Genomic DNA, 56459 nt, shown 5'->3' on the forward strand with positions numbered 1-56459 from the left:
GCGCCCGGCAGGTCGCAGAAGTCGTTCTGCGGATCGATCAGCAACAACTGCAGCGTGGACTCGGACATGCGGGGGCTCCTTGGGCGACAGGCCGATGATGGTGCGGCCAGGTGCGGATGCGAGGCAAGCCCGAGCAGCGTGGAAACCAGGTAAGGTGCAGGTCTATGATGAAGAAGCCGACCCTGCCCTGCGGAGCGCGACATGCTGAATCTGTACCCGGAAATCAAGCCCTATGCCCGCCACGAGCTGGCCGTCGAAGCGCCCCATGTACTCTACGCCGATGAGAGCGGCTCGCCCGACGGCCTGCCGGTGCTGTTCCTCCATGGCGGGCCTGGTTCCGGCTGCGATCGCCTGAGTCGGCGCTTCTTCGATCCCAACCTCTATCGCATCGTCACCTTCGACCAGCGCGGCTGTGGTCGCTCCACGCCCTATGCCAGCCTGGAAAACAACACCATCTGGCACCTGGTCGAGGATATCGAGCGACTGCGTGAGCATCTGGGCATCGAGCAATGGGTGCTGTTCGGCGGCTCCTGGGGGTCGACCCTGGCCCTGGCCTATGCCCAGCGACATCCCGAGCGCGTGCGGGCGCTGATCTTGCGCGGCATCTTTCTCGCGCGGCCGGTGGATTTGCAGTGGTTCTACCAGGAAGGCGCGAGCCGGCTGTTCCCCGACTTCTGGCAGGACTATCTGCACCCCATCGCCGAGGAAGAGCGTGGCAACCTCATCCAGGCCTACTATCGACGCCTGACCGGGCCGGACGAACTGGCGCAGATGTCCGCGGCGCGCGCCTGGTCCTGCTGGGAAGGGCGCACCGTGACCCTGAGGCCCAATCCCGACGTGCTGGAAAAATTCAGCGAGCATGCCCTGGCCATCGCCCGCATCGAATGCCACTACTTCGTCAACGACGCCTTCCTCGAGCCCGACCAGTTGCTGCGCGACATGCCGCGTATCGCCCATATCCCAGCGGTGATCGTTCATGGCCGCTACGACATGGTCTGTCCCCTGGACAATGCCTGGGCCCTGCACCATGCCTGGCCCGGCAGCGAGTTGCAGATCATCCGTGATGCCGGCCATGCGGCGAGCGAGCCTGGCATCTGTGACGCCCTGGTACGGGCGACCGATCAGATCGCCCGCCAGTTGCTCGATCTGCCCCAGGAGGCCGAGTGAAGGCGCTGCTGCAACGGGTCACTCGCGCCAGCGTGGAAGTGGAGGGGGATACGATAGGCGCCATAGGCCCGGGCCTGCTGGTGTTCGTCGGTATCGAGCCCGAGGATGACGAGGCGGCCTGTGGCCGGATGCTCAAGCGGTTGTTGGAGTATCGGGTGTTCGCCGACAGTGAGCAGCGCATGAATCTGTCCCTGCAGGATGTGGCGGGCGGTCTGTTGCTGGTCTCCCAGTTCACCCTGGCCGCCGACACCCGCAGCGGGCGACGGCCGAGCTTTTCCACTGCCGCCCCACCCGCCCAGGGCGAGCAGCTGTTCAACCACTTAGTGGCTCTCGCTCTCGATCTGCATCCCGCGGTGCAGACCGGTCGGTTCGGCGCCGACATGCAGGTTTCCCTGGTCAACGATGGACCAGTGACATTTTTATTGTCGATTTAGTGAGGGCGCCCCTTACAGCGCCCTGCCAAGTGTCTATGATTGCGCAGTTCGAGTTTGAACGGTCGTCCAACTGGGGAATCATTGGCCCCTGAGGGAGTCGGACCACTGCTTATCCGTTTCGCGACCACCTGTTGCCAAACGTATTCGTACGCTGATTTAGGAGGCTGCGTGTTATCTCATTCCAAAGTTAAACCGGGCAAACAGGGCTTCGCCCTTGTCGGGCTCTCCATCGCACTGGGCCTGTTCAGTGCCCAGGCCCTGGCCTTCAGCCTGGACGACGTGGCTGCCAAGGCCAAAGAGCTCTCCGGCCAGAAGTTCGTCGCGCCCAAGAGCAACCTGCCCGCATCCTTCAGCGGCATGAAGTATGCCGATTATCAGCAGATCACCTTCAATCAGGACAAGGCCTACTGGAAGGACGCCAAGACGCCCTTCCGCCTCAACTTCTATCACGAGGGCATGCACTACAGCGTGCCGGTGAAGATCAACGAGGTCACCGCCAACAACGTCGAAGAGATCAAATACGATCCCTCGATGTTCAACTTTGGCAACCTGCAGATCGACCAGGCCCAACTCAAGGATCTCGGCTTCGCCGGTTTCAAGGTGCTCTATCCGCTGAACAAGGCGGACAAGCATGACGAGCTGATGACCATGCTCGGTGCCAGCTATTTCCGCGTGATCGGCAAGAACCAGGTCTATGGCCTGTCTGCCCGCGGTCTGGCCATCGACACGGCGTTGCCGTCCGGCGAGGAATTTCCCCGCTTCACCGAATTCTGGGTCGAACAACCCCAGTCGGATCGCCGCAACCTGGTGATCTATGCCCTGCTCGATTCGCCCCGGGCCACCGGTGCCTATCGCTTCGTGCTGACGCCTGGCAAGGACAGCACCGTCGACGTAGAAGCCAAGGTGTTCCTGCGCGACAACGTCAACAAGCTCGGCATCGCTCCGCTGACCAGCATGTACCTGTTCGGCCCCAACCAGCCGAGCGCCCAGGTCAACTACCGGCCCGCTCTGCACGACTCCAACGGCCTGGCCATCCATGCCGGCAATGGCGAGTGGCTGTGGCGCCCGCTGAACAACCCGCGTCGCCTGTCGGTCAGCACCTACACCATCGAGAATCCGCGCGGTTTCGGCTTGCTGCAACGCGGCCACGAGTTCTACAAGTACCAGGATCTGGACGAGCGTTACGACAAGCGCCCGAGCGGCTGGGTCGAGCCCAAGGGCGACTGGGGCAAGGGTCACGTCGAACTGGTGGAAATCCCCACGCCGGACGAGACCAACGACAACATCGTGGCTTTCTGGACGCCGGATACGCTGCCTGAGAAGGGGCAGCCGATCGACGTCAGCTATCGCCTGCACTTCACCACCGACGAACCCAACCTGCACACCAAGGACCTGGCCTGGGTCTCCCAGACCCGCCTGTCCACCGGCGACGTGCGCCAGTCCAACCTGGTTCGTCAGACCGATGGCAGCCTGGCCTACGTTATCGACTTCGAAGGTCCGAACCTCGATGATCTGCCCGAGGATTCGCAGGTCGGCTCCCAGGTCAGCCTGGATGCCAACGGTGAGCTGGTCGAGAACTCTGTGCGCTACAACCCGGTTACCAAAGGCTATCGCCTGACCTTGAGACTCAAGGTCAAGGATCAAACCAAGCCGGTGGAAATGCGCGCCAACCTCGCCCAGGGTGACAAACCGCTCAGCGAAACCTGGACTTACCAGCTACCTGCCAATGAATAACACCACCCGCGATACCTCGGTCGCCGCTGCTGGCGACTACCTCGAACACCTGCCGTTGCCCTCCGGGCAGCGGCAGGCGCTGGACCAGACGGCCGACGTCGAGTCGCTGCACCGGCAACTGGCTGGTGCCCGCGGCGAGGGCGCCCAAGGCGCCGATGCGGTGATCGCTTCCACCGAAGCGCGCCTCGCCGCCGGTTGGGACGACACCCTGGAAGACGGCGAACTGCTGGGCAGCGATGCTCAGGGCCGGGTTTTCATCAAGGCCACCCCGCCCATGACCCGGTCCATGATGGTGCCCGATCCCTGGCGCACCAACCCCGTAACCCGGAGCTGGAAGCGTCTGCTCGGCCGCAAGGACCACAGCCGCTGGCAGCCCGATCCCGAGGCCGATGCCCACGCGCATTGGCGCAAGGTAGGTTCCTTCCGCCGCTTCATCCTGTTGATCCTGATGCTGGCGCAGACCGGCATCGCGACCTGGTACATGAAGGCGGTGCTGCCCTATCAGGGCTGGGCGCTGGTCGATCTTGGCGAGGTCTATCAACAGGGCTGGGGCGAATCCGTCCGCCAAGTCCTGCCCTATGTGGTGCAGACCAGCATCCTGCTGCTCTTCGCCCTGCTGTTCTGCTGGGTCTCCGCTGGTTTCTGGACCGCCCTGATGGGCTTCTGGCAGCTGCTCAGCGGTCGTGACAAGTACAGCATCTCCGCCAGCTCCACCGGGACCGAGCCGATCGATCCGCAGTCGCGTACCGCCCTGGTGATGCCCATCGCCAACGAGGACGTGCCGCGGGTCTTCGCCGGTCTGCGAGCGACCTACGAGTCGGTCCGTGCCAGTGGCGAGCTGGAGCACTTCGACTTCTTCATCCTCAGCGACAGCAACGATCCGGACAAATGCGTGGCCGAAGAGAAGGCCTGGCTGGAGCTGTGCCGTGAAGTCGGTGGCTTCGGTCATATCTTCTATCGCCGCCGTCGGCGTCGGGTGAAGCGCAAGAGCGGCAACATCGACGACTTCTGCCGTCGCTGGGGCAGCCAGTACAAGTACATGGTAGTGCTCGACGCCGACAGCGTGATGAGCGGCGAATGCCTGTCCAGTCTGGTCCGGCTGATGGAGGCCAATCCCCGTGCCGGCATCATCCAGACCGCGCCCAAGGCGTCCGGCATGGATACCCTGTACGCGCGTCTGCAACAGTTCGCCACCCGGGTGTATGGTCCGCTGTTCACCGCCGGTCTGCACTTCTGGCAGCTGGGTGAATCCCACTACTGGGGCCACAACGCCATTATCCGGGTCAAGCCGTTCATCGATCACTGCGCCCTGGCTCCCTTGCCAGGCACGGGCTCGTTCGCCGGTGCCATCCTGTCCCACGACTTCGTCGAAGCGGCGCTGATGCGGCGTTCCGGCTGGGGCGTGTGGATCGCCTACGACCTGCCAGGCAGCTACGAAGAACTGCCGCCCAACCTGCTGGACGAGCTCAAGCGCGACCGCCGCTGGTGCCATGGCAACCTGATGAACTTCCGGCTGTTCCTGGTCAAGGGCATGCACCCGGTGCACCGTGCGGTGTTCCTGACCGGGGTGATGTCCTACCTGTCGGCGCCGCTGTGGTTCCTCTTCCTGGTGCTGTCCACGGCCCTGCTGGCGATCCACAAGCTGCTGGAGCCCCAGTACTTCTTCCAGCCACGGCAGCTGTTCCCGGTCTGGCCCCAGTGGCACCCGGAGCAGGCCATCGCGCTGTTCTCCACCACCCTGATCCTGCTGTTCCTGCCCAAGCTGCTCAGTGTGGTGCTGATCATCGCCAAGGGCGCCAAGGAATTCGGCGGAGGTCTGCGGCTGTTCCTCTCCATGATGCTGGAGATGCTCTTCTCGGTGCTGCTGGCACCGGTGCGGATGCTGTTCCACACGGTGTTCGTGACCGCCGCCTTCCTCGGCTGGTCGGTGCAGTGGAATTCGCCCCAGCGTGACGACAACGACACGCCCTGGAGCGAAGCCTTCCGCCGTCATGGTTCGCAGATGCTGCTCGGCCTGATCTGGACCGCCGGCGTGGCCTGGCTCGACCCGCGCTTCCTCTGGTGGCTGTCGCCCATCGTGGTGTCGCTGATCCTCTCGGCTCCGGTATCGGTGATTTCCAGCCGTACCAACCTGGGTCTGGGCAGTCGCCGGCATCATCTGTTCCTGATCCCGGAAGAATACGCACCGCCGCGCGAGCTGGTAGCTACCGACGAGTACCTGCACCTGAACAACCGCAACGCCCTGACCAAGGGCTTCCTGCGCGCCACTGTCGATCCGGTGCTCAATGCCCTGGCCATCGGCATGGCCCGCGGTCGCCACGGCAAGGTGGTGGAGCCGGCCCGCCGGCTGCGCGAAGAGCGGGTTGCGCGAGTGTTGGCCGCCGGTCCCGAGAAGACCAAGGGCGACGACCAGTGGCGTCTGCTCAGCGATCCGGACGGCATGGCGCAACTGCACCTGCAGGTCTGGAAAGCCGAAGAGCACCGCAATTGGCGGGACGCCTACGCCACCCTGCGGCCGCGCTCCCACAGCGATTCGGCGGCGGATGCCGCGGCCAGTCCTGCCAGCCTGACCCCGCGGCCTGCCTCCTGAGGAGGCGCTCCGCGCATGAAAAAGCCCCGGTGTCGCAAGACGCCGGGGCTTTTTCTTGTCCGTGATCGAGCTAGAACAGGCGGGCGAGCAGGGCGGGTACGGCGTTCTCGACGCGCAGGATGCGCTCACCGAGCTGTACGGGCGCCAGGCCGGCCTCCTGCAACTTCTCCACCTCGTAGGGTATCCAGCCACCCTCAGGGCCGATCGCCAGCGTCACGGGCTCGTCGAGGGCACGAGGGCAGGCGGGATAGCTGCCCGGATGGCCGACCAGGCCGCGGGTGCCGGCTGCCAGTGCGGGCAGGCGATCCTCGACGAAGGGCTTGAATCTCTTTTCGATCAGTACCTCCGGCAGCACCGTGTCCCGCGCCTGCTCCAGCCCGAGGCGCAATTGCTCCTCGATGGCCCGGGGTTCCAGGAACGGGGTCTGCCAGAAGCTCTTTTCCACCCGATAGCTGTTGAGCAGCACCAGGCGCGCGACGCCCATGGCGGATACGGTCTGCAGCACCCGGCGCAGCATCTTGGGGCGGGGCAGGGCGAGCAGCAGGGTGAGCGGCAGCTTGGCCGGTGGTGATTGGTCGAGGGTGACGTTGAGACAGGCCTGGCCGGCATCGAGGGACTCGATCTGGCCGGACCCCATCAGGCCATTCAGCAGGCCGACGCGCATTTGATCGCCCGCGGCCGCCTGGTGGACCTCGCGCAGATGGGCGAGACGGCGCGGATCGCGCAGCACGACCCGGTCAGCGGCCGTGAAGTCGGCCGCTTCGAGCAGGATCAGATTCACGGGCGTTCGGCGGGCGGCTGGGCTTCGGGACTGGCGTCGTCATCGTCGACCGGGCGCTCGCGCTTCTGCACGAAGCGGCCGAACAGCAGGCCGATCTCGAACAGCAGCCACATGGGCACGGCCAGCATGGTCTGGGAGAAGACATCCGGTGGCGTCAGGATCATGCCGACCACGAAGCAGCCGATGATGACGTAGGGGCGGATCTTCTTCAGGTAGGTCACGTCGACCACGCCGATCCAGATCAGCAGCACGGTGGCCACGGGAATCTCGAAGGCCACGCCAAAGGCGAAGAACAGCGTCAGGATGAAATCCAGATAGGCGTTCAGGTCCGGCATCATCATGGCGCCTTCCGGCGTGATGCTGCTGAAGAAGTGGAAGATGATCGGGAACACCAGGAAGTAGGCGAAGGCCATGCCGGCGTAGAACAGCACGATGCTGGAGATCAGCAGCGGGATGGCGACTTTCTTTTCATGGCGATACAACCCGGGTGCCACGAACCCCCAGACCTGATGCAGGATCACCGGCATGGCGATGAACAGCGACACCACCAGGGTCAGCTTGAAGGGCGCAAGAAAGGGCGAGGTGACGTCCGTGGATATCATGGTCGCGCCTTCGGGCAGCACGCGGCGGATCGGCTCGGAAGCGAAGGCGTAGATCTTCTGGGCGAAGTAGAACAGCCCGAGAAAGATCAGAAAGGTCGCCAGTACGCATCTCAGGATGCGCGTACGCAGTTCGGTCAGGTGCGAGACCAGGGGCATTTCCTGGTCATCATGTTCGGAAGGCTTGTCGCTCATGGTGCTCTTGGCGGCGTCTGGGGCGGATCCTGCGGGCGTTCGGCAACCACGTCCTGGGGCATGGGCGGGGCAGCGGCGGTAGGCGGCATCTGGGCTTCTGGGGCGGAAGCGGCAGGTTTGGGCCGGTTGTCGCGCTGTTCCATGGACAGGATATGCTCGTTGCGCAGCTGCTGGCGAATTTCGTCAGCGCCGATCTCGCGCTCCACTTCCTGGCGGATGCTGTTGAAGCTGCGCCGCAGCCGACCGATCCACAAGCCTGCGGTGCGCGCCGCGCCTGGCAGGCGCTCCGGACCCAATACCAGTAGGGCGACGAACCCTACCAGCATCATTTCGGGAAAGCTGATTCCGAACATGAGAGGGCCTTAGTCCTTGCGCACCACCGGTTCTTCGACCTTGCGGTGCTCGGCGTCGAAGGTCTGGGGACGGCTCAGGGGGGCGTTCGGATTGGCCGTGCCGGTGGTCGACGGCTGCTCGGCCTTGTCGTCCTCGTCGGTATGCATGGCCTTGCGGAAGCCCTTGATGGCCTCGCCCACATCGGAGCCGAGGTGCTTCAGGCGTTTGGTGCCAAAGACGATCACCACGACGAGCAGGATGACGATCCAGTGTTTCCAGTCGAAGATACCCATGGTTTTTCCTCGTTGCGAAGCTTGGGGTCAGGATTAAGTGCGGGCGGCCTTTTCGGCATGCCCGGAGAGTCCGAAGCGGCGGTCCAGTTCGTCCAGCACGGCCTGGGGATGCTGGCCGAGGGCCGAAAGCATGATCAGGCTGTGGAACCAGAGGTCGGCGGTCTCGTAGATGACGTCGTCGTACTGCTGGCTGATGGCGGCGTCCTTGGCGGCGAGAATGGTCTCGACGCTTTCTTCGCCCACCTTTTCCAGGATCTTGTTCAGGCCCTTGTGGTAGAGACTGGCCACATAGGAGGAGTCCGGGGCGGCCTGCTTGCGTTCTTCCAGCACCTGCGCCAGGCGTGCGAGGGTGTCAGTCATGGCCGTGGCCTCCGGCATAGATGGCGCTGGGATCCTTGCGGACTGGGTCGACAGTCTCCCACTGGTCATCGCTCAGTACCCGATAGAAGCAGCTTTCCCGGCCGGTGTGGCAGGCGATGCCGCCCAGTTGCTCCACCTGCAGCACTACCACGTCGGCGTCGCAATCCAGGCGCAGTTCCAGGACCCGCTGCACGTGGCCGGATTCCTCGCCCTTGCGCCATAGGCGGTTGCGCGAGCGCGACCAGTAGACCGCGCGGCCTTCGGCGGCGGTCAGGGCCAGGGATTCGCGGTTCATCCAAGCCATCATCAGGATACGCCCCGTGGCGGGGTCCTGGGCAATGGCCGGTACCAGGCCGTCGCTGTTCCAGTGGATCTCGTCTAACCAGTCGCTCATCGGTCTGTTCAGTACTTCGAATTTAGGGTACCAGCCTCGCACAAGACGCAACGTGAATACAGCGGCAGGGCACCAGTGGCTGAGGGCGTGTATTTCGCCCGATAAAAGTGACAGGACGGTTACAGCTTAAGGAGTTCAGCGCCTGATCACCAGAACCAGGCCGCCGACCAGCATGGCCCAGGCCGGCCAGGCATGGGGCTGGGGTTCGAGCCCCAGCTGGGCTGCGCCGACCAGCATGACCGCGCCTATCACTCGGACGATCCAGTCGTCGCGGCGGCCTCCCCAGGGATTGGGCGGATCCTTGCGATGCGGCTGGGTGATGCGTTCCAGGGTATCGCGAGCCATCTGCGCCAGATGAGGAATCTGTTCCAGTTGCTGCTGAATGTTGCGGGCGACCTGCGGCGGGCTGAGCCGCTTGCGCATCCACTTTTCCAGATAGGGCTTGGCGGTGGACCAGAGATCCAGGTCCGGATAGAGCTGGCGACCCAGGCCTTCGATGTTCAGCAGAGTCTTCTGCAAGAGCACCAGTTGCGGCTGGATCTCCATGTTGAAGCGCCGCGCTACCTGGAACAGCCGCAGCAGCAGCTGGCCGAAGGAGATGTCCTTGAGCGGCTTCTCGAAGATGGGCTCGCAGACGGTGCGGATGGCCCCTTCCAGCTCGTTGACCTGGGTGTTGGCAGGCACCCAGCCAGAGTCGATGTGCAACTGGGCGACCTTGCGGTAGTCGCGCTGGAAGAAGGCCCAGAGGTTGCGCGCCAGGTAGTCCTGGTCTTCGGGGGTCAGGCTGCCGATGATGCCGCAGTCCACGGCGATGTAGAGCGGATCCCAGGGCTTGGCGGTGCTGACGAAGATGTTGCCCGGGTGCATGTCGGCGTGAAAGAAGCTGTCACGAAACACCTGGGTGAAGAAGATTTCCACGCCGCGCTCGGCCAGCAGCTTGAAGTCGGTGCCCTGGTCGCGCAGGGCCGCCAGATCGGTCACCGGGATGCCGTAGATGCGCTCCATGACCAGTACCCGCTCGCGGCACCAGTCCCAGTACACCTGGGGCACATAGAGGCGCTCGGAACCTTCGAAGTTGCGTCTCAGCTGGCTGGAGTTGGCTGCTTCGCGCAAGAGGTCCAGCTCGTCGTAGATGGTCTTCTCGTAGTCGCTGACCACCTCCATCGGGTGCAGGCGACGCGCCTCCGCGGAGAGCTTTTCAGCGGTGCGGGCCAGCAGGAACAACCAGGCGATGTCCTGGCTGATGATGCCTTTGAGACCCGGCCGTACCACCTTGACCACCACTTCTTCGCCGGTGCGCAGCTGGGCGGCATGGACCTGGGCTACCGAGGCCGAGGCTAGCGGCTGGTGATCGAAGCGGGCGAAGGCCTGCTTGATGGGCATCCCGAGCTGGGCTTCGATGAGCGCCACGGCCTTTTCGGGCGGGAAGGGCGGTACCTTGTCCTGCAGGAACATCAGTTCGTCGGCGATATCCTCGGGCATGAGGTCGCGACGGGTGGAGAGGATCTGGCCGAACTTGATGAAGACCGGCCCCAGGCCTTCCAGCGCCAGGCGCAGCCGGGCACCGCGCGGCAGCGTCTTGCTCGGCCGCGGCAGCCAGCGCCAGGGCAGCACGTAGCGGGTAGCGCGCAGGTACCAGGGCAGCGGCAGGGCGTAGACGATGTCGTCCAGCCGATAGCGGATGATGACGAAGAGGATCCGCAACAGGCGGTTGAGGGCAGCGAACAGCTTCATTCGTCGGGGTTATCCCTGGCGTTGCGGGCGGCGCCCAGGCGGGCAATACGGGCGTCGAGACGGTCCACGTCCAGGCGTAGGGCATCGATCTCGGCGAAGCGGGCCTCGCCTTCGAGGCGCCCGACCAGTTGGCGGCTCTCCTCGTTCAGCCAGTTGGACAGCGTCATTTGCAAGCTGTCCCGGCTCTGTTCGCCAAGCACCTGCCCGCGACGGGCGAGATCGCCCAGCAGTGCGGCCGGAAGGGGGCCAAGCCAGCGACCGACCTCGTGCTGCCAGTCCAGCTCCAGCTTCTGCAGGATGTCGGCCAGTTCGATCAGCAGGGTGCTGTCGCCTTCCAGGCGGACGTCCGGCTGGTGCAGGACCCGCTGCTTGTCACGGGCCAGGGCCAGCTCGGCCAGACGCGTAGCCGGGGCTTTGAGGGTGCAGTCGATGTCCCCCTCGTGATGGGCGGCGAAGTGCAGGCCGTCACCCGCTGGCAGGATGTAGAGGCGCAGCGCGGGTTGCCGGGTCTGCACGGCGATCACCCGGCCGGTCAGGGCCGCCAGGCGTGGCAGCGCCACCGGATCGAGCGCCAGCAGTGGATTCAGGCCGCGTTCCAGCGCGGCCAGCAACGCCTGGGTGACGAGGGCCATCAGGGCTTGATGCCGCGATGCAGGGCGACCACGCCGCCGGTCATGTTGTGGTAGGAGACCCGGGCGAAACCGGTCTCTTCCATCATGGCCTTGAGGGTCTGCTGGTCGGGATGCATGCGGATGGATTCGGCCAGGTAGCGGTAGCTCTCGGCATCGCCGGCCACCAGCTTGCCCATCAGCGGCAGGAAGCCGAAGGAATAGGCGTCATAGGCCTTGGACACCAGCGGGTTGGTGGGTTTGGAGAATTCCAGCACCAGCAGCCGGCCACCGGGCTTGAGCACGCGCAGCATGGACGCCAGGGCCTGATCCTTGTGGGTGACGTTGCGCAGGCCGAAGGCGATGGTGATGCAATCGAAATGGTTGTCGGGGAAGGGCAGCTTCTCGGCATCCGCCTGGACGAAACGCACATTGCTGGCGACGCCCTGGTCGAGCAGGCGATCGCGACCGACCCGGAGCATGGAGTCGTTGATGTCGGCGAGGACCACCTCGCCGGTGGGGCCGACCAGGCGGGCGAACTGCTTGGTCAGGTCGCCGGTACCCCCGGCGATGTCCAGCACCCGATTGCCGCGCCGCACGCCGGAGAGCTCGATGGTGAATCTCTTCCACAGCCGGTGGATGCCCGCCGACATCACGTCGTTCATCACATCGTACTTGGCGGCGACCGAGTGGAAGACTTCCGCGACCTTGTAAGCCTTCTGGCTCTCCGGAACGCTCTGGTAGCCGAAGTGGGTCTGGGATTCGGCCTCGGGGCCTTTGCGCGGATCGCTCATGGGGCTACACCTGGGACAGGGACAAGAGGGCATTCTAGCAGGCCGATCACCCGACTTGCCTGGCTAAAACCGGGGCTGACCGCTCGGTTCTCACGATTGGCGACGTGGCGGGCCCTCGCTATAGTCATGGCCCTTTATCCGGAGTTCCCCGATGTCCCAGATCACCATCGAACGCAGCCATTCGCTTGGCTTGGAAGGCGTTCGCCAGAAGGCCGATCAACTGGCCGAAAAACTCACGCGCGACTATGGGGTGGCCTGCGCCTGGGAGGGCGATACCCTGAGATTCACGCGCAGTGGCGTGGATGGGCGGATCGAGGTGGCGGAAGATAAGGTGCGGGTGCTGGCGACCCTGGGGATGATGTTCTCGATGCTCAGCGGCCAGATCGAGAAGGAGATCGAGCGCAAGTTGGACAAGGCCCTGGCAGCCTAGTCCGGGCTAAAGCATCAGCTTGACCGCACTGACATGCGGGTCCCGCGTCTTGCCGGCGCGGGCCAGCTGCTCCAGGTAGTCGGCCCAGAGTTCGTCACGGCGACTGCCCAGTTCGTAGAGATAGTCCCAGCTGAACAGACCGCTGTCGTGGCCATCGTCGAAGGTCAGCTTGACGGCGTAGCGCCCCGCTGCTTCCACGGCGGTGATGCCGACCTGCTGCTTGCCGAACTGCAGTACCGGATTGCCGTGTCCCTGCACCTCGGCCGAGGGCGAATGCACCCGCAGGAATTCGGCGGGCAGCTCGAAGGTTTCCGCGCCGTAGCTGACGCTGAGGGTCTTTGAGGCCTTGTGGAGCTGGATGGCGGTGGGGATACGCATGCTGAGGTTCTCTGGACGGCGATTCAGTCTTTGCTTGAGGCCAACGTGGCCCTGGCGGTCCGTCGATGTGGCCGCTTCTACCGGTCGCCGTAGGTTGGGCTGAGCACAGCGAAGCCCAACATGGGCGCAGGGTGCAGGCAATGTTGGGCTTCGACTATAGAGCTGTCTCAACCCAACCTACGGTCTATTGCGGCCATGGCCGCGATAGACCAGGCATCAGGCCTACCATCACAGTATATAGCGCGACAGGTCTTCGTCCTGGGCCAGTTCGCCCAGATGGCCGTTCACATAGGCCGCGTCGATGACGATGGGCTCGCCATTCTGCTGGCCAGCCAGGTCGGCGGCGCTGAAGGACACCTCTTCCAGCAGGCGCTCCAGCAGGGTATGCAGGCGACGAGCCCCGATGTTCTCGGTCTTCTCGTTGACCTGCCAGGCGATCTCGGCGATGCGGGTGATGCCATCGGCGGCGAATTCCACGTGCAGCCCCTCGGTTTTGAGCAGTTCGCGATACTGCTCGGTGAGGGAGGCGTGCGGCTCAGTGAGGATCCGCTCGAAATCCTGCGGGGTCAGCGCCTTGAGCTCGACGCGAATCGGCAGGCGACCCTGCAGCTCCGGTACCAGGTCGCTGGGCTTGGACAGGTGGAAGGCGCCCGAGGCGATGAACAGGATGTGGTCGGTCTTGACCATGCCCAGCTTGGTGTTGACGGTGCAGCCCTCGATCAGCGGCAGCAGGTCACGCTGCACCCCCTCGCGGGAAACATCGGCACCGCTGGTGTTGCCACGCTTGGCGACCTTGTCGATCTCATCGATGAAGACGATGCCGTGCTGCTCGACGGCTTCCAGGGCGCGGCCCTTGAGTTCTTCCTCGTTGACCAGGCGGGCGGCTTCTTCGTCGCGCACCAGCTTGAGCGCTTCCTTGACCTTGAGCTTGCGCTGCTTGGTCTTGCCCTTGTGCATGCCGGCGAAGAGATTCTGCAGCTGGCTGGTCATCTCCTCCATGCCGGGCGGGGTCATGATCTCGACGCCGGCCGGCGTGTCAGCCACCTCGATGTCGATTTCCTTGTCGTCCAGCTGGCCTTCGCGCAGACGCTTGCGGAACAGCTGACGAGTGTTGCTATCGGTGGCGGTCGGCTGGGGTTCGTTGCTGAAGCCCACCGAAGGACGCGCCGGCGGCAGCAGGGCATCGAGGATGCGCTCTTCGGCAGCGTCTTCGGCGCGATGGCGGTTAAGCACCATCTCCTGTTCGCGCAGCATCTTCACGGCGGCGTCGGCGAGATCACGGATGATGGACTCGACGTCGCGGCCGACATAGCCGACCTCGGTGAACTTGGTCGCTTCTACCTTGAGGAAGGGCGCATTGGCCAGCTTGGCCAGGCGCCGGGCGATCTCGGTCTTGCCCACGCCGGTCGGGCCTATCATCAGGATGTTCTTGGGCGTGACCTCGGGGCGCAGCTCGGCGGGCAGCTGCATGCGCCGCCAGCGGTTGCGCAGGGCGATGGCCACGGCGCGCTTGGCGTCGTCCTGGCCGATGATATGGCGGTTGAGTTCGTGGACGATTTCGCGGGGGGTCATGGACATGGGCAGTCTCTAAACCGGATCACGCCTGAGGCGCGTCCAGCTCCTCGATGGTCAGGTTGCGGTTGGTGAACACGCAGATGTCACCGGCGATATTCAGGGAGGTCTCGGCGATCTCGCGGGCACTGAGGTCGGTGTGCAGGAGCAGGGCGCGGGCGGCGGCCTGGGCATAGGCACCCCCGGAACCCATGGCGATCAGGCCCTCCTCGGGTTCCACCACGTCGCCGTTGCCGGTGATGATCAGGGAAGCGTCCTTGTTGGCGACCGCCAGCATGGCTTCCAGGCGGCGTAGGGCACGGTCGGTGCGCCAGTCCTTGGCCAGCTCGACGGCGGCACGGACCAGATGGCCCTGATGCTTTTCGAGTTGCGCCTCGAAGCGCTCGAAGAGGGTGAAGGCGTCGGCGGTACCGCCGGCGAAACCGGCCAGCACCTCGCCCCGGTACAGCCGGCGGACTTTCTTGGCATTGCCTTTCATGACGGTGTTGCCCAGGGAAACCTGGCCGTCGCCGCCGATCACGACCTTGCCGTTGCGGCGTACAGAAACGATGGTGGTCAAGGGAATCTCTCCGCGTTGCTTGGGCCGTCGGCCCCGGTTACGCGGAGATATGGGGATGGCCGCGGCGCCCTTCAAGCGTCGCGGCGAGGGGATTCGGCAGGTGAGCGTCTGTTCACGGCCTCGCGAGCTAGAACCAAACAAGGCGAAAACGCTCGAGGAAGCGCAGTTTGCGCGTGGTAAATGAGCATTCCGGCTGGACCGCCTAGGTGGGGCTGGCGATCCAGAGGGTTTTCAACGCCGTTTGGCCGGCACGCAGCACGCCGTGGGCAGACTCCTAGTGACCGCGGCGTTGCTGCAGCAACAGATTCTTGAAGCCGCTGCCGGCGAGCTGCTTCTGTGCCTGGGTCAGTTGGTCACGATCGCTATAGGGACCGACCAGCACCCGATACCAGGTGTCGTCCTTGACCTTGCCCGATTCCACGCGCACGTCCTGGCCGAGCATGATGATCTGGGCGCGGACCCGGTCGGCATCGGCCTGGGTGCGGAAGGAACCGGCCTGGAGGAAGAACAGGGTCACTGGCGGCTGGGCCTTGGTGGTCGCTTCCTTGGGTGGCGTCGCAGCGGGCTGGCCCGGAGCGGTACCTGGCGTGGTCGGGGTCGCGGTGGTCGGCTGGCCGGGCTGCGCCGGCGTCGCCGCGGCATCCGGCTTGGCCGGGGGGGTCGGCTTGGCGGCCGGCGTGCGTGGCACGGCGTCCGGCGGCACGATCACCTCGGATTCGGGTAGCAGGGTATAGAAATCGTACTTGGGCTTGATCGGCGTAGGCGGCGTGCCTTCGGTCTTGCCGGCAGCGGTCGACTTGCCATTGCCCGCCGTGGCGGCCGGGCGACCTTCCTCCGGCTTGGCGCGCTGCACCGACTTGTTACCCGGTTCGAGCTTCATCAGGAATACGACGAAGGCGCCGATGGCCAGACCCGACGCGAGCCAGACCCAGCCGGGCAGGGGCTGTTTCTTGGGAGCCGAGGTGTTGCGACTGGCGCCGCGCTTGGGTGGGGCTTTCTTGGCCATCAGGCGGTGATCCGTCTCTTACATGCGTTCCAGGGTGTGCAGGCCGAGCAGTTCCAGACCCTGCTTGAGGGTGCGCCCGGTGAGGGCGGCCAGCCGCAGGCGGCTCTGGCGCAGCTCAGGGTCCTCGGCGGTCAGGATCGGGCAATTCTCGTAGAAGCTGGAGAACAGGCCGGCCAGGTCATAGAGGTAGCTGCACAGCAGGTGCGGGGTGCCCTTGTCGGCAACGCTGGCGAGGATTTCGCCGAATTGCGCCAGGCGACCACCCAGGTCCTGCTCCTGCGGGGCGTCCAGGCGGATGCTACCGGCGGGTTCGCTCTGCTCGGCCTTGCGCAGCACGCTGGCGACCCGGGTGTAGGCGTACAGCAGATAGGGCGCGGTGTTGCCCTCGAAGCTGAGCATCTGCTCGAAGTTGAAGCTGTAGTCGCTGGTACGGTGCTTGGACAGGTCGGCGTACTTGACCGAGGCGATACCCACCACGCGGCCGATGTGGCGCAGTTCGTCTTCGCTGAAGGGGGCCTCGCCGCGCTCGGCGCGACCGGCATTGCGGTCCTTGACCAGCTGATAGGCGCGCTCCTCGGCTTCGTCGAGCAGGTCCACCAGCTTGACGGTGCCGCCGTCGCGGGTCTTGAAGGGGCGGCCATCGGCGCCGTTCATGGTGCCGAAGCCCATGTGTTCGAGTTGCATGGCCGGATCGACGAAGCCGGCGCGGCGCGCCACCTCGAAGGCCATCTGGAAGTGCAGGGCCTGGCGCTGGTCGACGAAGTAGAGCGCGCGGTCGGCGTGCAGCTGGCGGCTGCGGTAGCGCATGGCGGCGAGGTCGGTGGTGGAATAGAGATAGCCGCCACCGGCCTTCTGCACGATCACCGGCAGGGGGTTGCCCTCGGCGTTCTTGAATTCATCGAGGAAGACGCAACGGGCGCCATCGCTCTCGGTGAGCAGGCCGGCGGCGTCCAGATCGGCGACCACCTGGGCCAGGTCGTCGTTGTAGGCGCTCTCGCCTTTGACGTCGGCCGGAGTCAGCTTGACGTTGAGGCGGTCATAGACCTCCTGGCAGTGGGACAGGGAGACGGCGTTGAATCGCTCCCAGAGGCGCAGGCAATGGGCATCGCCCGCCTGCAGCGCCACCACCAGTTCGCGAGCACGGGCGGCGAACTCCGGCGAGGCGTCGAAGCGGCCCTTGGCCGCGCGGTAGAACACCTCAAGATCCGCCAGCTCGCCCTCGGCGGCCTGGGGTTGTTCTTCCATGTAGGCCAGCAGCATGCCGAACTGGGTACCCCAGTCACCCACGTGGTTCTGGCGGATCACCTCGTCGCCGAGGAACTCCAGCACCCGCGCCACGGCATCGCCGATGATGGTGGAGCGCAGGTGACCGACGTGCATCTCCTTGGCCAGGTTCGGCGAGGACAGGTCCACCACCACCCGCTGGCGCGGGCCGCCCTTGTGCACGCCCAGCTGCGGATCGGCAAAGGCCGCATCCAGCCGCGCGGCTAGTTGCGCGTGGTTCTGAAAGAAGTTGAGGAAGCCGGGGCCGGCGATCTCCACCTTGCTTACCGCCGGGTCGGCGGGGAGGGCGGCCAGCAGCTTCTCGGCCAGTTCGCGTGGCTTGGCGCGGGCCGGCTTGGCCAGCAGCAGGGCGACGTTGCTGGCGAAGTCGCCGTGGCTCTTGTCCTTGGTGTTCTCGACCTGGATGGCCGGCGCCACGTCGGCCGGCAGGGTGCCGTCGACGATCAGGCGGTCGAGGGCGTGCTGGATGAGCTGGCGGATGCTGTCTTTCATGGTCATTGGCCTTCGGCGTGCGCCGAGCGCGCACTGCGATGAAAACCCGGCATTATCCGTGGCAAGCCCGGCCTTGCCAATGGTAAGCCAGTGCCACTAGAACAGATCGATGGGATCGACGTCCAGGGACCAGCGCACCTGGCGCGCTTCCGGCAGGCTTTCCAGTTGGGCCACCCAGATGCCCAGCAACCGGTGCAGGGGCGCGCGACTGCTGCTCTGCAGCAGCAACTGGGCCCTATGGCGACCGGCACGGCGTTCCATCGGCGCCGGTACCGGGCCGAGCAACTCCACCTGGGGCAATGCGAGATTGACCGCCAGGCCTTCCGCGACGTGATAGGCCGCCTCCAGGAAATTTTCCACCTGATCCTGGCGATGGGCATCGGCGCGCAGCAGTGCCAGATAGGCGAAGGGCGGCAGACCCGCGGCGCGGCGCTCCTGCAAGGCCTGGCGGGCGAAGGCTGGATAGCCTTCCTCGGCCAGCTGCACCATCAGCGGGTGATCGGCCAGGTGGGTCTGGATCAGTACCTGCCCGGGCTCCTCGGCGCGGCCCGCACGTCCGGCCACCTGGACGATCTGCTGCGCCATGCGCTCACTGGCGCGGAAGTCGGCGGAAAACAGCCCGCTGTCGGCATCGAGCACGGCCACCAGGGTCACCTTGGGGAAGTGGTGGCCCTTGGCGAGCATTTGGGTGCCGACCAGGATGCAGGGCACCCCGCTATGAATGGTGCGCAAGAGCTTGCCCAGGGCGTCCTTGCGCGCGGTGGTGTCGCGGTCGATGCGCAGCACCGGGATGTCCGGAAACAGCAGCTGCAGGCGTTCCTCGGCGCGCTCGGTGCCGGCCCCCACCGGACGCAGGTCGAGCTTGCCGCAGGAAGGGCAATGACGCGGCGGCGCCTGGCGGTGATCACAGTGATGACAGCGCAGCTCACCGGAGCCGCGGTGGTAGGTCATGCGCGCATCGCAGCGCGGGCACTGGGCCAGCCAACCGCAGTCGTGGCAGAGCAGGGTAGGGGCGAAACCACGCCGATTGAGGAACACCAGCACCTGCTGCCCGTGCTCCAGGGTCGCGCCCATGGCCTTGAGCAATGGCTGGGACAAACCGCTATCCAGCGGGCGACTGCGCACGTCAAGGCGCTCGAAGCGTGGCGGCTGGGCGCCGCCGGCGCGCAGCGACAGGCGCAGATGGGCGTAGCGTCCTTGGTCGGCGTTGTGCAGACTCTCCAGCGAAGGGGTGGCCGAGCCCAGCACCACCGGCAGATTCTCGAAGCGTGCGCGGACGACCGCTAGGTCACGGGCGTGGTATCTCAGGCCTTCCTGCTGTTTATAGGAGGCATCGTGTTCTTCGTCGACGATGATCAGCCCGGGGTGCTTGAGCGGGGTGAACAGCGCCGAGCGGGTGCCCACCACGATATCCAGTTCGCCGTCGCGGGCGGCCAGCCAGATGTCCATGCGCTCGCGATCGGTCAGCGCCGAGTGCAGCAGGGCGATGCGGGCATTGAAGCGTTGCTCGAAGCGGCCCAGGGTCTGGGGGCCCAGGTTGATCTCGGGGATCAGCAGCAGCGCCTGGCGTCCCGCTTCCAGGGTGGCCCGGATCAGCTGCAGATAGACCTCGGTCTTGCCGCTGCCGGTCACCCCCTCCAACAGATAGCAATGGAAGCCGCTGCCGCTGCGGATCGCTTCGTAGGCCAGCCGCTGCTCGCTGTTGAGCGGCAATTCGGCCTGGGCGAGCCAGGAGCCCTGGTGCCGGGTCGGCTGGTGATAGCGGGTCTCCACCTGGACCAGGCCCTTGGCCTGCAGGAGATCGAGACTGTCCTTGACCAGGCCGAGCTGGCCGAGCAACTCGTGCAGCACGCCATGGGGGTGCTGGCGCAAGGTCTTGAGCGCCTCGCGCTGGCGCGGTGCCCGGGCCAGGCGCGGGTCTTCCGGGCGGGCGTCGGGCTGGGCGATCCAAAAGCGCTGTAGCCGGCGCTCTGCCGGCTCCCCCTGACGCAAAAGGGCAGGAAGTGCCCAGCTCAGAGTGTCGCCGAGGCTGTGCTGATAGTACTGGGCGGACCACTGGCAGAGTTCGAACAGCGCGCTCGGCAGCGGCGGGCGCTCGTCGAGCAGTTGCAGGGCCTTGCGCAGTTTGTCCGGCGGTACCTCGGTTTCCTGGGCGACCTCGATCAGTACCCCGACCACTTCGCGCCGGCCGAACGGCACCCGCAGTCGTACGCCCGGCCGCAACTGTTCCTCGGCCGCCCCCTTGGGCGGCAGGTAGTCGAACAGGCGGCGCAGTGGGGAAGGCAGCGCCAGGCGCAGGATCAGGGGCACGGCAAGGCTCGCAGGCGTAAAGCCCGATGGTAGCAGACAGGCGGTGTGGGGGTTGCTTGCACGTCCTATCCGCTCTGGTATGATTCGCAGCCCAAATCTGTGCGGTATCCGGCAATGGCGCCGGGTGGCGGCACAGCTAGACCCCGAGGATAGTTCCATGAAAGCTGATATTCATCCGCAGTACGATGCTATCGAAGCCACCTGCAGCTGCGGTAACGTCATCAAGACCCGCTCGACCCTGAGCAAGAACATTCACCTGGACGTCTGCTCCGAATGCCACCCGTTCTATACCGGCAAGCAGAAGGTCCTGGACGCTGGCGGTCGTATCGATCGCTTCAAGCAGCGCTTCGGCGTGTTTGGCAGCAGCAAGTAATGCGCTGCCGTCGACCATCTCCGTATGGCTCGACACTGAAAAAGGCGTCCCTCTGGGGCGCCTTTTTTATTGGTGCTCTCGTTGGCGCACCACTGGTTCTAGGGGCGGAGTGCCCGCTGCTGCCTGGTGGGCAGGAGGTCACGGTGCGCCAGGTGGTGGACGGCGATACCCTGCGCCTGGCCGATGGCCGCGCGGTGCGCCTGATCGGCGTCAATGCTCCGGAGCTGGGCAAGTCCGGCGGTACTCCCCAGCCCTATGCCGAAACCGCGCGCCGTCGCCTGCAGGAACTGGTCGCGGCCAGCGACGAGCGCCTGCGCCTGGTGCCGGGCAGCGAAGAAACCGACCACTATGGCCGTACCCTGGCGCACCTCTATGATCGCCAGGACAGCAACCTGGAAGCCCGGCTGATTGCCGAGGGGCTCGGTTACGCGGTGGCCATCGCCCCCAATACCCGGCTGGCCGCCTGTCAGGCCGCCGCGGAACGCCAGGCGCGCCGGGCGCGATTGGGCATCTGGAAACAGGATCCGACCATCGCCGCCACCCGCGTCGAAGAAGGGGGCTTCGCCGTAGTGCAGGGGCGCCTGCGGGAGGTCGAGCGCAACCGCGGCGGACTCTGGCTGCAGTTGGAAGGAGACCTGGTGGTCAATGTCCCCGATCGCTTCGTAGACGCCTTCGACGAGGTGCCGCTGCAGCAATGGATAGGTCGTGACCTCGAGGTGAGGGGCTGGATTTCCGACCGCAATCGCCGCAGGGAACCTGGCCGGGCGCGTTGGCAGATGACCCTGAACGACCCGCACATGCTGGGTTTGCGGGTTGAATCGTTTTAGCCGAAAGTCGTATTGCGATTGATTTCAGGCATATGGCCGATTGCTTGTGGCACCTTGAGTCTTTGCGTATTCTCGCCCGACCCAAGACCCACACCACGCGGATATACCAATAATGTCTGATCTCAAAACCGCCGCCCTCGAATACCACGCCCAGCCGCGCCCCGGCAAACTCAGCGTCGAGCTGACCAAGCCCACCGCTACCGCCCGTGACCTGTCCCTGGCCTACAGCCCCGGCGTCGCCGAGCCGGTCCGCGAGATCGGTCGCGATCCCGAACTGGCCTACCGTTACACCGGCAAGGGCAACCTGGTTGCCGTGATCTCTGACGGTACCGCCATCCTCGGCCTGGGCAACCTCGGTCCGCTGGCCTCCAAGCCGGTGATGGAAGGTAAGGGCGTGCTGTTCAAGCGCTTCGCCGGTGTGGATGTTTTCGACATCGAGGTGGACGCGGAGAGCCCCCAGGCCTTCATCGACACCGTCAAGCGCATCTCCATCACCTTTGGTGGCATCAACCTGGAAGACATCAAGGCGCCCGAGTGCTTCGAGATCGAGCGCGCCCTGATCGAGCAGTGCGACATCCCGGTCTTCCACGATGACCAGCACGGTACTGCCATCGTGACCGCCGCGGGCATGCTCAACGCCCTGGAAATCGCCGGCAAGCGCCTGGAAGATGCCAAGATCGTTTGCCTGGGCGCCGGTGCTGCCGCCATCTCCTGCATGCGTCTGCTGGTGAGCATGGGCGCCAAGGTCGAGAACATCTACATGATCGACCGTCAGGGCGTGGTCCACAGTGGCCGCAACGACCTGAACCAGTACAAGTCGGCCTTCGCCACCGAAACCAGCAAGCGCACCCTGGACGACGCCCTCGAAGGGGCCGACGTCTTCGTGGGTCTGTCCGGTCCGAATCTGCTGTCGGCCGAAGGCCTCAAGCGCATGGCGGCCAACCCCATCGTCTTCGCCTGTTCCAACCCGGATCCGGAAATCACCCCCGAGCTGGCCCACGCCACGCGCGATGACGTGATTATGGCGACCGGCCGTTCCGACTACCCGAACCAGGTCAACAACGTCCTGGGCTTCCCCTTCATCTTCCGTGGTGCCCTGGACGTCCGCGCCCGCGTCATCAACGAAGAGATGAAGATCGCCGCCGCCCTGGCCCTGCGCGACCTGGCCAAGCTGCCGGTGCCCAAGGAAGTGTGCGAGGCCTACAACGTCGAGAGCCTGAGCTTTGGTCGCGAGTACATCATTCCCAAGCCCATGGATGCGCGCCTGATCACCCTGGTATCCGATGCCGTGGCCAAGGCCGCCATCGAGACCGGCGTGGCCACGCTGCCCTATCCGGCGAACTACCCGCTGAAGTCGGTGGACGACGTCTTCGCCAAGTAAGTCTTGGCGCAATAAAAAACCCCGCCAAGGCGGGGTTTTTTATTGGCTGGAGATCAGAAGATATCCATGGGCACGTTTTCGCTGGAGGGCAGCGGCGTACCCGGCGCCACGCCCGGCGGCAGCTCGTCCAGGCTCGGCGGGGTGTCCTCGCTCTTGAACAGCTCGAAATAGGCGTTGGGCGTACCGGGTGGCGCGGCGCGACCGGTAGTGGGGTCGACACGGATGGAGACGATGCCGTCCGGCTCCTTGAGCTGATGCGGCGGCTTGTCCTTGAGCGCGGCACCCATGTATTTCATCCAGATCGGCAGGGCCACGGTGCCGCCGAATTCCTGGCGGCCCAGGGTCTCGGGCTGGTCGAAGCCGGACCATACCGTGGTCACGTAGTCGCCGTTGTAGCCAGAGAACCAGGTGTCCTTGGATTCGTTGGTGGTACCGGTCTTGCCGGCCAGGTCATTGCGACCCAATTCCAGGGCCTTGCGTCCGGTACCGCGCTTGATCACGTCCTGCAGCATGCTGTTCATGATGAAGGCGTTGCGCGGGTCGATGACCTGAGGCGCGAACACGGGCGCCGGATTGGCCGGGTCGGCGGACGCGGTATCGGCGGCAGGTGTCACCTCGACGCCCGGGGTGGCCTTGGCCTGCTCCTGCTGGGGTACACGCGGCGGTGCGGCGCGATAGACCACCTTGCCATCGCGGTCGGTCACGTGGTCCACCACGTAGGGCGTCACCTTGTAGCCCTCGTTGGCGAACACCGACCAGCCAGTGGCCACCTCCAGCGGTGTCAGACCGGGTGTCCCAAGGGCCAGGGACAGGTTGCGCGGCAACTGGTCCCGCTCGAAGCCGAAGCGGCTGACATAGTCCAGTGCATAGTCGATGCCGATGGCCTGCAACACGCGAATGGACACCAGGTTGCGCGACCGGTAGAGCGCTTCACGCAGGCGGATGGGGCCGAGGAAGGTGTTGTTGTCGTTCTTCGGGCGCCAGGCTTCGTCGGGGTTCTCGTCCATGAAGACGATGGGGGCGTCGTTGACCAGGCTGGCCGCGGTGAAGCCTTTTTCCAGTGCCGCGCTGTAGATGAACGGCTTGAAACTCGAGCCGGGCTGACGGCGGGCCTGGGTCGCGCGGTTGTAATTGCTCTGCTCGAAGGAGAAGCCGCCGATCAGGGCGCGGATGGCGCCATCCTGGGGATCCAGCGATACCAGTGCGCTCTGCGCCTTGGGCACCTGCGAGAACTTCAGGCTGCCATCGTCCTGGCGCTCCACCCGGACCAGGTCGCCGACCTTGACCACGTCGGCCGGACCGTTCGGTCGCGGCCCCAGGCTGTTGGCGCTGAGGTAGGGACGGGCCCACTTCATCGACTCCCAGGCGACGGCCTCTTCCTTGCCGTCGCGGGTCAGCACGAGGATGCCACTCTTTTCCACCTGGGTGACGACGGCCGGATCCTGGCCGCCGACGATGCGCTGCTTCTGCAGCAGGGCACTCCATTCGGGCTGGCTGCGGTTGGGCCACTGGGCCTCGGGGCCACGGTAGCCATGGCGCTGATCGTAGTCGGTCAGGCCGTCACGCACCGCCTCGAAGGCGTCCGTCTGCAACCGGCTGTCGATGGTGGTGTAGACCTGATAGCCATCGGTATAGGCATCGCCGCCATAGCGACCGACCATTTCCGCCCGCGCCATCTCGGCGATGTAGGGGGCGTTGAGTTCGGGTACGGCGACGTGGTGATAGGCCTCGAGCGGCTCGGCGATCCCGGCCTGGTAGGCCGCCTGATCGATATAACCGAGCTTGAACATGCGTTCGAGAATCCAATTGCGTCTTTCCAGGCTACGCTCAGGATTAGCGACCGGGTTGTAACGCGACGGCGCCTTGGGCAGGCCGGCGATCATCGCCATCTGGGCGACGGTCAGGTCCTTGATGGATTTGCCGTAGTAGACCTGGGCAGCGGCCTCGATACCGTAGGCGCGGTTGCCCAGGTAGATCTTGTTGACATAGAGCTCGAGGATCTCGTCCTTGGTCAGTTGGCGCTCGATTTGCAGTGCCAGGAGGATCTCGGTGAATTTGCGCGAGAAGCTGCGCTCGCTGGTCAGGAAGTAGTTCTTCGCGACCTGCATGGTGATGGTGCTACCGCCGGTCTGGATGTGTCCGGTCCTGACCAGCTGGCTCACTGCACGCGCCAGGCTCTTCACATCCACGCCATAGTGATTGGCGAAGTTGTCATCCTCGGCGGAGAGCAGGGCATGGATGAAGTTGGGCGGTATCTCGTTGAAACGCAGTGGCGAGCGGCGCATTTCCCCGAATTCGGCGATGAGCTTGCCGTCCGCGCTGTACACCCGCAAAGGGATCTGCAGTTGCACGTTACGCAGGGCATCGATGGACGGAAGGCTGGGGCTGAGGTAGAGGAAGGCACCGCTGAGACCCAGCAACAGGCTGCAGACCAGGGCGACCAACGACCACCAGAAAAACTTCAGAACACGCATCAAGAGACTTTTCGAATGGAAAGAAGGAAAGGGCGACAGGTGACGGTCAGCCTACACGGCGTCGCCATTATAGGCGCGTTTGGCGGTTGGCCGCTATTTGCTCGGGTGTCAAGTCTGTTATCTAATGCCCGTCTACGGAATACCACCGTCGCTCATAGGGAACTGATGTGCTAGGGCTATTCAGAAAGAAGGCGAATACGCTGCTGGGTATCGACGTCAGTTCGACATCCGTGAAACTCATCGAGTTGAGCCGTGCAGGCGGTCGCTATCGGGTGGAAGCCTATGCGGTCGAACCCCTCCCGGCCAACGCCGTGGTCGAAAAGAACATCGCCGAACTCGAAGGCGTGGGCCTGGCCATCGGCCGGGTGCTGGTCAAGGCCCGCACTTCCGCGCGTAGCGCCGCCGTGGCTGTTTCCGGTTCGGCAGTGATCGCCAAGACCATCGAGATGGATGCCGGCCTGTCTGATGACGAGCTGGAAAACCAGATCAAGCTGGAAGCCGACCAGTACATTCCCTATCCGCTGGACGAGGTCGCCATCGACTTCGAGGTGCAGGGGCCGTCGCCGCGCAATGCCGAGCGCGTCGAGGTGCTGCTGGCTGCCTGCCGAAAGGAAAACGTCGAGGTCCGCGAGGCGGCCCTGGCGCTGGCCGGCATTTCGGCCAAGGTGGTCGACGTCGAGGCCTATGCGCTGGAGCGGGCCTACCAGCTACTGGCCAATCAACTTGGCGGGCATGTCGACGACCTGACCGTGGCGGTGGTCGACATCGGCGCCACCATGACCACGCTGAGCGTGCTGCACAACGGCAAGACCATCTATACCCGCGAGCAGCTGTTTGGCGGGCGCCAGCTTACCGAGGAGATCCAGCGACGCTATGGGTTGTCGGTGGAGGAGGCGGGCCTGGCCAAGAAACAGGGCGGGCTGCCGGACGACTATCAGAGCGAGGTACTGACGCCTTTCCGCGAGGCCGTGGTACAGCAGGTGGCCCGTTCGCTGCAGTTTTTCTTCGCGGCTGGGCAATACAATGATGTGGACTACATCTTGCTTGCGGGTGGGACCGCGTCAATTTCCGGACTCGACCGCTTGATCCAGCAGAAAATCGGCACCCCCACCGTCCTGGCCAATCCCTTCGCCGACATGACCGTCAGCAACAAGGTCAATGCGGCGGCCCTGGCCGGCGATGCCCCGGCGCTGATGATCGCCTGCGGCCTGGCCATGAGGAGTTTCGACTAGATGGCCCGCATCAACCTCTTGCCCTGGCGGGAACAGCTGCGCGAAGAAAGGCGCAAGCAGTTCCTGGTGATCCTGGGCGGCATCTTCGTGCTCTCGTGCGGCGCCGTATTTCTCGGGGATCAATACCTGTCCGGCGAAATCGCCCGTCAGGAGGCCCGCAATGCCTTCATCCAGCAGAACATCGCCCAGCTCGACGTGCGCATCAAGGAAATCAGCGAACTCAAGACCCGCCGTCAGCAGCTGCTGGCGCGGATGAAGATTATCCAGGACCTGCAAGGCAATCGGCCGGTCATCGGTCATGTCTTCGACCAGCTGGTGCGGACGCTGCCGGATGGCGTGTATTTCCGCGAGCTGAAGATGCAGGGCGATACCCTGTCGATCAGTGGCGAGGCGGAATCCAACAACCGGGTCTCCAACCTGATGCGTAATCTTGACGCCTCCGACTGGTTTACGTCGCCAACGCTGATCGAGGTGAAGGCGACCACCGCCGGTGCGGTGGATCAGGCCAATACCTTCCAGCTCACCGTCAAGCAGACCCAGCCCGGTGCTCCGGCGACAGCCCCGCTCGCCAAGGGAGGCAAACCATGAGTCTCGCCGATTCCCTGGCCAGCCTGCGCAAGGTCGACATCAACGAGCTCAGCCTGGAGAATCTGGGTTCCTGGCCCAAGCCGGTCAAAGTCATCGCCTGCCTGCTGATCGTGCTGGTGGTGCTGTTGCTTGGCTATCAGTTCCATCTCAGCGACATGCAGGCGCAGCTGGACAACCAGCGCACCCAGGAAGAAACCCTCAAGCAGCAGTACGCCAGCAAGGCCTTCCAGGCCGCCAATCTGGATGCCTACAAGCAGCAGATGGTCGAGATGGAGGAGTCCTTCGGGGCCCTGCTGCGGCAATTGCCCGGCGATACCGAGGTGCCGGCGCTGCTCGAGGACATCACCCGTACCGGTCTCGGTAGCGGCCTCGAGTTCGAGCAGATCAAGCTGCTGCCGGAAGTCACGCAGCAGTTCTATGTCGAGTTGCCGATCCAGATCACCGTGGTGGGCAGCTATCATGACCTGGCGACCTTCGTCAGCAGCGTTTCTAGCCTGCCGCGCATCGTGACTCTGCACGACTTCGATCTGAAGCCGGTGGATGACAAGAACGCTAACGGGGGCGGCTCGGTGTCAGGTACCGGCGGCAAGTTGCGCATGAACGTCCTGGCCAAGACCTACCGCTACAATGATAAGGGGCTCAGCAAATGAAGACGCCCCTGTTGCTCTGCCTGTTGACCAGCGTGCTGGTTGGCTGTGGTTCCAGCGATACCAGCGACCTGCAGGCGTTCATGGACGAAACCCGCGCCAAGCCGCGTGGGTCCATCGAGCCACTGCCGCAATTTCGCGCCTACGAACCTTTCACCTATGCCGCCTCGGCGATGCGCAGCCCCTTCCAGGCGCCGGTACGCATCGACCCCACGGTGCGCCAGCGCGGGACCGGCAACATCAAGCCTGACGTGAATCGGCCGAAGCAGTTTCTCGAAGGCTTCAACATCGAGACCTTCAGCATGGTGGGCATCCTGGCCAACGCCAGTGGCCGCTATGCGCTGGTCAACGGCGCCGGGGGCGTGCATCGCGTCAAGGTGGGTGACTACCTGGGGCGTAATGACGGGCGCATCACCAAGATCACTGACGGTGAGATCGACGTGATCGAAATCGTCCCGGATGGCGAGGGTGGCTGGCTGGAACGGCCGCGCACCATCACCTTGAAGGAAAAGACTTAATGGGCGGGGCAAGTACAGTGAAGACGAATAGCGCAAGACGGCTGGGACTGGGATTGGCCTTGTTGCTGGGCAGCCTGGCCGGCCAGGCCCTGGCAGCCGATCTGCAGGCCTTGAACGTCGCCTCCCTGCCCGGGGATCGCATCGAGCTCAAGCTGACCTTCGATCAGCCGGTCCCGGTACCCAAGGGCTACACCATCGAGCAGCCGGCGCGGATCGCCCTGGACTTGCCGGGGGTGGCCAACAAGCTGGGCACCAAGAGCCGCGACCTGGGTAACGGCAATGCCCGTAGCGTGACGGTGGTAGAGGCGGGCAACCGGACCCGGCTGATCATCAACCTCACCAACCTGGCCAGCTACGACACCCGCGCCGATGGCCGCAATCTGTTCGTCACCATCGGTGGCACCGCCGGTCGTCAGGCAGCTACCGCCCAGGCCAACCTGACGCCGAATCTGCCGCGCGCCGCCGCTCCAGCCACCGTGACCGCACCGGCGCCAGCGCCTCTGCCAGGCGCTGTCACCCGCACGCCGCTGCCGCCGACTCAGGCCACCTCCACCGTCGCCGCCATGACCGCGCCCCGCCCGCAGCTGCGTGGCAAGGCGATCCGTCATATCGACTTCCAGCGTGGCCCCCAGGGTGAGGGCAACGTGGTCATCGACCTGAGCGAGACCGGCATCAACCCGGATATCCAGGAACAGGGCGGCAAGATCCGCCTGACCTTTGCCGGCACCCAGTTGCCGGAAGAGTTGCGGGTACGGCTGGACGTCAAGGACTTCGCCACTCCGGTGCAGTTCGTCAATGCCTCGGCCGACAGCAGTGGCGCGAGCATCGTCATCGAGCCTACCGGGACCTACGATTACCTGGCCTACCAGACCAATAACCGCCTGACCCTGAGCGTCAAGCCGCTCACTACCGAAGAGAAGGAAAAGCGCGCAGCCGATCGCTTCACCTACACCGGTGAAAAGCTGTCGCTGAATTTCCAGGACATCGATGTGCGCTCGGTGCTGCAGTTGATCGCCGACTTCACCAACCTCAACCTGGTGGCGAGCGACACCGTGCAGGGCAACATCACCCTGCGCCTGCAGAACGTGCCTTGGGATCAGGCGCTGGATCTGATTCTCAAGACCAAGGGGCTCGACAAACGCCAGATCGGCAATGTGCTGCTGGTGGCCCCGGCCGACGAGATCGCTGCCCGCGAACGCCAGGAGCTGGAGTCGCAGAAGCAGATCCAGCAGCTGGCGCCGCTGCGCCGTGATCTGATCCAGGTCAACTACGCCAAGGCCGCCGATATCGCCAAGCTGTTCCAGTCGGTGACCAGTGCTGACAAGACCGCCGACGAGCGCGGCTCCATCTCGGTGGACGAGCGCACCAACAGCATCATCGCCTACCAGACCCAGAATCGCCTGGATGAACTGCGCCGTATCGTCTCGCAGCTGGATATCCCAGTGCGCCAGGTAATGATCGAGGCGCGCCTGGTGGAAGCCAACGTCGACTACAGCAAGCAGCTGGGCGTGCGCTGGGGGGGTAACTCCACGTCGGGCAACTTCGCCGTCTACGGCAAGGACGGCGCCACCACCGTCGATCCCACTACTCGTCAGGTTTTCCTGCCGGGTAGCAGTACCGTGGGTAACTTCACTTCTACCAACGGCGTGGCCCCTACGCCCTTCGTGGATATGGGTGTCGCCGGTAGCACCTCGGGTATCGGCATCGGCTTCATGGCCGGTGGCCATATGCTGGACCTGCAGCTGTCCGCCCTGCAGTCCAGCGGCAACGGCGAAATCATCTCCCAGCCCAAGGTGGTCACCTCGGACAAGGAGACCGCGAAGATCCTGCGCGGTACCGAGATTCCCTATCAGGAAGCCAGTTCCAGTGGCGCGACCAGCACCAGCTTCAAGCAGGCAGCCCTGTCGCTGGAGGTCACGCCGCAGATCACGCCGGACAACCGCATCATCATGGAGGTCAAGGTCAACAAGGATGCCCCTGACTACCAGAACGCCTTGAATGGTGTGCCGCCGATCAGCAAGAACGAGGTCAATGCCAAGGTGCTGGTGAGCGATGGCGAGACCATCGTGCTGGGCGGGGTGTTCTCCAATACCCAGACCAAGTCCACCACCAAGGTGCCGATGCTGGGCGATATTCCTTATGTCGGCCGGTTGTTCCGCCGGGATTCGGTCACGGACAGCAAAGTCGAGCTGCTGATCTTCCTCACGCCGCGTATCATGAACAACCAGGCGATAGCGGTTGGTCGATGACATAAGTGCGTAATCTGTTTCTCGTAGGACCGATGGGCTCGGGCAAGAGCACCATCGGTCGGCTCCTGGCGAAGGAATTGCGGCTGCCGTTCAAGGATTCCGACAAGGTAATCGAAGAACGCACCGGTGCCGACATCCCCTGGATCTTCGATGTGGAAGGCGAGCAGGGCTTTCGCGAGCGTGAACACGCCGCGATCGCCGAGCTATGCGCGGAGAACGGTCTGGTGATGGCCACCGGGGGCGGCGCTGTGCTGCGCGAAGACAATCGCCAGGCACTCAAGCATGGCGGGCGGGTCATCTATCTGCATGCCTCCATCGAGCAGCAGATCGAGCGGACCTCGCGGGACCGCAATCGGCCACTGCTGCAGACCGCCGATCCCGCGGCCGTATTGCGCAATCTCATGGCCATGCGCGATCCGCTGTATCGCGAGATCGCCGACATCATCATCGAGACCGACGAGCGGCCACCGCGGCTGGTGGTGTTGCAGATACTCGACCGTCTGAAAGCCCTGGCACCACATTAAAGCCGCGGGCGTTCTGCGCTATGCTAGGCGCCCTTTGAATCAAGGTGATGGCATGCGGACTCTTCACGTCGAGCTCGGTGAGCGCAGCTACCCGATCTACATCGGCCAGGGCCTTCTGGATCGACCGGAATGCTTCCTGCCCCATCTCGCCGGACGCAAGGTGGCGATTGTCACCAATGACACCATCGCGCCGCTTTATCTGGAGCGCCTGCTGCGCACCCTGGGCGATCGGCAGGTCAGCGCCATCGTGCTGCCCGACGGCGAGGCGCACAAGAACTGGGAAACCCTGCAGCTGATCTTCGATGGTCTGTTGCAGGATCGCCATGACCGCAAGACCACCCTCATCGCCCTGGGCGGCGGGGTGATCGGCGACATGGGCGGCTTTGCCGCGGCCTGCTATCAGCGTGGGGTGGACTTCATCCAGGTACCCACCACGCTCCTGTCCCAGGTGGATTCCTCGGTGGGCGGCAAGACCGGCATCAACCACCCGCTGGGCAAGAACATGGTCGGCGCCTTCTATCAGCCGAAGGCGGTAATCATCGACACCGACAGCCTGGCGACCCTGCCGGCGCGCGAGCTGTCGGCTGGCCTGGCCGAGGTCATCAAGTATGGCCTGATCTGTGACGAACCCTTTCTTGGCTGGCTCGAAGAGCACGTCGAGGCGCTGCTGGCACTGGATCAGACCGCGCTCACCGAAGCCATCGAGCGCTCCTGCGCGGCCAAGGCCCAGGTGGTGGGCAGCGACGAGCGCGAGTCGGGCCTGCGGGCGATCCTCAACCTCGGCCATACCTTCGGACATGCCATCGAGACCCACCAGGGCTATGGCGTCTGGCTGCATGGCGAGGCGGTCTCCGCCGGCATGGTGATGGCGCTGCAGATGTCCCTGCTGCTGGGCTGGTTGAGTCCTGCGCAGCGTGACCGGGCGATCCGCCTGCTGGTCAAAGCCAAGCTGCCCGTGGTGCCCCCGGCCGATATGCAGCCGGCCGATTTCGAACGCCTCATGGCGGTGGACAAGAAGGTCCTGGACGGACAACTACGGCTGGTGCTGCTCAGTGACCTGGGCCAAGCCGTGGTGACCGCTGACTTCGCCCGCGACATTCTCGAGCAGACGCTGCGTACCGATTACCAAGCGCTGACCGCCCAGTAAGGAGAACAAGAGAGTCCCATGTCCAATCTGCATGCCGACGAAGCCTTTCTCGGTCACTATCAGTTCACTCACGACCCGTTCGCTGCCCGCGTTCCCGGTTTCAAATTCTTTCCGGCGCAGCGCAAGCCGGTACTTGGCCAGTTGCATCACCTGGCTCGCTACAGCCAGCTCCTGCTGGTGGTCAGTGGTCCCGAGGGCAGTGGCAAGACCTTGCTGCGCCAGGCGCTGGCGGCCAGCACCAAGAAGGAAGCCGTGCATTGCGTGGTGATTTCCGCGCAGAACGGCGGCGACGTCCGCACCGTGCTGGCCCAGGTAGCCAAGGGCGTGGGCGCTGACAGCCAGACGCCGGCGGCCATTCTCGAACAGGCTGCGGAAGTGCGCCTGGCGGGGCAGGAGGTCTACATCCTGGTGGACGATGCCGAGGCGCTGGCGACCCCCGCGCTGGAAGCCCTGCTGGAGTTGGCTGGCGGCACCGAAAAGGAGCGCCTGCACGTCTTCCTGTTTGGCGAGGCGGAAGTAGTGATGCGCCTGGAGGATATCGCTCAGGGCGAAGAGCGCTATCACGCCATCGAATTGCTGCCCTACAGCGAAAGCGAAGCCGAAGAGTATCTGGCCCAGCGCCTGGAAGGTGCCGGTCAGGGGCTGGAAATCTTCACCGACGAGCAGCTCGCGACCATTCACGAGCGCTCCGGTGGCTGGCCTGGTCGCCTTAACGAAGAGGCTCGCGATGTCCTGGTGGCGGGCATGAGCGCCCGTCGCAAGAAGGCGGCTGCGCCGGCGAAAGGATCGCGCAACCTGCTGGCGGCCCTGCCGCGCAAGCATCTGATCATCCTCGGCGTTGTGGTGGTGGCGGTAGGTGCCGCGGCCCTGTCGCTCAAGGGTGGCAAGAGCGAAGCACCGACCACCGCGAACGAGCAGAACCTGCCCCTGGGCGGCCAGAGCACGGCCGGCACCAGCAGGGATGCCCAGGGCGCGCCCATCCAGTTCGACGGTTCCTCCAAGCCGCTTCCCCTGCCGCTGGTGGGTGATTCGCAACCGGTCATTCGCGAACCGTTGGCGGAAGCAGCGGGCGGTCGCCAGGCTGGAACCGCGGCGGGCAACGACATGGAAGCCGGCGGAGTGCCGCCTACCGTGAGCACCGAGGCCCCGCCCGTGAGCGATGAGGACGAGCTGCCCAGCCGTACCCCGGCCCGCTCCTCCGCGCCCAGCGCCCCAGCGGTGACTGCACCGGCTCCCCGGCATACGGCGCCTGCCGCGCCGACTCCGGCACCGACCAAGCCAGCCCCAGCCGCGGCGCCTGCCCATTCGGCTGGCACTGCGGCAGGTTGGTATGGCAGCCAGTCGGGCAGCAAGTACGCCCTGCAGGTAGTGGGCACCAGTACCGAGAAGGCAGCGCAGGACTTCATCGCCCGCCAGACCGACAGTGGCAGCTTTCACTACTTCAAGAAAAGCTACCAGGGCAAGGCGCTCTATGTAGTGACCTACGGCAGCTTCGCCAATCGTGCGGCAGCCGAGGCGGCGGCCAAGCAGTTGCCGGCCAAGGTGCAGGCCAGCAAGCCCTGGCCACGGACCTTCGCCAGCATCCAGCAGGACATCGCCACCAGCCGTTGATTCTTGCCTGCCGCGAAAGAAAGCCCTGGCGCTATCACGAGAGTGACGCCGGGGCTTTCTATTTTGCGTCATGGAATTTTCATCAGGTGTCATCAGTGTTTGTCGAAGGCGTTTTTTTCGCTACACTGGTCAGCCTTTGACTGTCCGAAAAAAGTTCAAATAAGCGGACAGTTTTGTGATGCCTTCGCAATAACCTGATTGCCGGTGAGAGCGCTATGAAAGCAGGCCTGTTCAATCCCGATAGCTTCAAGGACAACTGCGGCTTCGGCCTGATCGCCCATATGCAGGGCGAGCCCAGCCACGACCTGCTGGAAACGGCCATCGAAGCCCTGACCTGCATGACCCACCGGGGCGGTATCAACGCGGACGGCAAGACCGGCGACGGTTGCGGTCTGCTCATGCAGAAGCCGGATGCCTTCCTGCGCGCCATCGCCCAGGAGCAGTTCGGCGTCGACTTGCCCGAGCAATATGCCGCGGGCGTGGTGTTCTTCAACCAGGACGAAGCCCGTGCCGAACAGGCTCGTGCCAACATGAACCTGGAGATCGAGGCCGCTGGCCTGACCCTGGTCGGTTGGCGCAAGGTGCCCATCGATACTTCCGTGCTGGGTGAACTCGCTCTGGCGCGACTGCCGCGCATCGAGCAGGTGTTCGTCGCCGGTCCCGGTCTCGACGACCAGCAGTTCGCCGTCAAGCTGTTCTCCGCCCGCCGCCGTTCCTCGGTGCGCAATGCCGAGGACGCCGAACACTACATCTGCAGCCTGTCGTCCCGGGTCATCGTCTACAAGGGCCTGATGATGCCGGCGGACCTCGCTGCCTTCTATCCGGACCTCGGCGATCCGCGCCTGGCTACCGCCATCTGTGTGTTCCACCAGCGCTTCTCCACCAACACCCTGCCGAAGTGGCCGCTGGCGCAGCCCTTCCGCTATCTCGCCCACAACGGCGAGATCAACACCATCACCGGCAACCGCAACTGGGCCCAGGCGCGGCGGACCAAGTTCGTCAACGAACTGATCCCGGATCTCGACCAGCTCGGTCCGCTGGTCAATCGCGTCGGGTCCGACTCCTCCAGCATGGACAATATGCTGGAGCTGCTGGTGACCGGCGGCATGGACCTGTTCCGCGCCGTGCGCATGATCATTCCGCCGGCCTGGCAGAACGTCGAGACCATGGACGCCGATCTGCGCGCCTTCTACGAATTCAACTCCATGCACATGGAGCCCTGGGACGGTCCGGCCGGCGTGGTGCTGACCGAGGGTCGCTATGCGGTCTGCCTGCTCGATCGCAACGGCCTGCGTCCGGCGCGCTGGGTGACCACCAAGAACGGCTACATCACCCTGGCCTCGGAAGTGGGTGTCTGGAACTATCAGCCCGACGACGTCATCGCCAAGGGCCGGGTCGGCCCGGGCCAGATACTGGCCGTGGACACCGAGACCGGTGAGGTGCTGCAGACCGACGACATCGACAATCGCCTCAAGGCGCGTCATCCCTACAAGCAGTGGCTGCGCAAGAACGCCATGCGCATCCAGGCGACCCTGGACGACAACGATCACGGTTCGGCCTTCTACGACCAGGATCAGTTGCGCCAGTACATGAAGATGTTCCAGGTCACCTTCGAGGAGCGTGACCAGGTCCTGCGCCCGCTGGGCGAGCAGGGTCAGGAAGCCGTGGGTTCCATGGGCGACGACACCCCCATGGCGGTCCTGTCGCGGCGTATCCGTTCGCCCTATGACTACTTCCGCCAGCAGTTCGCTCAGGTCACCAACCCGCCGATCGACCCGCTGCGCGAGTCCATCGTCATGTCCCTGGAGACCTGCCTGGGTGCCGAACGCAACGTCTTCGAGGAAACCGCCGAGCACGCCGATCGCGCCATCCTGAGCAGCCCGGTGGTCTCGCCGGCCAAGTGGCGGACCATCCTCAACATGCCCAAGCCTGGCTTCGAGCATGTCAAGATCGACCTCAACTACCCCGAGTCCATGGGCCTCGAGGCGGCGCTGCGCAACATCGTCGAGCAGGCCGAGGAGGCCGTGCGTGCCGGCAAGGTGCTGCTGGTGCTGACCGACCGTCACATCGAGCCGGGCAAGCTGCCGGTGCATGCGGTGCTGGCCACCGGCGCCGTGCATCACCACCTGGTCAACCTGGGCCTGCGTACCAGCAGCAACATCCTGGTGGAGACCGCCACCGCCCGTGATCCGCACCACTTCGCCGTGCTGCTGGGCTTTGGTGCCACCGCGGTCTATCCGTTCCTGGCCTATGAGGTGCTGGGCGATCTGATCCGCACCGGCGAGGTGCTGGGCGACCTCTACGAGGTATTCAAGTACTACCGCAAGGGCATCACCAAGGGCCTGCTCAAGGTGATCTCCAAGATGGGCATCTCCACCGTCGCCTCCTATCGCGGCGCCCAGCTGTTCGAGGCCGTGGGCCTGGCGGACGAGGTCACCGACCTCTGCTTCCCCGGTGTCACCAGCCGCATCAAGGGCGCGCGCTTCGTCGACCTGGAAGCCGAGCAGAAACTGCTGGCCGGGGAAGCCTGGAACAACCGCAAGCCGATCCAGCCGGGTGGCCTGCTCAAGTTCGTCTATGGCGGCGAATACCATGCCTATAACCCGGACGTGGTCAATCTGCTGCAGGCTGCCGTGCAGCAGGGCGACTACGCCAAGTTCCGCGAATACACCGCGCTGGTGGACCAGCGCCCGGTAGCCATGATCCGCGACCTGCTCAAGGTCAAGACCAGCGACCAGCCCCTGGCGCTGGACGAGATCGAGCCGCTGGCCAACATCTTCACCCGCTTCGACGCGGCCGGCATCTCCCTGGGCGCCCTGTCGCCGGAGGCCCACGAGGCCCTGGCCGAGGCCATGAACCGCCTGGGTGGTCGCTCCAACTCCGGTGAGGGGGGGGAGGATCCGGCGCGCTACGGCACGGTCAAGAGCTCCAAGATCAAGCAGGTGGCCACCGGCCGCTTCGGCGTCACCCCCGAGTATCTGGTCAACGCCGAGGTCCTGCAGATCAAGGTGGCCCAGGGCGCCAAGCCGGGCGAGGGCGGTCAGCTGCCCGGTGGCAAGGTCAACGGCCTGATCGCCAAGCTGCGCTATGCGGTACCTGGCGTGACCCTGATCTCGCCGCCGCCGCACCACGACATCTATTCCATCGAAGACCTGTCGCAGCTGATCTTCGACCTCAAGCAGGTCAACCCCAAGGCGCTGGTATCGGTCAAGCTGGTGTCCGAGCCTGGCGTAGGTACCGTGGCCGCCGGTGTGGCCAAGGCCTATGCCGACCTCATCACCATCTCCGGCTACGACGGCGGTACCGGTGCTTCGCCGGTGACCTCCATCAAGTACGCCGGCTCGCCCTGGGAATTGGGCCTGGCCGAGGCGCACCAGACCCTGCGCGGTAACGATCTGCGCGGCAAGGTACGGGTGCAGACCGACGGCGGCCTGAAGACCGGCCTGGACGTGATCAAGGCGGCCATCCTCGGCGCCGAGAGCTTTGGCTTCGGCACCGCACCGATGATCGCCCTGGGTTGCAAATACCTGCGCATCTGCCACCTGAACAACTGTGCCACCGGTGTCGCCACCCAGAACGACCGACTGCGCAAGGAGCACTTCATCGGCACGGTGGAAATGGTGATGAATTTCTTCACCTTCATCGCCGAGGAGACCCGCGAATGGCTGGCCAAGCTGGGCGTACGCAGCCTGGGCGAGCTGATCGGCCGTACCGACCTGCTGGAAATCCTGCCGGGCGAGACCGCCAAGCAACAGCACCTGGACCTTACCCCGCTGCTGGGTAGCGACCACATCCCGGCGGAGAAGCCGCAATACTGCCAGGTGGAAAAGAACCCGCCATTCGACCAGGGTCTGCTGGCCGAGGAAATGGTGCGTCTGTCCCTGCCGGGCATCGAGCAGCTCGAAGGCGGCGAATTCAGCCTCAGCATCGGCAACTGCGACCGCTCCATCGGGGCCCGCGTCTCCGGCGAAATCGCCCGGCGCCACGGCAACCAGGGCATGGTCAAGGCACCGGTGACCTTCCGCTTCAAGGGCACCGCCGGCCAGAGCTTTGGCGTCTGGAACGCCGGTGGCCTGCATCTGTATCTGGAAGGCGACGCCAACGACTACGTGGGCAAGGGCATGACCGGCGGCAAGCTGGTCATCACCCCGCCCCAGGGCGCGGGCTTCAAGAGCCAGGAGTCGGCCATCATCGGCAACACCTGCCTCTACGGCGCCACCGGCGGCAAGCTGTTCGCCGCTGGCACCGCTGGTGAGCGCTTCGGGGTGCGCAACTCCGGGGCCCACACCGTGGTGGAAGGCACCGGTGACCACTGCTGCGAATACATGACCGGTGGTTTCGTCTGCGTCCTGGGCAAGACCGGCTACAACTTCGGCTCGGGCATGACTGGCGGCTTCGCCTATGTGCTGGACCTGGACAACGGCTTCTATGACCGGGTCAACCACGAACTGGTGGAAATCCAGCGCATTAACAGCGAGGCCATGGAGGCTTATCGCAGCCACCTGGAAGGGGTACTGGCCGAATACGTGCGCGAGACCGGTAGTGCCTGGGGCAGCCATCTCCATGAGAACCTGGACGACTACCTGCGCAAGTTCTGGCTGGTGAAGCCCAAGGCCGCGAGCCTGGCTTCGCTGCTGGTCAGCACCCGCGCCCGTCCGGAATAACGACTTCGATGCCGGCTCCCTCAGGCGCCGGTTTCACCGTGATAGCTCGTGGCGCCCATCTGAAGGGGCGTCGCTTCAAGAGGTTTGGAAATGGCTGAACGTCTGAACAACGACTTCCAGTTCATCGAGGTCGGTCGCAAGGATCCGAAGAAGAAGCTGCTGCGCCAGCGCAAGAAGGAATTCGTCGAGATCCACGATCCCTTCAAGCCGCAGCAGGCCGCCGAGCAGGCGCACCGCTGCCTGGGTTGCGGCAACCCCTATTGCGAATGGAAGTGCCCGGTGCACAACTTCATTCCCAACTGGCTCAAGCTGGTGTCCGAAGGCAATATCCTGGCGGCGGCGGAGTTGGCGCACCAGACCAACACCCTGCCCGAGGTCTGTGGTCGCGTCTGCCCGCAGGATCGTCTCTGCGAGGGTGCCTGCACCCTCAACGACGGCTTTGGCGCGGTGACCATCGGCTCGGTGGAGAAGTACATCACCGACACCGCCTTCGCCATGGGCTGGCGTCCGGACATGTCCAAGGTCAAGCCTACCGGCAAGCGTGTTGCCGTGATCGGCGCCGGTCCGGCCGGGCTGGGCTGCGCCGACATCCTGGTGCGTAACGGTGTGACCCCGGTGGTGTTCGACAAGCATCCCGAGATCGGTGGCCTGCTGACCTTCGGCATCCCCGAATTCAAGCTGGAAAAGACCGTGCTCAGTCGCCGTCGCGAAGTCTTCGGCGGCATGGGCGTGGAATTCCGCCTGAACACCGAAGTGGGCAAGGACGTGACCATGGATCAGCTGCTCGAGGAATTCGATGCGGTCTTCCTGGGCATGGGCACCTACACCTACATGAAGGGTGGCTTCCCCGGCGAAGATCTGCCTGGCGTGCACGACGCCCTGGATTTCCTGGTGGCCAACGTCAATCGCAACCTGGGCTTCGAAAAGGATGCGGCCGACTTCGTCGACATGAAGGGCAAGCGCGTGGTGGTCCTGGGGGGTGGTGACACCGCCATGGACTGCAATCGCACCTCCATTCGCCAGGGCGCCAAGAGCGTGACCTGCGCCTATCGCCGCGACGCCGCCAACATGCCCGGCTCGCGCAAGGAAGTGAAGAACGCCAAGGAAGAAGGCGTGAAATTCCTCTTCAATCGCCAGCCCATTGCCATCATCGGCGAGGACAAGGTGGAAGGCGTCAAGGTGGTGGAGACCCGTCTGGGTGAGCCGGACGCCCGTGGCCGCCGCAGCCCCGAGCCGATCCCCGGCTCCGAGGAGATCCTGCCGGCCGATGCAGTGGTCATCGCCTTTGGTTTCCGCCCAAGTCCCGCGCCCTGGTTCGAGCAGTTCAACATCGACCTCGACAGCCAGGGCCGCGTCGTCGCGCCGGGGCTGCACGAGTTCAAGCACCAGACCAGCAACCCGAAGATCTTTGCCGGTGGCGACATGGTGCGTGGCTCCGACCTGGTGGTGACCGCCATCTTCGAAGGCCGCAACGCCGCCGAGGGCATCCTCGACTACCTGGGCGTCTGAGCCCAGTCCGCTGGACAGGAGCCGACCGGTGCAAGCCGGTCGGCTTTTTTATGCCTGAAGGATTATCGTGCCCATGGGGTGCTCCTACAGGACATCCTGATCCTGTAGGAGGGGCCGCACCGCTACGTAGGGTGGAAAACCGCGCAGCGATTTCCACGCGGCTGCCATTTCGCGAAGACAACTACCACCCCATCACCCCGATAGACAAAAGGCACGACCCCCTGCCGTGCCTTTTGCCAGCCGCTTTGCGACAATGCCGGCACTTTTGCTGCCGGATGTCGCCATGACTGCCCTGAAGAACGACCGTTTCCTGCGTGCCCTGCTCAAGCAGCCGGTGGACGTCACCCCGGTGTGGATGATGCGCCAGGCCGGGCGCTACCTGCCCGAATACCGCGCCAGCCGGGCCCGCGCCGGTGACTTCATGAGCCTGTGCAAGAACCCGCAATTCGCCTGCGAGGTGACCCTGCAGCCGCTGGAGCGCTATCCCCTGGATGCGGCCATCCTCTTCTCCGACATCCTCACCATCCCCGATGCCATGGGTCAGGGTCTCTACTTCGAGACCGGCGAGGGCCCGCGCTTTCGCAAGGTGATTGATACCCCGGCGGACATCGAAGCCTTGCCGATTCCCGATGCCGAATCCGACCTGGGCTACGTGATGGACGCCGTGCGCACCATCCGCACGGCGCTGGACGGCCGGGTACCCCTGATCGGCTTTTCCGGCAGTCCCTGGACCCTCGCCACCTACATGATCGAAGGCGGCTCCAGCAAGGATTTCCGCAAGGCCAAGGCCATGCTCTACGACACCCCCGAGGCCATGCACCTGCTGCTGGACAAGCTGGCCCAGGCGGTCACCGCCTACCTCAACGGCCAGATCCGCGCCGGTGCTCAGGCGGTGCAGATCTTCGATACCTGGGGCGGCAACCTGTCCGCCGCGGCCTACCAGGAATTTTCCCTGGCCTATATGCGCAAGATCGTGGCCGGTCTGCTCCGCGAGCATGAAGGACGGCGCGTGCCGGTGATCCTCTTCACCAAGAATGGCGGTCTCTGGCTGGAAAGCCTGGCCGACAGCGGTGCCGAGGCCTTGGGCCTGGACTGGACCTGCGACATCGGCGAGGCGCGCCGTCGCGTCGGCGGCAAGGTCGCGCTGCAGGGCAACATGGACCCGAGCGTGCTCTATGCCAAGCCGGCGGCCATCCGTGCCGAGGTGGGGCGCATCCTGGAAAGCTACGGCCAGGGCAGCGGTCACGTCTTCAATTTGGGTCACGGCATCACTCCCGAGGTGGACCCGGCCCATGCCGGCGCCTTTATCGAAGCCGTGCACGAGTTGTCGGGACGCTACCACCAGGGCTGACTATGCCGGGATCGGCGTGTCCACTCCCAAGTCGAACGAGCGGGGCGCGGCCGGTTGCGGCATAGTCGGGGTTTTCCCGATGGAGCGCCACCATGGCCCAGATGACCCCGGAAGAGCTGCAGCAACTGGCCGAGGAGGTGCTCGCGGCCCAGGGTTTCAGTCAACCGCAGGGCGCGGCTATCGCCGCCATGATGGTGGCCGGCCAGCGCGATGACTGTGCCTCCCACGGCATCTACCGACTGCTGGGCATCGTCAAGACGCTGAAGGCCGGCAAGGTGGTGCCGGATGCCGTTCCCCGCGTCGAGGACGTGGCACCGGCCATCGTCCGGGTCGATGCCGGGGGTGGCTTCTCGCCGCTGGCCTTTCACGCCGGTCTGCCACTGCTCGATGCCAAGGCGCGCACCTGCGGCCTGGCGGCCCTGGCGATCAACAACTGCGTGCATTTCTCGGCGCTCTGGGTGGAAATGGAAGCCCTTACCGCCCGCGGCCTGGTGGCTCTGGCGTGCAATCCCACCCAGGCCTATGTCGCTCCGGCGGGTGGGCGGCGGCCGCTGTTCGGCACCAATCCCATCGCCTTCGGCTGGCCACGGCCGGAAGGGCAGCCCTTCGTCTTCGACTTCGCCACCAGTGCGGTGGCTCGCGGCGAAATCGAATTGCATCGTCGCGCCAGCAAGGCCCTGCCCGAGGGCTGGGGAGTGGATGCCGAGGGCGCCCCGAGCAACGATGCCCGCACCGTGCTGGAGGAGGGCGCCATGCTGACCTTTGGTGGCCACAAGGGCTCGGCGCTGTCGGCCATGATCGAGTTGCTCGCCGGACCGCTGATCGGCGATCTCACTAGTCCGGAGTCCTCGGCCTTCGACGCCGGAGCGGGCGGATTGCCCTATCACGGCGAACTCATCCTGGCCTTCGATCCCCAGCGGTTTCTCGGCGCGGCGGTGGCCGACTATCAGCAGCGTGCCGAACAGCTGTTCGCCGGCATTGAGGCCCAGGGCGCCCGCTTGCCGTCGCAGCGCCGCTATGCGGCGCGCGCTCTTAATACCACCCGTGGCTGGCTGGAGGTGCCGGACGAAATGCTCGCCGAGGTGCGGGCGCTGCTGCCCGGCTGATCCAGGACGCGATTCGCATCACCTGGCGGAGGCTGCGACAACGCGGTCTCTGAACCCCATGCCAGACGCAGGGTCCACGACTGGCCCCCTTCGTGCCAGCCCTGGGTCTTCATGTACGCCGACGACACCGATCGCCCCCATCACCGCGGCCTGCTGCTGCTGAGCATCACCCTCATGGTGCTGGTGTACTTTCTCGACAATCTCTCCATCGCCCTGGCCAATCGCTATGTCTACGGCGGCCTGGGCATCGACCAGCGCAGCTACAGCCTGGCAACCGCCTGCTACAGTGCCGCCGTCATCGTCACCAGCGCCCCGCACCAGTGGTTCGCCCAGCGCCTGGGCTATCGCAACCTGATCTTCACCGCCGTCGGCATCCACCTGGTCGGCCAGGTGTGCTGCCTGGTCGCGAGCGATCTGCCGACCTTCATCGTCGGTCGGGTACTGATGGGTGCCGGCGCCGCCACCTTCTTTGCCGGGGCGCGGGTACTGGTGCAGATGTATTTCTCCGGTCCCCAGTTGCCGACCGGCATTCGTGCCTTTGCCTCGGGCGTGCCCCTGGGGGGTGCGCTGGCCTCCTTTACCACCGCGGAATTGCTGGAAGGCCATCAGTGGCGCGCCATCTTCTTGGTGCCGGCGCTGGCCTGTGGGTTGGTCGCGCTAGGTGCCTGGCTGTCGCTACCCCGGCGCTCCCATCCGCTGGAGAATTCCGGCGCCCCCTCGCTGCTGTCCATGATGCTGCTGGCCGGTGGCAGCCTGCTGCTGACCACCACCACCCAGCGGCTGGCCTTCGACTTCTTCAGCGACGGCCTATGGCTGGCGCTGGAGCTGCTGTTGGGAGTCGCCATCCTCGGGCTGTACGTCTATTACGAGCGAGGCCTCGCGCGGCCGACCCTGGACTTCAAGCACGCCATCACCCCCGGGTTTCTCGCCGGCATGCTGTTCATGATGCTCAACTACTTCCTGCTCGGGGCCTACAACTTCATCATCCCCCAGTACGTGGTCAACGGCCTGCAGCTGCCGGTCTATACCGCCGGTGGGGTCATGGCGCTCGGTTGGCTGTGCGGTCTGGCGCCCCTGCTGATGATCACCTCGGTGCGGCTGCGCGAGCGCTTTCCCTGGGGCGGCTTTCGCAAGTACCTGGTGGCGGGCTATCTGCTGCTGGCCGGCTACGGCTTCTGGATGGTGCGGCAGCACGCCGACGTGCCCCTCTATCAGCAACTGGTGCCGGGTCTGATGATGCATGGCACCTACCTGATCGGCACCTTCGCGGTGATCATCATGTACACCTTCATGCGCGTCGAACCGGCCTATTTCAGCCAGGCCTACCAGATCAAGAACATGACCCAGCAGCTGGTGATGCCCATGGGCATCGTCCTGTCCAACGTCTTCCTGCAGTGGCGCGACGCCTTCCATGCCTCGGTGCTCAGCGCCTCGGTCAATCCCTATGCCCAGACCTACCAGGCCTATGAGGAACGCTATCGGCAGGCCACCGGTGCCGATAGCGCCCTGGCGCAGATCTCCAGCCTGGTCACCCGCCAGAGCCAGGTGCTGGGCTATCTCGACTATTTCTGGCTGGTTGGCTGGATCGGTCTGGCGCTGGCGGTCTACATGGCCGTGCAGCGGCATTTTCGCTAGCGCGCGACGATTGCCTGCCTTTAAGCCGATGTTCAGCTAGCGGCCACCATAATGCGGGCTTTTGCAGGCCGCGCCGTTCCCCCGGACCCTGCGCCGGTCGGCCGCGCCCCGGTCGGTCCGGAGCTTGCATTGCTGGGCTGTCGGGCTTTGTGGAACAATGCGGGCAACGATATTTTTCAAGGGTGGCAGCCGTGATCGACGCTGATGGTTTTCGCCCCAATGTCGGCATCATTCTCGCCAACGATGCTGGCCAAGTACTGTGGGCCCGCCGTATCAACCAGGATGCCTGGCAGTTTCCCCAGGGTGGGATCGATGACCGGGAAACGCCCGAGGAGGCGCTGTACCGGGAGCTGAACGAAGAAGTGGGGCTGAGCCCCGAGGATGTCCGTATCCTGGCCTGTACCCGGGGCTGGCTGAGGTATCGACTGCCGCAGCGCATGGTGCGTACCCACAGCCGTCCGCTGTGCATCGGCCAGAAGCAGAAGTGGTTTCTGTTGCGTCTGACCGCGGAAGAGCAGCGGGTGCGGATGGATGTGACGGGCAAGCCTGAATTCGATGGCTGGCGCTGGGTAAGCTACTGGTACCCCCTGGGCCAGGTGGTGACCTTCAAGCGTGAGGTCTATCGGCGGGCGCTCAAGGAGTTGGCACCCCGCTTGCTGGCCTGATTACCGGTACGGCCGGTGCGAAAGTGGTGAGGAGAAGCTGTGGTCATGCAGGATGAACGACACGTGATGCACGCCGGCGGCTCCGCCGGGCGTCGGCTGCGGAGGCGCTAGATGCTTGCAGTTCTGCGCAAGATCGTCCAGGAGGTCAATGCCGCCAAGGATCTGGGGTCGGCACTGTCCATCATCGTGCAGCGCGTCCGCGCGGCCATGCAGTCGCAGGTCTGCTCCGTCTATCTGCTGGATCCGGATACCAATCGTTTCGTGCTGATGGCCACCGAAGGCCTGAACAAGAAATCCATCGGCCGGGTCAGCATGGCGCCCAACGAAGGCCTGGTCGGCCTGGTCGGGACGCGTGAAGAGCCGCTCAACCTCGAAGACGCCGCCAGCCACCCGCGCTTCCGCTATTTCGCTGAAACCGGTGAGGAACGTTATGCGTCCTTCCTCGGCGCACCCATCATTCACCACCGACGCGTCATGGGCGTGCTGGTGGTGCAGCAGAAGGAACGTCGTCAGTTCGACGAGGGCGAGGAAGCCTTCCTGGTCACCATGAGCGCCCAGCTGTCCGGGGTGATCGCCCATGCCGAGGCCACCGGGACCATTCGTGGTCTGGATCGGCAGGGCAAGGGGATCCAGGAAGCGCGCTTCGTCGGCATTCCCGGCTCGCCCGGGGTCGGCGTCGGCAAGGCGGTGGTGGTCCTGCCGCCAGCCGACCTGGAAGTGGTCCCCGACAAGACGGTGACCGACATCGACGCCGAGCTGCAGCTGTTCCGCACCGCGCTGGAAGGCGTACGGGCGGACATGAAGGCGCTCTCCAAGCGGCTGTCCACCCAGCTGCGCAAGGAAGAGCAGGCGCTGTTCGACGTCTACCTGATGATGCTCGACGACGCCGCCCTCGGTAACGAGGTGACCACCATCATCAAGAGTGGCCAGTGGGCCCAGGGCGCCCTGCGCCAGGTGGTGATGGAGCACGTCCAGCGCTTCGAGCTGATGGACGACGCCTATCTGCGCGAACGGGCCGCCGATGTGCGAGACCTGGGCCGCCGGCTGCTCGCCTATCTGCAACAGGCGCACCAGGCCTGCCTGATCTATCCGGAAAACACCATCCTGGTCAGCGAGGAACTCTCGCCGGCCATGCTGGGCGAGGTGCCCGAGGGGCGTCTGGTCGGCCTGATCTCGGTACTGGGTTCGGGCAACTCCCACGTGGCCATCCTGGCGCGCGCCATGGGCGTGCCCACCGTCATGGGCGCGGTGGACCTGCCGTATTCCAAGGTGGACGGCATCGACCTCATTGTCGATGGCTACCACGGCGAGATCTTCACCAACCCTTCGCCGACGCTGATCAAGCAGTATGGCGACGTGGTGGAGGAGGAGCGCCAGCTGACCCAGGGCCTCGATGCCCTGCGCAGTCTGCCCTGCGAGACCCTCGACGGCCATCGCATGCCGCTGTGGGTCAACACCGGCCTGATGGCCGACGTGGCCCGTGCCCAGCAGCGCGGGGCCGAAGGGGTCGGGCTGTATCGCACCGAAGTCCCCTTCATGGTCAACGAGCGTTTTCCCAGCGAAAAGGAGCAGCTCTCGATCTACCGTGAGCAGCTGGCCGCCTTCCATCCGGCGCCGGTGACCATGCGCACCCTGGATGTCGGCGGTGACAAGGCGCTGTCCTATTTCCCGATCAAGGAAGACAACCCCTTCCTGGGCTGGCGCGGTATCCGCGTCACCCTGGATCATCCGGAAATCTTCCTGGTACAGACCCGCGCCATGCTCAAGGCCAGCGAGGGGCTGAACAACCTGCGCATCATGCTGCCGATGATCTCCGGTGTGCACGAGGTAGAGGAATCCCAGCACCTCTTGCACCGCGCCTGGTGCGAAGTACGCGACGAAGGCGTCGACATTCCCATGCCGCCCGTGGGTGTGATGGTCGAGGTGCCCTCGGCGGTCTACCAGGCCCGCGATCTGGCGCGCCAGGTGGATTTCATCTCGGTGGGCTCCAATGACCTGACCCAGTACCTGCTGGCGGTGGACCGTAACAATCCGCGGGTGGCCGATCTCTACGACTACTTCCACCCTGCGGTGCTGCAGGCGTTGCAACAGGTGGTCGATGGCGCCCATGCCGAAGGAGTGCCGGTGAGCATCTGCGGCGAAATGGCTGGCGATCCGGCGGCGGCGGTGCTGCTCATGGGCATGGGCTTCGACACCCTGTCGATGAACGCCACCAACCTGCCCAAGGTGAAATGGCTGCTGCGCCAGGTCACCCTGGAGAAGGCCCGGGAGCTGGTGCAGCAGATGCGCCAGATCGACAACCCCCAGGTCATCCACAGCGCCTTGCATCTGGCCTTGCGTAACCTCGGACTGGGCCGGGTGATCAACCCGGCGGCCAGCGTCCAGAGCTGAGCGTGCCCGGCGGGAAGGCCGCTTTCCGCCGGGCAGGCAGCGGCGTACCATGCCGCCTCCTGCGCCCGAGGTGATGATGGATCTCTTGCTCTTCCTGGTGCCTGGCGTCTGCGCCGGGTTGCTGGCCGGTCTGATCAGAGGTAGTTGCTGCCTGATCATCATGCCGGTGCTGGCCTACCGTTCTACCGCCACGGAACTCGATCCGCACATCCCTGCCCACCTGGCGGTGGGGACCTCGCTGGCCACCAGCGTCTCCACTTCGCTCCCTTTCGTCTGCGCCCATCATCAGCTCGGCGCCGTGTGCTGGCGGCTGTTCGCTCGGATGCCCCTGGGCAGCGTCTTCGGTAGCGCCCTGGATGGGTTGAACGCCGCGGCTGCTCAAGCGTCCATTCGCCTTGCTGTCTGGCGTCGGCCTCAATTTTCTACTCTGATCCCTGTCAAGGAGGCACCATGCTGCCGTATCCGCAAATAGACCCGGTGGCCCTGTCGCTGGGGCCGCTGAAGATCCACTGGTACGGCCTCATGTACCTGGTGGGCATCGGCGGTGCCTGGTGGCTGGCCAAGCGCCGGCTCAATCGCTTCGATCCGCGCTGGACCAGCGAAACCCTGTCGGATCTGGTGTTCTGGGTGGCGCTGGGGGTCATCGCCGGGGGACGGCTCGGCTATGTGCTCTTCTACAACCTGGCGGAGTACATCGCCAATCCGACGCTGATCTTCGAGGTCTGGAAGGGCGGCATGTCCTTCCACGGCGGCCTGCTCGGGGTGATCCTGGCGGTCTGGTGGTTCGGCAAGCGCCACAACAAGGGCTTCTTCGAACTGATGGATTTCATCGCGCCACTGGTGCCCATTGGCCTGGGTGCCGGTCGCATCGGCAACTTCATCAACGCCGAACTCTGGGGCAAGCCTACCGATGTGCCCTGGGCGATGATCTTCCCGCCCTACAGCGACCCGGCCCAGTTGCCGCGCCATCCCTCGCAGCTCTACCAGTTCGCCCTGGAAGGCGTGGCGCTGTTCGTGATCCTCTGGCTGTACTCGCGCAAGCCGCGGCCGACCATGGCCGTGTCCGGCCTGTTCGTACTCTGCTACGGCATCTTCCGCTTCATCGTCGAATTCGTGCGAGTGCCCGATGCCCAGCTCGGCTATCTGGCCTGGGGCTGGCTGACCATGGGCCAGGTGCTCTGCGTGCCCATGGTGCTGGGCGGTATCGCACTCATGGTCTACGCCTACCGCCGTGCGCCGCAGCCGGTCGTCCGCGCCGAATGACGTCTGGGGACCGCTCGCATGACAAGTGCGGGCGGCCTGTTATAGTTCAGGGACCACCATCACTACCGCGCAAGGGATCAGCCGTATGAATCCGTTCCGTAGCCTGGCTGCCGTGCTGGCGCTGACCCTGACGATGCAGGTCCTGCCGGCGCAGGCACAGCAGGCTCAGGGTGACGTCACCGAGTATCAGACCGCCGACCAGGCATTTGGTGAAGCCCAGGCTCCCGCCGCCTTTTCCATGATCGGTGATCTCTTGATCGCACGGCCACTGCTGATCGCCGCCACCGTGATCGGGGCGGGGGTTTTCGTGGTCAGCCTGCCATTCACCGCCGCGGGCGGTAACATCGGCAAGGCCGGCAAGGCCCTGGTGGTCGAGCCGGGCAAGGCGGCCTTCGTGCGCTGCCTCGGCTGCACCCAGAGCGGGTACGGTCGTACCGAATAGGCCCTGGTGCCAGGCCTGGCTGCTTAAGCTTGGCCGCTGATCTTCAGATACTTGTCGTGCAGCTGCTCCTTGGTCTCGACGTGGTTCTCGTCGAGAGGGATGCAGTCCACCGGGCAGACCTGCTGGCATTGGGGTTCGTCGTAGTGCCCCACGCACTCGGTGCACAGGTTCGGATCGATCACGTAGATCTCCGTGCCCTGGGAAATGGCGCCGTTCGGGCACTCGGGCTCGCACACGTCGCAGTTGATGCAATCGTCGGTAATGATGAGGGACATCGTCGGCTCCTCGCCACGCGAACGCGCAGCGATCCAAAAGTCAGGCGCGCATTTTGCCCCATCCGCGCGCCGGCTGCACCCGACAGTCCTTGGGGTTAATCAGCTTGCCGGCGCAAAACGCTCCAGCAGTGCCTGATGCACGGTGGGATGGACGAACTTGGTCACGTCGCCACCGAGGGCCGCGATCTCGCGCACCAGGGTGGAGGACAGGTAGGAATAGTGTTCCGAGGGGGTCAGGAACATGCTTTCCGCCTGGGGCGCCAGTACCCGGTTCATGTTGGCCAGCTGGAATTCGAACTCGAAGTCCGACACCGCGCGCAGGCCGCGCAGGATGATGGTCGCCTTCTGCTGTTCCACCAGATTGGCCAGCAGGCAGCTGAAGCCGATCACCTCGACATTGGGCAGGTGCGCGGTTACCGCCTTGGCCAGCTCTACCCGCCGCTCCAGCGGAAACAGGGGGTTCTTCTTGGGGCTGGCGGCTACTGCCACCACGACTTCGTCGAACAGCCGCGAGGCGCGCTCCACCAGATCGCCATGGCCCTTGGTGATGGGGTCGAAGGTGCCGGGGTATAGCACTCGGTTCATGACGCTGTCCTGGGGGCGAAGCTATTGGGGCTTGGATGGTAGCTCAGGGGCGGGGTGAGGCCAAGGCGACAGGGGGCGGGATCGCCGACCCGTGGGCGTTTATCGGCCGGATGGCGAGGTCTGCTGGCTGACCAGCCAGTCGGGAATGCGTCTTTCCAGATAGTAATCGGGGTGGCGGAAGGTGCCGCCGATGAAACCCACGTGTCCGCCATGGGGCAGGCGCTCGAACAGGGTGCCGGGCGCCAGTTCGGCGCGTGCTGGCAAGGCGTCGGTGCCGATGAAGGGGTCGTCCTCGGCCTGGATCAGCAGGGCGGGGATGCGGATGCCGCCCAGGTAGTAGCGGCTGGAAGCCTGTCGGTAATAGTCCTGGGCATCGCGAAAGCCGTGCAGCGGCGCGGTGTACTTGTCGTCGAAATCCCAGAAGGTCTTGAGCCCTTCGGGTGGCCCCAGGCGCGCGAGGATCTCGTGCTGCTCGGGGTGGCGCTCCTGATCGAACAGCGCCTGCTTGTCGCGCACGTAGCGCGCCAGTTCACGGATGAAGTGCCGCTGATAGATACGCGAGAAGCCGATGCCGATGCGATCGGCGCAGAGGTCCAGGCGAAAGGGCACCGAGACCGCCGCCGCGGCCCTCAGTCCGCTTTGCGCGCCGTGTTCGCCCAGGTATTTGAGCAGGACATTGCCGCCCAGGGAGAAGCCCACGGCATACAGCGGTGCGTCCGGGCGGCTGATCTGCAGGTGGCGGACCACCGCCGCCAGGTCGTCGCTGACGCCGGAGTGATAGCCGCGCGGCAGGCGGTTGGGCTCGCCAGAGCAGCCACGCCAGTTGAGGCCGACGCTGGCCCAGCCGCGGGCGGCGAGGGCGAATTGCAGCCCGAGCACATAGTGGGAGCCGGAGCTGCCGGTGAGGCCATGGGCGATCAGCACCAGCGGCGCCCGTGGGTCCTCGGCGTGATACCAGTCCAGATCCAGGAAGTCGCCATCCTCCAGCCACAGCCGTTCGCGTGGTCGGGTGATGGGCGGCAGATGCCGCCACAACGAGCCCCAGAGGGTCTGCAGGTGTGGGCCGGGTAGCCAGCGTGCCGGCCGAAAGGGTGCGCCGCTCACGCCTGGCGGTGCCAGAGGGCGTAGTGGACGTTGCCGGTCTTTTTCTCGCGGTGCAGCTGCCAGGTCGCGGGCAGGGTCAGCCGGGAGGGCTGGGTTTCGCTCTCGGTGTAGATCCAGGCGTCTGCGGCGAGCCAGCCCTGGGTTTCCAGCGCCGCGCAGGCCGGCTCCAGCAGGTCCTTGCCAAAGGGCGGGTCGAGAAACACCAGGTCGAAAGGCGTCTCCACCGGCTTGGCCAGCGCCTGGAGGGCATCGGTCTGGCGTACCTCGGCGTGCGCGCAGCCCAGGGTCTGCAGATGACCGCGCAGGGCATTGACTGCCTGGGCGTTGAGGTCGAAGGCCAGGGCCTGACCGGCACCGCGGGAGAGGGCTTCCAGCAGCAGCGCACCGCTGCCGGCGAAGGGGTCCAGGACTCGGGCGCCGGGCGTCACCACGGCCAGCCAGTTGAACAGGGTCTCGCGCACCCGATCCGGGGTGGGCCTCAGGCCCAGGGCATCGGGAAAGGCGAAGCGCCGGCTGCGCCAGTCGCCACCGATGATGCGCAGTTGGTTGGCGGGCTTCTGGGCCATGCTAGTGCTCCGGAACGCCGCTGGGCGGCAAGGTGGGAAGGGGGCGAGGCGGCGGCAGCGGTTGCTGGGCGACCCGGGGGCCGGCGGTGACCACCACGAAGTTGGCCGGATCCAGGTGACGCTGCAGGGCGGCATGCACCTGGGCCACCGTTAGGCTGCGGACCTGCTGGAGGAAGTCGTCCAGGTAGCTGCTGGGCAAGTCATAGAAGCCGATATTGCCCAGCTGGGCGACGATGGCGCCGTTGCTGGCATTGGTCAGCGGAAAGCTGCCTTCGATCTGCCGCTTGGCGCGGTCCAGTTCGGCCTGGGTCGGGCCCTGGGCCAGGTAGTCGCGCAGCAGGTCGCGGACCAGCGCCAGGGTGGCATCGCCCAGTTCGGCGCGGGTCTGCAGGCCGATGGTGAAGGGGCCCGGCTGGCGCATCGGTGTAAAGCCCGAGCTGACGCCATAGGTGAGGCCACGGCGTTCACGCAATTCGGTCATCAGGCGACTGCCGAAACCGCCGCCGCCAAGGATCTGGTTGCCGACGAACAGGGCCGCGTAATCGGGATCGCGGCGGGTGATGCCGAGCTGGCCGAGCAGCAGGCGGGTCTGCTGGGCCGGGAGCTCCAGCGCCACTTGTGCCGGTACGGCGGGGACCGGCGCGGGCAGCGGCGGCAGCGCCGGGCCGTGGGGCAGGGCACGCGACAGCTGGGCGGCGATCCGTTCGGCCCGGGCGCGATCCAGATCGCCGGTGATGGCGATCACGGCATTGCCGGCGGCATAGGCCCGGGCATGGAAGGCCTGCAGGCTGGCGGCATCGAGGCGTGCCAGGCTGGCTGCCGTACCGAGCGGTGAGTGGGCATAGGGGTGGCTGCCATAGAGGCGCTGCTGCAGGGCCTCGCCGGCAAGGCTCGCCGGTTCACGGCGACTGGCGGCGATCAGGGTCAGCAGCTGGTCGCGGATACGCTGGATGGCCTCGGCAGGAAAGGTCGGGCGGCCGACCACGTCGGCGAGCAGTGCCAGGGCCGGCTCGCTGTGGGCGGGATCGGCAAGGGTGCGCAGGCCGGCTACGGCCTGGTCGCGATAGGCGCCGTTGCTGAAGTCGGCGCCCAGGCGCTCGAAGCCATCGGCGATGGCGCCGGCATCGCGTCCCGGGGTGCCTTCGTTGAGCAGGCCGTTGGTCAGCATGGCGAGGCCTGGGCTGGCGCCGTCCCGGCTGCTGCCGGCGGCAAAGATCAGGCGTACATCGAACATCGGCAATTCCGGCGCCGGCACGAACAGCACCTGGGCGCCCTCGGCGGTACGCCAGCGCTGGATATCCAGCTGGCGGCCCAAGGGCGGTGCCGCCTTGAGGGTCTTCAGGCTATCCACGGCGGGATAGGCGCGCGCCAGGTCGCCCACCGGCGAAGGGGCCTGGCAGCCCGCGAGCAGGCACAGCGAAAGGCTGAGCAGGCGTTTCATCGACGGGCCTCCGCGGCGGGTTCGGGACGCAGCTGGCCCAGGGTCAGGCGCTCGCGGGTGAAGTAGGTGCGGGCCACCCGGCGGAGGTCATCGGGGGTGACCTTGCCCAGCTCATCGAGCAGCAGATCCCCCTGGCGCCAGCCGAGGCCGACGCTTTCCAGCTGGCCGATGCTGCTGGCCTGGGCGGTGATGGAGTCGCGGCCATAGACCAGCCCGGCCACCAGCAGGGCACGGACCCGTGCCACCTCCTCGGCGCTGGGTGGTTCGCGCTTGAGGGTGTCCAACTGGTCCCAGAAGGCTGCTTCCAGCTGCTCGAGGGTCTTGCCGCGCTGGGTATTGGGCATGCCGCTGAGCAGGAACAGACTGTCACCGCGGGTGTAGGCGCCATAGGCGGCGCGCACGCTGCTGGCCACTTCCTGCCCCCGTTCGAGGCGACTGGGCAGACGTGCGCCCGAGCCGCCGCTGAGCAGGGCGGCAAGCAGTTGCAGGGCATAGGCGTCGCGCGGCTGGGTGGCGGTGGCCAGGCTGGGCACGTTGAAGCTCATCAGCAGGCTGGGTACCTCGCGGGCCTGCAAGGCCAGGCGGCGCTCACCTGGCGCAGGCAGTTCCAGCGGACGCCTGGGTGCGGGCAGATCGCTGCGGGGGATGGCGCCGAACCAGCGTTGCACCTCGGCGCGGATCACCGCAGGTTCGACATCGCCCACCACCACCAGGGTGGCGTTATTGGGCGCATACCAGGCGTGGTACCAGCGTCTGAGGTCGTCCACGGTCAGGCGCTGCAGGTCCTGGGGCCAGCCGATGGTGGGGTTGCGATAGCCGCTGGCAGGGTAGGCCGCCGCCTTGAAGCGCTCGAAGGACAGTGCCTCCGGGCGGTCATCGGTGCGCAGCCGGCGTTCTTCCTTGATCACTTCCAGTTCCCGGGTGACCTCGTCGGGCGCCAGGAGCAGATGAGCCATGCGATCGGCTTCCAGCTCCAGGGCGACCGGCAGGCGGTCGCGGGCAAGCAGCTGGTAGTAGACGGTGTAGTCGTCGGTGGTGAAGGCGTTTTCCTCGGCGCCCAGGTCGCGCAGCAGGTGCGAGGCCTCGCCCGCGCCCAGCTTGCGGCTGCCCTTGAACATCAGGTGTTCGAGGGCATGGGAGAGCCCGGTCGCGCCGGGCGCCTCCAGGCTCGAACCCACGCGATACCAGAGCTGCACCACGGCGACCGGTGCCCGATGATCTTCGCGGACCACCAGCTTCAGGCCATTGTCGAGGGTGAACTCCTCGGTGTGCTGCTGGCTGGCAGCCGCGAGGGCGAGGGTAGGAAGCAGGCCGAGCAGGGCGACCAGGGTGGTCCGACGGGAGCGGGAGGCGGGCATTGCGAGAGCAGGCCTTGTAGCGCGGTAGGGGACGAAGCGGCTGCGTCCTGGGGACGGTCGCGCGTTTTTCGCCGACGGGGAGGTCTTCCGCCCGGCAGGCTGCTAGGATACGCATCCCTTTTCCCGACGGCCATGCCTGACGGTCGAGCGCCGCCTGGCGGAGCTCCCGCAGCCTGATCGTCCGTTCGATACAGAGCCCCGCATGTTTGGATCCGACGACAAGAAGTCTCCCCCCACGGAGAAGAAAGGCCTGTTCGGCTGGTTCCGCAAGAAGACCGCCGAACCCGTAGAAACGCCTGCCGAAGTGCCCGCAGCCACGCCGGAAGAGCGCTTGCCCGAGCCGCTGGCCAGCGAGCCGGTGCAGCATCCGGAGCCAGTGCCCGAGCCGCCTGAGGCGATTCCCTCGATGGCACCGGTACCGGTGGCCGAAGAGGAGGCGCCGTCGCCGGTTGCTCTGACGGCGCTGGTCGAGCCCCTGGTGGCCGATCCCATCGTGCCGCCGGTCGAACTAGAGCCGTTCGTGGAGCCTGAGCCTGAGCCTGAGCCTGAGCCGGTCGCCGAGCCCGCCCCGGCACCAGTTGCACCCGTCACGCCGCTGCCTCCGGTTGTTCCTGAGCCCGTCGCAGAGCCCGCATCTGCGCCAGTCGTGCCCGCTGCGCCGTTGCCCCCGGTTCCCGAACCGGTCGTGGCTTCTGAACCCGAGCCGGAGCCCGAGCCTGCTCCGCACGTGGTCGCGGCAGCCGCCGAACCGGCCAAGCTGGGTTTCTTCGCCCGCCTGCGCCAGGGCTTGTCCAAGACCAGTGCCAGCCTCGGCGAAGGCATGGCCAGCCTGTTCCTTGGCAAGAAGGCTATCGACGACGACCTGCTCGAAGAGCTGGAGACGCGTCTGCTGACCGCCGACGTCGGCGTCGAGGCCACCGGCGTCATCATGCGCAACCTGACGCAAAAGGTGGCGCGCAAGCAGTTGGCCGACAGCGAGGCGCTGTACCAGGCCCTGCAGCAGGAGCTTACCGAGATGCTGCTGCCGGTGGAGCAGCCGCTGGTGATCGACACCTCGCACAAGCCCTACGTCATCCTGGTGGTCGGCGTGAATGGCGCCGGCAAGACCACCACCATCGGCAAGCTGGCCAAGCGTCTGCAGAACGAAGGCAAGAAGGTCATGCTGGCCGCTGGAGACACCTTCCGCGCGGCCGCCGTGGAGCAGCTGCAGGTCTGGGGCGAGCGCAACCGCATCCCGGTGATTGCCCAGCACACCGGTGCCGACTCCGCCTCGGTGATCTTCGACGCCGTGCAAGCCGCCAAGGCCCGGGGCGTCGATGTGCTGATCGCCGACACCGCCGGCCGCCTGCACACCAAGGACAACCTCATGGAAGAGCTGCGCAAGGTACGCCGGGTGATCGGCAAGCTGGACGAGGCAGCGCCCCACGAGACCTTGCTGGTGCTGGATGCCGGTACCGGCCAGAACGCCCTCAACCAGGCCAAGCAGTTCCACAATGCGGTCCCCCTGACCGGTCTGGCGCTGACCAAGCTCGACGGCACCGCCAAGGGCGGGGTGATCTTCGCCCTGGCCAAGCAGAGCGCCCTGCCGATCCGCTATGTCGGCGTCGGCGAAGGCATCGACGACCTGCGGCCCTTCGAGGCGCGTCCCTTCGTCCAGGCCCTGTTCGCGGAGCGTGGCGTCTCATGATCCAGTTCGACCGCGTCTCCAAGCGCTATCCCAACGGTCACGTCGGCCTGCAGGAGCTGAGCTTCCGTGCCGAACGCGGCGAGATCCTCTTCGTCACCGGTCACTCCGGCGCCGGCAAGAGCACCCTGATGCGGCTGATCCTGGCCATGGAGCGCCCCACCGGTGGCAAGCTGACCCTGGCCGGCCAGGACATCTCGCGCATCACCAATGCGCAGATTCCCTTCCTGCGGCGGCAGATCGGAGTGGTCTTCCAGAATCACCAGCTGCTGTACGACCGCACCGTGTTCGACAACGTCGCCCTGCCGCTGCAGATCCTTGGCCTGTCCAAGCCCGAGATCGCCAAGCGTGTGGCCGCCGCCCTGGAGCGGGTCAGCCTCAAGGACAAGCTCGACGACTATCCGGCCGAGCTGTCCACCGGCCAGCAGCAACGGGTCGGCATCGCCCGTGCCGTGGTGCATCGCCCGGCCCTGCTGCTCGCCGATGAACCCACCGGCAACCTCGATCCGCGCCTGGCCTCGGAAATCATGGGTGTCTTCGAAGACATCAACAGCCTGGGCACCACGGTACTGATCGCCAGCCACGACCATGCCCTCATCGCCCGCCTGCACCATCGCATGCTGACCCTGCAGCGCGGCCGCCTGATCGGCGACGAAGAGGAGAGCCAGCCATGAGCGCCACTGAACTGCCCCGTGGCCAGGAGCAGGGCGGCAAGCCCCAGCGTCCGCAGCGCCAGGCCCCGAAGAAACCCAAGAGCGACTGGCGCAGCCCGCTGCACGCCTACCTCGAAGCCCACCGCACC

At 65.3% G+C, this 56459-nt stretch carries 52 protein-coding genes (2 of these 52 only partly in view); 29 read left to right on the top strand and 23 right to left on the bottom strand.

Annotated features, from left to right (window positions below; all coding sequences use genetic code 11):
- Positions 1-68, bottom strand: the 5' portion of a protein-coding gene (locus APT59_RS02995; protein ID WP_059313484.1) for a hypothetical protein. Its footprint begins 736 nt before the window's first position; only the first 68 of its 804 coding nucleotides appear in the window; the start codon lies at positions 66-68; the stop codon falls past the left edge of the window.
- A gap of 133 nt (positions 69-201) precedes the next feature.
- On the opposite strand from APT59_RS02995, the gene pip reads away from it, so the two are divergent.
- From pip to mdoH, 4 genes are all read left to right on the top strand, one after another.
- Positions 202-1167 (top strand): prolyl aminopeptidase, encoded by a 966-nt coding sequence (pip, locus tag APT59_RS03000; RefSeq protein ID WP_059313485.1) that lies wholly within the window; start codon positions 202-204, stop codon positions 1165-1167.
- On the top strand, positions 1164-1601 hold the full coding sequence (dtd, locus tag APT59_RS03005; protein ID WP_059313486.1) for a D-aminoacyl-tRNA deacylase: 438 nt from the start codon (positions 1164-1166) through the stop codon (positions 1599-1601). The genes pip and dtd overlap by 4 nt, the downstream gene beginning before the upstream one ends.
- A 228-nt stretch (positions 1602-1829) precedes the next feature.
- Positions 1830-3335 (top strand): glucan biosynthesis protein G, encoded by a 1506-nt coding sequence (locus APT59_RS03010; RefSeq protein WP_313647509.1) that lies wholly within the window; start codon positions 1830-1832, stop codon positions 3333-3335.
- Positions 3328-5925, top strand: a complete 2598-nt coding sequence (mdoH, locus tag APT59_RS03015) for a glucans biosynthesis glucosyltransferase MdoH (RefSeq protein WP_059313488.1) — start codon at positions 3328-3330, stop codon at positions 5923-5925. The genes APT59_RS03010 and mdoH overlap by 8 nt, the downstream gene beginning before the upstream one ends.
- Positions 5926-5995: 70 nt before the next feature.
- On the opposite strand, the gene APT59_RS03020 is transcribed toward mdoH, so the two are convergent.
- The 9 genes from APT59_RS03020 to ubiE all read right to left on the bottom strand — a co-directional run bounded on the left by APT59_RS03020 (position 5996) and on the right by ubiE (position 12016).
- A complete protein-coding gene (locus tag APT59_RS03020; RefSeq protein WP_059313489.1) occupies positions 5996-6706 on the bottom strand; it encodes a 16S rRNA (uracil(1498)-N(3))-methyltransferase in 711 nt (236 codons plus the stop codon).
- A complete protein-coding gene (gene tatC / locus APT59_RS03025) occupies positions 6703-7500 on the bottom strand; it encodes a twin-arginine translocase subunit TatC (RefSeq protein WP_059313490.1) in 798 nt (265 codons plus the stop codon). The genes APT59_RS03020 and tatC overlap by 4 nt, the downstream gene beginning before the upstream one ends.
- Positions 7497-7853, bottom strand: a complete 357-nt coding sequence (gene tatB / locus APT59_RS03030) for a Sec-independent protein translocase protein TatB (protein ID WP_059313491.1) — start codon at positions 7851-7853, stop codon at positions 7497-7499. Before tatB ends, tatC begins: the two co-directional genes overlap by 4 nt.
- Positions 7854-7862: 9 nt before the next feature.
- Positions 7863-8126: a twin-arginine translocase TatA/TatE family subunit gene (locus APT59_RS03035; RefSeq protein WP_059313492.1), complete on the bottom strand. Its 264-nt coding sequence runs from the start codon at positions 8124-8126 to the stop codon at positions 7863-7865.
- A 33-nt stretch (positions 8127-8159) separates the two neighbouring features.
- Positions 8160-8486, bottom strand: coding sequence for a phosphoribosyl-ATP diphosphatase (locus tag APT59_RS03040; RefSeq protein ID WP_059316817.1), 327 nt, complete (start codon positions 8484-8486; stop codon positions 8160-8162).
- Positions 8479-8880 (bottom strand): phosphoribosyl-AMP cyclohydrolase, encoded by a 402-nt coding sequence (hisI, locus tag APT59_RS03045; protein WP_059313493.1) that lies wholly within the window; start codon positions 8878-8880, stop codon positions 8479-8481. Before hisI ends, APT59_RS03040 begins: the two co-directional genes overlap by 8 nt.
- 135 nt (positions 8881-9015) lie before the next feature.
- Complete coding sequence (gene ubiB / locus APT59_RS03050) at positions 9016-10614, bottom strand: ubiquinone biosynthesis regulatory protein kinase UbiB (RefSeq protein WP_059313494.1); 1599 nt, start codon at positions 10612-10614, stop codon at positions 9016-9018.
- Positions 10611-11246, bottom strand: a complete 636-nt coding sequence (locus tag APT59_RS03055; RefSeq protein ID WP_059313495.1) for a ubiquinone biosynthesis accessory factor UbiJ — start codon at positions 11244-11246, stop codon at positions 10611-10613. The genes ubiB and APT59_RS03055 overlap by 4 nt, the downstream gene beginning before the upstream one ends.
- Positions 11246-12016, bottom strand: coding sequence for a bifunctional demethylmenaquinone methyltransferase/2-methoxy-6-polyprenyl-1,4-benzoquinol methylase UbiE (gene ubiE / locus APT59_RS03060; RefSeq protein WP_059313496.1), 771 nt, complete (start codon positions 12014-12016; stop codon positions 11246-11248). The genes APT59_RS03055 and ubiE overlap by 1 nt, the downstream gene beginning before the upstream one ends.
- A 151-nt stretch (positions 12017-12167) precedes the next feature.
- On the opposite strand from ubiE, the gene APT59_RS03065 reads away from it, so the two are divergent.
- On the top strand, positions 12168-12446 hold the full coding sequence (locus tag APT59_RS03065) for a polyhydroxyalkanoic acid system family protein (protein ID WP_059313497.1): 279 nt from the start codon (positions 12168-12170) through the stop codon (positions 12444-12446).
- A 6-nt stretch (positions 12447-12452) separates the two neighbouring features.
- On the opposite strand, the gene APT59_RS03070 is transcribed toward APT59_RS03065, so the two are convergent.
- The 6 genes from APT59_RS03070 to APT59_RS03095 all read right to left on the bottom strand — a co-directional run bounded on the left by APT59_RS03070 (position 12453) and on the right by APT59_RS03095 (position 20047).
- A complete protein-coding gene (locus APT59_RS03070; RefSeq protein WP_059313498.1) occupies positions 12453-12824 on the bottom strand; it encodes a gamma-butyrobetaine hydroxylase-like domain-containing protein in 372 nt (123 codons plus the stop codon).
- Between the two features lie 228 nt (positions 12825-13052).
- Complete coding sequence (gene hslU, locus APT59_RS03075) at positions 13053-14402, bottom strand: ATP-dependent protease ATPase subunit HslU (RefSeq protein ID WP_059313499.1); 1350 nt, start codon at positions 14400-14402, stop codon at positions 13053-13055.
- 19 nt (positions 14403-14421) lie between these two features.
- On the bottom strand, positions 14422-14955 hold the full coding sequence (hslV, locus tag APT59_RS03080) for an ATP-dependent protease subunit HslV (RefSeq protein ID WP_059313500.1): 534 nt from the start codon (positions 14953-14955) through the stop codon (positions 14422-14424).
- A gap of 274 nt (positions 14956-15229) precedes the next feature.
- On the bottom strand, positions 15230-15964 hold the full coding sequence (locus tag APT59_RS03085; protein WP_059313501.1) for an SPOR domain-containing protein: 735 nt from the start codon (positions 15962-15964) through the stop codon (positions 15230-15232).
- A 15-nt stretch (positions 15965-15979) separates the two neighbouring features.
- Positions 15980-17737 carry an arginine--tRNA ligase gene (argS, locus tag APT59_RS03090; RefSeq protein ID WP_059316818.1) on the bottom strand — a complete coding sequence of 586 codons (1758 nt, stop codon included), beginning with the start codon at positions 17735-17737 and terminating at the stop codon, positions 15980-15982.
- Positions 17738-17833: 96 nt separating this feature from the next.
- A complete protein-coding gene (locus tag APT59_RS03095) occupies positions 17834-20047 on the bottom strand; it encodes a primosomal protein N' (protein ID WP_059313502.1) in 2214 nt (737 codons plus the stop codon).
- A gap of 157 nt (positions 20048-20204) precedes the next feature.
- Between APT59_RS03095 and rpmE the strand changes: the two genes are divergently transcribed.
- From rpmE to APT59_RS03110, 3 genes are all read left to right on the top strand, one after another.
- A complete protein-coding gene (gene rpmE / locus APT59_RS03100) occupies positions 20205-20420 on the top strand; it encodes a 50S ribosomal protein L31 (protein ID WP_007161618.1) in 216 nt (71 codons plus the stop codon).
- The gene (locus APT59_RS03105) at positions 20420-21247 is read left to right on the top strand and encodes a thermonuclease family protein (RefSeq protein ID WP_059313503.1); all 828 of its coding nucleotides are present in this window, start codon (positions 20420-20422) and stop codon (positions 21245-21247) included. Before rpmE ends, APT59_RS03105 begins: the two co-directional genes overlap by 1 nt.
- A gap of 112 nt (positions 21248-21359) precedes the next feature.
- On the top strand, positions 21360-22628 hold the full coding sequence (locus tag APT59_RS03110; protein ID WP_059313504.1) for a malic enzyme-like NAD(P)-binding protein: 1269 nt from the start codon (positions 21360-21362) through the stop codon (positions 22626-22628).
- Positions 22629-22681: 53 nt separating this feature from the next.
- Here the strand turns inward: APT59_RS03110 and APT59_RS03115 are convergent, their stop codons facing one another.
- Positions 22682-25102, bottom strand: coding sequence for a penicillin-binding protein 1A (locus APT59_RS03115; RefSeq protein ID WP_059313505.1), 2421 nt, complete (start codon positions 25100-25102; stop codon positions 22682-22684).
- 167 nt (positions 25103-25269) lie between these two features.
- Here APT59_RS03115 and APT59_RS03120 point away from each other — a divergent pair, with 167 nt between their 5' ends.
- From APT59_RS03120 to APT59_RS03205, 18 genes are all read left to right on the top strand, one after another.
- Positions 25270-26334: a pilus assembly protein PilM gene (locus APT59_RS03120; RefSeq protein ID WP_059313506.1), complete on the top strand. Its 1065-nt coding sequence runs from the start codon at positions 25270-25272 to the stop codon at positions 26332-26334.
- Positions 26335-26922, top strand: coding sequence for a PilN domain-containing protein (locus APT59_RS03125; protein ID WP_059313507.1), 588 nt, complete (start codon positions 26335-26337; stop codon positions 26920-26922). It begins immediately after the preceding gene.
- Positions 26919-27572: a type 4a pilus biogenesis protein PilO gene (pilO, locus tag APT59_RS03130; RefSeq protein WP_059313508.1), complete on the top strand. Its 654-nt coding sequence runs from the start codon at positions 26919-26921 to the stop codon at positions 27570-27572. The genes APT59_RS03125 and pilO overlap by 4 nt, the downstream gene beginning before the upstream one ends.
- Complete coding sequence (locus tag APT59_RS03135; protein WP_059313509.1) at positions 27569-28087, top strand: pilus assembly protein PilP; 519 nt, start codon at positions 27569-27571, stop codon at positions 28085-28087. Before pilO ends, APT59_RS03135 begins: the two co-directional genes overlap by 4 nt.
- Positions 28087-30336, top strand: coding sequence for a type IV pilus secretin PilQ (pilQ, locus tag APT59_RS03140; protein ID WP_059313510.1), 2250 nt, complete (start codon positions 28087-28089; stop codon positions 30334-30336). Before APT59_RS03135 ends, pilQ begins: the two co-directional genes overlap by 1 nt.
- A 5-nt stretch (positions 30337-30341) precedes the next feature.
- Positions 30342-30860 (top strand): shikimate kinase AroK, encoded by a 519-nt coding sequence (aroK, locus tag APT59_RS03145; RefSeq protein ID WP_059313511.1) that lies wholly within the window; start codon positions 30342-30344, stop codon positions 30858-30860.
- A 52-nt stretch (positions 30861-30912) separates the two neighbouring features.
- Positions 30913-32007, top strand: a complete 1095-nt coding sequence (aroB, locus tag APT59_RS03150; RefSeq protein WP_059313512.1) for a 3-dehydroquinate synthase — start codon at positions 30913-30915, stop codon at positions 32005-32007.
- A gap of 18 nt (positions 32008-32025) precedes the next feature.
- A complete protein-coding gene (locus tag APT59_RS03155) occupies positions 32026-33618 on the top strand; it encodes an AAA family ATPase (RefSeq protein ID WP_059313513.1) in 1593 nt (530 codons plus the stop codon).
- 215 nt (positions 33619-33833) lie between these two features.
- Positions 33834-38282 (top strand): glutamate synthase large subunit, encoded by a 4449-nt coding sequence (gene gltB, locus APT59_RS03160; RefSeq protein ID WP_059313514.1) that lies wholly within the window; start codon positions 33834-33836, stop codon positions 38280-38282.
- 90 nt (positions 38283-38372) lie between these two features.
- Positions 38373-39791, top strand: coding sequence for an FAD-dependent oxidoreductase (locus APT59_RS03165; protein WP_059313515.1), 1419 nt, complete (start codon positions 38373-38375; stop codon positions 39789-39791).
- A gap of 283 nt (positions 39792-40074) precedes the next feature.
- Positions 40075-41142 carry a uroporphyrinogen decarboxylase gene (gene hemE / locus APT59_RS03170; protein ID WP_059313516.1) on the top strand — a complete coding sequence of 356 codons (1068 nt, stop codon included), beginning with the start codon at positions 40075-40077 and terminating at the stop codon, positions 41140-41142.
- Positions 41143-41234: 92 nt separating this feature from the next.
- Positions 41235-42248, top strand: coding sequence for an Ldh family oxidoreductase (locus APT59_RS03175; RefSeq protein WP_059313517.1), 1014 nt, complete (start codon positions 41235-41237; stop codon positions 42246-42248).
- Positions 42249-42359: 111 nt separating this feature from the next.
- Positions 42360-43883, top strand: coding sequence for an MFS transporter (locus APT59_RS03180; RefSeq protein WP_059313518.1), 1524 nt, complete (start codon positions 42360-42362; stop codon positions 43881-43883).
- Positions 43884-44074: 191 nt separating this feature from the next.
- Positions 44075-44548 (top strand): RNA pyrophosphohydrolase, encoded by a 474-nt coding sequence (locus tag APT59_RS03185; RefSeq protein ID WP_059313519.1) that lies wholly within the window; start codon positions 44075-44077, stop codon positions 44546-44548.
- A gap of 111 nt (positions 44549-44659) precedes the next feature.
- Positions 44660-46939: a phosphoenolpyruvate--protein phosphotransferase gene (ptsP, locus tag APT59_RS03190; RefSeq protein WP_059313520.1), complete on the top strand. Its 2280-nt coding sequence runs from the start codon at positions 44660-44662 to the stop codon at positions 46937-46939.
- A 49-nt stretch (positions 46940-46988) separates the two neighbouring features.
- Positions 46989-47411 carry a TSUP family transporter gene (locus APT59_RS03195; RefSeq protein WP_237140566.1) on the top strand — a complete coding sequence of 141 codons (423 nt, stop codon included), beginning with the start codon at positions 46989-46991 and terminating at the stop codon, positions 47409-47411.
- Positions 47390-48202: a prolipoprotein diacylglyceryl transferase gene (gene lgt, locus APT59_RS03200; RefSeq protein WP_059313521.1), complete on the top strand. Its 813-nt coding sequence runs from the start codon at positions 47390-47392 to the stop codon at positions 48200-48202. The genes APT59_RS03195 and lgt overlap by 22 nt, the downstream gene beginning before the upstream one ends.
- Before the next feature lie 85 nt (positions 48203-48287).
- Positions 48288-48644, top strand: coding sequence for a hypothetical protein (locus APT59_RS03205; protein ID WP_059313522.1), 357 nt, complete (start codon positions 48288-48290; stop codon positions 48642-48644).
- 23 nt (positions 48645-48667) lie between these two features.
- Here APT59_RS03205 and APT59_RS03210 read toward each other — a convergent pair whose 3' ends face one another.
- The 6 genes from APT59_RS03210 to APT59_RS03235 all read right to left on the bottom strand — a co-directional run bounded on the left by APT59_RS03210 (position 48668) and on the right by APT59_RS03235 (position 53973).
- Complete coding sequence (locus tag APT59_RS03210) at positions 48668-48919, bottom strand: YfhL family 4Fe-4S dicluster ferredoxin (protein WP_059313523.1); 252 nt, start codon at positions 48917-48919, stop codon at positions 48668-48670.
- A gap of 99 nt (positions 48920-49018) precedes the next feature.
- Positions 49019-49504, bottom strand: a complete 486-nt coding sequence (gene coaD, locus APT59_RS03215; protein WP_059313524.1) for a pantetheine-phosphate adenylyltransferase — start codon at positions 49502-49504, stop codon at positions 49019-49021.
- 99 nt (positions 49505-49603) lie between these two features.
- The gene (locus APT59_RS03220) at positions 49604-50608 is read right to left on the bottom strand and encodes a hydrolase (RefSeq protein WP_059313525.1); all 1005 of its coding nucleotides are present in this window, start codon (positions 50606-50608) and stop codon (positions 49604-49606) included.
- Positions 50605-51174 carry a 16S rRNA (guanine(966)-N(2))-methyltransferase RsmD gene (gene rsmD / locus APT59_RS03225; protein ID WP_059313526.1) on the bottom strand — a complete coding sequence of 190 codons (570 nt, stop codon included), beginning with the start codon at positions 51172-51174 and terminating at the stop codon, positions 50605-50607. Before rsmD ends, APT59_RS03220 begins: the two co-directional genes overlap by 4 nt.
- A 1-nt stretch (position 51175) precedes the next feature.
- A complete protein-coding gene (locus APT59_RS03230; RefSeq protein WP_059313527.1) occupies positions 51176-52615 on the bottom strand; it encodes a M16 family metallopeptidase in 1440 nt (479 codons plus the stop codon).
- On the bottom strand, positions 52612-53973 hold the full coding sequence (locus APT59_RS03235; RefSeq protein ID WP_059313528.1) for a M16 family metallopeptidase: 1362 nt from the start codon (positions 53971-53973) through the stop codon (positions 52612-52614). The genes APT59_RS03230 and APT59_RS03235 overlap by 4 nt, the downstream gene beginning before the upstream one ends.
- A gap of 202 nt (positions 53974-54175) precedes the next feature.
- Here APT59_RS03235 and ftsY point away from each other — a divergent pair, with 202 nt between their 5' ends.
- The 3 genes in view from ftsY to ftsX are tightly spaced (each overlapping or abutting the next) and all read left to right on the top strand, a layout consistent with a single transcriptional unit that may run on beyond the window.
- On the top strand, positions 54176-55660 hold the full coding sequence (gene ftsY / locus APT59_RS03240; protein ID WP_059313529.1) for a signal recognition particle-docking protein FtsY: 1485 nt from the start codon (positions 54176-54178) through the stop codon (positions 55658-55660).
- Positions 55657-56331 carry a cell division ATP-binding protein FtsE gene (ftsE, locus tag APT59_RS03245; RefSeq protein ID WP_007161647.1) on the top strand — a complete coding sequence of 225 codons (675 nt, stop codon included), beginning with the start codon at positions 55657-55659 and terminating at the stop codon, positions 56329-56331. Before ftsY ends, ftsE begins: the two co-directional genes overlap by 4 nt.
- Positions 56328-56459, top strand: the start of a protein-coding gene (gene ftsX, locus APT59_RS03250; protein WP_059313530.1) for a permease-like cell division protein FtsX. It continues 879 nt past the right edge of the window; 132 of the gene's 1011 nt are visible here — the first part of the coding sequence; it begins with the start codon at positions 56328-56330; the stop codon falls past the right edge of the window. Before ftsE ends, ftsX begins: the two co-directional genes overlap by 4 nt.

It is taken from the genome of Pseudomonas oryzihabitans, from assembly GCF_001518815.1.
Lineage (GTDB): Bacteria > Pseudomonadota > Gammaproteobacteria > Pseudomonadales > Pseudomonadaceae > Chryseomonas > Chryseomonas oryzihabitans_E.

What these genes read in the sequence shown, in the direction of transcription:
- APT59_RS03105 (WP_059313503.1), top strand. Translation starts at nt 20,420, where the DNA reads ATGCGCTGCCGTCGACCATCTCCGTATGGCTCGACACTGAAAAAGGCG.
- APT59_RS03035 (WP_059313492.1), bottom strand. Translation starts at nt 8,126, where the DNA reads ATGGGTATCTTCGACTGGAAACACTGGATCGTCATCCTGCTCGTCGTG.
- aroB (WP_059313512.1), top strand. Translation starts at nt 30,913, where the DNA reads ATGCGGACTCTTCACGTCGAGCTCGGTGAGCGCAGCTACCCGATCTAC.
- pilQ (WP_059313510.1), top strand. Translation starts at nt 28,087, where the DNA reads ATGGGCGGGGCAAGTACAGTGAAGACGAATAGCGCAAGACGGCTGGGA.
- ftsY (WP_059313529.1), top strand. Translation starts at nt 54,176, where the DNA reads ATGTTTGGATCCGACGACAAGAAGTCTCCCCCCACGGAGAAGAAAGGC.
- APT59_RS03070 (WP_059313498.1), bottom strand. Translation starts at nt 12,824, where the DNA reads ATGCGTATCCCCACCGCCATCCAGCTCCACAAGGCCTCAAAGACCCTC.
- APT59_RS03110 (WP_059313504.1), top strand. Translation starts at nt 21,360, where the DNA reads ATGTCTGATCTCAAAACCGCCGCCCTCGAATACCACGCCCAGCCGCGC.
- pilO (WP_059313508.1), top strand. Translation starts at nt 26,919, where the DNA reads ATGAGTCTCGCCGATTCCCTGGCCAGCCTGCGCAAGGTCGACATCAAC.
- mdoH (WP_059313488.1), top strand. Translation starts at nt 3,328, where the DNA reads ATGAATAACACCACCCGCGATACCTCGGTCGCCGCTGCTGGCGACTAC.
- APT59_RS03065 (WP_059313497.1), top strand. Translation starts at nt 12,168, where the DNA reads ATGTCCCAGATCACCATCGAACGCAGCCATTCGCTTGGCTTGGAAGGC.
- APT59_RS03180 (WP_059313518.1), top strand. Translation starts at nt 42,360, where the DNA reads ATGTACGCCGACGACACCGATCGCCCCCATCACCGCGGCCTGCTGCTG.
- APT59_RS03040 (WP_059316817.1), bottom strand. Translation starts at nt 8,486, where the DNA reads ATGACTGACACCCTCGCACGCCTGGCGCAGGTGCTGGAAGAACGCAAG.
- ptsP (WP_059313520.1), top strand. Translation starts at nt 44,660, where the DNA reads ATGCTTGCAGTTCTGCGCAAGATCGTCCAGGAGGTCAATGCCGCCAAG.
- APT59_RS03230 (WP_059313527.1), bottom strand. Translation starts at nt 52,615, where the DNA reads ATGAAACGCCTGCTCAGCCTTTCGCTGTGCCTGCTCGCGGGCTGCCAG.
- gltB (WP_059313514.1), top strand. Translation starts at nt 33,834, where the DNA reads ATGAAAGCAGGCCTGTTCAATCCCGATAGCTTCAAGGACAACTGCGGC.
- rpmE (WP_007161618.1), top strand. Translation starts at nt 20,205, where the DNA reads ATGAAAGCTGATATTCATCCGCAGTACGATGCTATCGAAGCCACCTGC.
- rsmD (WP_059313526.1), bottom strand. Translation starts at nt 51,174, where the DNA reads ATGGCCCAGAAGCCCGCCAACCAACTGCGCATCATCGGTGGCGACTGG.
- pip (WP_059313485.1), top strand. Translation starts at nt 202, where the DNA reads ATGCTGAATCTGTACCCGGAAATCAAGCCCTATGCCCGCCACGAGCTG.
- APT59_RS03165 (WP_059313515.1), top strand. Translation starts at nt 38,373, where the DNA reads ATGGCTGAACGTCTGAACAACGACTTCCAGTTCATCGAGGTCGGTCGC.
- hslU (WP_059313499.1), bottom strand. Translation starts at nt 14,402, where the DNA reads ATGTCCATGACCCCCCGCGAAATCGTCCACGAACTCAACCGCCATATC.
- ftsE (WP_007161647.1), top strand. Translation starts at nt 55,657, where the DNA reads ATGATCCAGTTCGACCGCGTCTCCAAGCGCTATCCCAACGGTCACGTC.
- tatB (WP_059313491.1), bottom strand. Translation starts at nt 7,853, where the DNA reads ATGTTCGGAATCAGCTTTCCCGAAATGATGCTGGTAGGGTTCGTCGCC.
- APT59_RS03210 (WP_059313523.1), bottom strand. Translation starts at nt 48,919, where the DNA reads ATGTCCCTCATCATTACCGACGATTGCATCAACTGCGACGTGTGCGAG.
- tatC (WP_059313490.1), bottom strand. Translation starts at nt 7,500, where the DNA reads ATGAGCGACAAGCCTTCCGAACATGATGACCAGGAAATGCCCCTGGTC.
- APT59_RS03195 (WP_237140566.1), top strand. Translation starts at nt 46,989, where the DNA reads ATGCCGCCTCCTGCGCCCGAGGTGATGATGGATCTCTTGCTCTTCCTG.
- hisI (WP_059313493.1), bottom strand. Translation starts at nt 8,880, where the DNA reads ATGAGCGACTGGTTAGACGAGATCCACTGGAACAGCGACGGCCTGGTA.
- APT59_RS03175 (WP_059313517.1), top strand. Translation starts at nt 41,235, where the DNA reads ATGGCCCAGATGACCCCGGAAGAGCTGCAGCAACTGGCCGAGGAGGTG.
- APT59_RS03115 (WP_059313505.1), bottom strand. Translation starts at nt 25,102, where the DNA reads ATGCGTGTTCTGAAGTTTTTCTGGTGGTCGTTGGTCGCCCTGGTCTGC.
- APT59_RS03155 (WP_059313513.1), top strand. Translation starts at nt 32,026, where the DNA reads ATGTCCAATCTGCATGCCGACGAAGCCTTTCTCGGTCACTATCAGTTC.
- argS (WP_059316818.1), bottom strand. Translation starts at nt 17,737, where the DNA reads ATGAAAGACAGCATCCGCCAGCTCATCCAGCACGCCCTCGACCGCCTG.
- coaD (WP_059313524.1), bottom strand. Translation starts at nt 49,504, where the DNA reads ATGAACCGAGTGCTATACCCCGGCACCTTCGACCCCATCACCAAGGGC.
- ubiB (WP_059313494.1), bottom strand. Translation starts at nt 10,614, where the DNA reads ATGAAGCTGTTCGCTGCCCTCAACCGCCTGTTGCGGATCCTCTTCGTC.
- hemE (WP_059313516.1), top strand. Translation starts at nt 40,075, where the DNA reads ATGACTGCCCTGAAGAACGACCGTTTCCTGCGTGCCCTGCTCAAGCAG.
- APT59_RS03055 (WP_059313495.1), bottom strand. Translation starts at nt 11,246, where the DNA reads ATGGCCCTCGTCACCCAGGCGTTGCTGGCCGCGCTGGAACGCGGCCTG.
- lgt (WP_059313521.1), top strand. Translation starts at nt 47,390, where the DNA reads ATGCTGCCGTATCCGCAAATAGACCCGGTGGCCCTGTCGCTGGGGCCG.
- ubiE (WP_059313496.1), bottom strand. Translation starts at nt 12,016, where the DNA reads ATGAGCGATCCGCGCAAAGGCCCCGAGGCCGAATCCCAGACCCACTTC.
- APT59_RS03135 (WP_059313509.1), top strand. Translation starts at nt 27,569, where the DNA reads ATGAAGACGCCCCTGTTGCTCTGCCTGTTGACCAGCGTGCTGGTTGGC.
- APT59_RS03235 (WP_059313528.1), bottom strand. Translation starts at nt 53,973, where the DNA reads ATGCCCGCCTCCCGCTCCCGTCGGACCACCCTGGTCGCCCTGCTCGGC.
- APT59_RS03205 (WP_059313522.1), top strand. Translation starts at nt 48,288, where the DNA reads ATGAATCCGTTCCGTAGCCTGGCTGCCGTGCTGGCGCTGACCCTGACG.
- APT59_RS03125 (WP_059313507.1), top strand. Translation starts at nt 26,335, where the DNA reads ATGGCCCGCATCAACCTCTTGCCCTGGCGGGAACAGCTGCGCGAAGAA.